The following is a 57,671-nucleotide window of genomic DNA, read 5'->3' on the forward strand; positions in this document are numbered from 1 at the left end:
ACCACCACCCCATAACCAAATGATTCTGTTTGATTTTTAACCGGACACTAGTGATTTGGCATGCTATTTGACGACAGAGTCGTCAAATAGCATGCCCTATGAATTCGACACCGGCTATCACTCGATCGCTGTATTTAGCGGACCTCGTGGAGAAGAAGTCCCACTTTCTCTTGGGACCTCGCCAAACCGGGAAGAGCTTCCTGATCACCCAGACTTTCCGTAGTGCCCGCATCTACGATCTCCTGGATACATCCGTCTATCTGACACTCAGTCAACGCCCACAGCGATTGGCCGAAGAACTCACTCCCAAGGATCGGCTAGTAGTTATCGACGAAATTCAACGGCTCCCGGGACTGCTGAACGAAGTACACAGACTCATTGAGCAACGAGGGATTCGATTTTTGCTCACGGGTTCAAGTGCTCGCAAGCTTCGACAGGGCGGAGTCAATCTCTTGGGAGGGCGAGCGAGGACCAAATACCTGCACCCACTCACTCAGAGAGAATTGGGAGCACACTTTGATCTGAATAAGTTTATTGCTCGCGGCGGATTGCCTTCCATCTATTTTTCAGATGACCCCCGCGCGGATCTCTACGCCTACACCGGTTCGTATCTGCAGCAGGAGATCGTGGCGGAAGGAGCGACGAGGAATATTTCAGCCTTCAGTCGGTTCCTAAAGGTGGTCGCCTACTGCAATGCGACCATCGTCAATTTCACCAACGTGGCCACCGATGCCCAAGTCCCACGCACCACTGTCTACGAGTACTTTGAGATCTTGAAAGACACGCTCATCCTTCATGAACTACCGGCCTGGCGTGAAACCAAACAGCACAAACCATTGGCGTCCTCGAAATATTACTTTTTCGATATCGGCGTCGTGGCCGCCCTCCAAGAACGGCAATACCGTCGAGGTACGCCGGAATACGGGCAAGCGGTGGAAACCTACCTCTTTCCACTAGTGTCCGGTTAAAAATCAAACAGAATCATTTGGTTATGGGGTGGTGGTGCTTCGTTCCGCTCATTCAACCCGCAGAAATTGCACTTATGAGTTGAATTCGCGCCTCCTGGTTGTTCAGCATTTCCACTTCCTCACTTGGTCGGTTTCAAGGAGACAAAGATGACTTCGTCATAGGTCTGGCCGTTGATGGTGAAACTGGCCGGATCGGAACAGGGACCGGTGAGGATGAACTCACAGACCGTGAGCGGTTTCCCATCGCGAGTGCGGTCACCGCTCGCCTTGGTGCAGAGACGGTCACGGAAGACCGGATCCTGCGCGTCGATCTTCATGTGCGTCCCGGAGCACACGTAGGCGACCGGATGAGCGCTGAAGAGGTTGCCGAAGAACCCTCCTTCGAGGAGGGAATAGGCCTTGGTGTCTTCTTTCGACGGCGCCAGAAACGGTGCGGTTCCAGGTTTCGCATGCAGCCAGACTTCCACATGTTTGCCGGCATAGTTGGTCAAGGCCAACATACAGGCTGAGACCCATCGTTCTTGGAACGGGGTCAGAGGAGTTTTCAACCATTCGGGAGCCAACCCGAGGTGTCCGGGAAACGTGAAGCGCTCATGGCCCTGTACGGAAAAGAGCACCACCGAATCCGGCAGGGCACAATTGACAAGATATTTCAGTTGGTGCCGTGCGGTCTCAGTTGCGACCAGTGTAGGATCAGCCAGTTCGACTTCCTGAATCGGCTGGGAACTAGCACTCTTCCGTGTCTCTGCGGCCACAGGCCCGAAAAACAGGCTGAGTAGAAAGGGGATGGTCAGGACAGCCCACATGATTAGCCAAAGCCACGATGGAGAAGTTGGGAGGGGCGGATGCGCTCCGCCCCTCGAGAGCCAGACGAGCTGTTATTTGCCCAAGGCCTTCTGGCCAATACGGGAAAGGTCCAAACCAGTTGCATGGAGGCCGTTCGCAGCTATCCTTCCGCTCGCAACTCGTTCGTTCACGGGCATGGGTGCCAGACCGTTCGCAGCAAGCCGCTGAACCCGTGCGTCGGAAGGCAATGCCGCAAAGAATACCGTGGCACAGCCAGCGATCACCACTGCCGTTAGCATCGTTTTCATGTCTCCACCTCCATGTGTGTGATGTGTATGATGTGAGCGCATTCGCTCCTTTCAATATGGCGGCATTGCATCACAGGACCGATCACGGATTGATCACGGATTCACCCCCACCGTCTATACTGGTGAAATACTTAAGAAGACTGAGCCCAAGAGCGAGCGACCGCTTGCGGGGATTATGCGGCCTGAGAGATGACCCTCGGCACCATGTGGAGAGATTCTGAAAACTAGCGTTCGGTGAGCAGAGAGTCAGACACAGCGTGCCTAATTCCCAATCAGCTGGCAGTTCGGGCGAGTCGGTTCCGAGAGGGATGCAGCCAGGGGAGATGATCGGTCGCAGGGAGAAACACACCGGCATAGAGCGATCGCGCCTGTTTCGCTAGGTTCTCACCCTGCTCCTGTTTCCCCTGTTCCATGAGGAGCAAGGCCTCTTTCGCGAGCTGCTCGAACGCGAGGGCATCCACCCAACACAGCGTCTGGTTCAACGACAGGCGATTCTCCTGCAGCGTCACGGCCTCCTTGTGTTTCAGGAGAACACGCAGTCGATTCAGCTCCGTCGTGAGCGCCTGGTAGGCCTGGGCGCCATCAGACTCAGGCCAGAGCAGGTCGCAGAGCGTCTCGGCCGGCACCTGCTGTCCCCCATGGGCGACGATCGCTTGTAACAACGCCAAGGTCTTGCGCGGAATCTTACGTCCAAACTGAAGCGGCTGGTCATTCACGAGAATCTCGAACTTCCCCAACGTGTACACGTTAATCGCCCAGGGCCAGGCCGTGGAGTACCGCGCGATCCCGACCGGCTTGATCTGCAGATTCCTGATGAGCGAGCGAACAAATTTCGGTTCAATCTGCTCCTCCAGCGCCCGCACCAAAATTCGCGTGGCCTCGTCCGGTCGCCACCAAGGCAGATAGTGTTGCTCCGTCTCGGCAGCCAATGCCAGCCCCGCTCGTAAGGCCATGAGTCCATCCGATTCCCGCCCCGCATCGAGGTCCAGGCGCGCTGTGGCCAAGAGCCACAAGCACCGTTCATACGTATTGCGAGGAGAGTTCCGAACCTGCGCGTCAATAGTGGCTAAATGTTTCCGCGCTTCCTCGTCGTTCCCCAGCGCATGACAGGTCATGGCCCATCCAACCGTCCCATCCACCTCGCCGATAGGACATTGCGTACCGGCAATCAGCTTGTCCGCCTGCTCACACTCACGCCAGGCTAACTGGAAATCCTCGACCAGATACGCCTGCCACGCCGTGAGAAAGTGCAGAAATCCACGCTGAAATGGGGCGAGTTGGTCGCGCAACGGGTTCACCATGGCGAGATACCGTTCAGCCTCCTGGGGACGGTTGAGCATGAGACGCGTGTACACCCCTTGTCCCGAGGCCCATCCAATCAGGAAGTAGATCCCCTGTGCGTGGCACTGCTCGATAATCCGGTCGGTCATGGCCAAGGCCCGATCCATGTCACCTCTACCCCAGAAGGTATGTCCTTCCGCATAATCGCGTAGAAGCTGAGCCAGGGGTGGGGGGAGTCTCCCAGTCGGTTCCGTATCCTTGCAGAAAAGTGGTTCTTGGCGGGATGGTTCGTTCCTGTATGAAGATCAATGTGCGCACTATGGGCGTAGGCCTGGGCCAACGAGAAGGGATCATCAATGGACGGGAGCAGCCGGTCCAGTTCTTCTCGCACAAACGGGATCAAGGAGGAGCCAATCTGGTGCCAGGTCAAGACCCCTAAGACGGCCGTGAGAAATTCGAACCGAATGGGAGCGGGCATGTCGGCGGGCATATTCTTCAGCCACCTCTCACCAATTTCCATCCATGGATCGACTCGGCCAAACTGGTCCCAGGAATTGATAATGGCCTTGACGACTCCGGCCCACGCCAAGACCTGTCCAACTAACTCGCCGTTGGCTTCAAACAGGCGATAGGCTTGCTCGTGCTGTGCGCGGATCTGCTCCAGCGCGGCCGCATTGACCGGCGGGGTGGCGCAGGCTGACCAATGCACAAGCCATGGATCATTCGCACGGTGTTCCGATGGGATCGTCTGGAACCACCGCTGGATGAGCGCAAAGCGGCCTTGACGCAAGAGATTCGGCGCATGGGAGATGATGGCCTGGGCCACAGCATCATGGTCTTGCACGTCTATAGACAGATCGACTGCGGCTTCGACCTGACCGTCTGTAGCAAGGAGATGGGCGGTTGTGGTGCGCAGGGCGACGAGTCGCTCTGGCGACCAGTGCTGTCGGAGCCGATGCCGGAGAAAATCCTGAAGCAAGGGGTGATAGGTGTAAGACGCCGGAGTTCCATCATGCCGCTCGACAAAGTAGCGCCGCCGATAGAGTGTCTCCAAGCAAGATTCGGCGTCACGATGCCCCGACAACTCCGTGGCCATGGGTCCCGTGATGACAGGACAGTAGGCTGTCGAGCACAACACCTCTTGCGTGCTCACATCCATGTGCGCAAAGACCTCTGCACCGAGATAGTTGAACATCGCCTGGCGGGATTGTTCGCGGCCCGTCAGTGTGGTTTTTGATCCGGTAGCCTCTTCCAGGAGCAAGACCAACCCGGCCATCCACCCATCGAGTGTGGCTACGGCTTGGGCCAGTGTCTTCTCGGCAGTGGCGTCGCGTCGGCGAGACCGGTACAGGGCGATGATTGCGCGGCTTTCCGCCGGTGTGAGACGCAGCAGGTGACCATCGAATACCGTCATGCGACGCGATGCCAGCAGATGGGCCCATGCCGGTGGCGGCGCTTCACGGCTGATGATCACCACCGAACGTTTCGCAGCCAGGTGGCTGAGTCCCAGCGCCAACATCTCATGGACAAGGCTGTCGGCTGGAATTGTTTGGTAGTTATCCAAGACCAGCGCGACGGATCTCGGCAATTGCGCGTCGAGCGCCTCGAAGACATTGCGCGTGAACACGGACACACCCTGCAAATACTCCGGCGTCAGATGGGGCAGCAGCGGACTCTTCCTCGGCGCAAGCGGACGCGCCGCGAGACTGAGATAGTGAAAGAACGTCGCCAGATCCCCGTCCCGCTCGTCCGCCGTATACCAGAGGGGTCGCAGGCGACGTGCATGCAGATAGCTCGCCACCAAGGTTGTCTTGCCCGCACCTGGTGGGGCAGCGATCCAGATGATGGGGCGGGTGCGGGCGCGATCCAGTTCGCGAAACAACCGTGCACGGGGCACGATCTTCGGCAACCTCGGAGGCGTGAGTTTGCTCGGGAGTGGCCGATTCCGACCAGGGGTCGGCGGATCTATCGGCTTCGACATGGTCTTGTTCCTAATGAATAGTTTTTCGGATCGTGCCACAGCGAGACGCGCGCTCGCAAGCAGGAGCAAGCTGAGGGAACAGTCCACCAACATCACTTTCAAACGTGTGAAGCGTCATCCGCGTCTGAAACACAAGGGACGAGAGTGCGGCCTTTTTGAACATCGTAACGGTATTGTGACGTTTGTCTGCACAGGTAGCGTCAGCAACGGTACCGGGAGTCTTTCAATTGCGCACCGCAGAGTAACGCCTACTGCGGTGACTCATTCTCCTTTCCCACCACGCGCAGAACAACACTGTTTGCTTAGCGACGTGTGAGGGGCTTGAGCAAAGCAAGCCCCTCAGCGCCTCTCAGCCCTTCTTCCGATTCGCCAGGTGCCCGGATCGCACCTGGCAAGCCAGGACGTCGCAGATCACCCTGGTGGCCATGAGGCTCGTAATCTCCGCCGCGTCGTAGGGCGGTGAACATTCCACGATTTCCATGCCAGCCAGCGGTTTCGTGTCGGCGATGATCTGGAGAAACTTCAGCACTTCACGCGGGAGGAACCCGCCCGGCTCCGGCCAACCGGTGCCCGGCACAAATGCGGCATCCAAGCAATCCACGTCGAAGCTGAGCCACACCGCATCCACCCCATCAAACGCCACTTCGAGCGCCTGCTTCGCCGCATTCTCGATGCCCATTTCCACGCAGTCAGTGACAGTCATGATGCTCGTCTGACGCTCCCGCCCGGCCTTCACGCCGGGTCTGGGCGCTTGCCAGCCACCGATGCCGATCTGCACAAGATTCTTGGCGGGTACATTCTGAATATTCGTCGCGTGAAACCAGGGCGTGGTGTGCATGCGTTCGTCGAGATCGGTCTCCTGTGTGTCGACATGCCGATCGAAGTGAAGAATCCCGAGCTTCTTGCCGTTCATATTCTGAGCCACGCCCCGCACGGTCGCAAATCCCAGAGAATGGTCCCCACCCAAAACCACGGGAAAGGCCCCGCTGGCATAGACATGGCCGACCCCTTTGCTGACTTGGTCGAAGGTCTTCTCGATGTTGCCGGGGATGGTGAACACGTCACCGAGATCGCACATGGAGATCGACTCTCTGAGATCCACGCCGAGCTCGAAGCTATAGCTGCCATACAACGCAGAGATCTTTCGAATGCCTTGGGGGCCGAATCGAGTGCCTGCCCGATAGGTGGTTCCCCCGTCGAACGGCGCCCCGAGAATGGCAACATCGTATTCCCCGCACTTGCGGACATCTTCGACATACGGCGCTTTGGTGAAGGTATTGATGCCCGCGAAGTGCGGGAGCTCTCCACGACTAAAAGTGGGAATGCGGCGATCTTTGATGGAATCAGCCCCTTGCAGACCCAATTCAAGACCTCGGGCCACTTCTTCTTCATATTTCGTGGTCGGCAACAGTGCCTCTGCTTCCACGGCGAACTTCGCCTCCGGCCCGTACTTGTCATGCAGTGGAACCTTGCCTTGGTATGTTCTCTTCTTTGCCATACGTGCTCCTTTCTAGGTATAAATGGATTCTGACTCTCTGTGAAACGCTCCTTCAACACAAGCCGTGACGAACGGCCTGTCTTTCATTCTTCAGTTGCGGTCGACTCCCGTGGACTCGGCGGGGCGTCGCTCCTTGTCGATCTCCCGACCAGGAGATACAGCGTGGTCACACCGAGGATACCTCCGAGAACCAGCGGGACAGCCCAGAGTTGCCACCAGGGGGCATCAGGCGACACGGCATAGGGGCGCGGCCACGCGATGTTGACGAATTCAAAAAGCGACCAGAGAAACGCTGCGATATTGATCAGCAATCCCCACGAGCCGAGTTTCAGTTGACCTAACGAAGGGTCCCAGCGCCCTGTGAGACGGGTGTACAGTCCCACACCCGTGGTCATCGCAAACATGGCGTACAACCCGCCCGTGCCAAAGGCTAACACCGTGGCGACGGCGTCATCGTTGAGACCGAACAGCAATCCCAGGGTGGCCAGCAGTACTGTGAACAGCACGGCGTTCCGGGGAGCCCCTGCAGCAGTGACCCGGCTGAGGATGGCCGGCATACTGCCTTCGCGAGCCATGGAAAACACGATCCGGGAGGTGTATTGGACCATGGATGACCCGCAAGCCAGAAATGCGACCATGACAATGGCCAGAAACGGGGTTTCGGCCCAGGCACCAAAGTTGGCGACGATCACGGGTGTGACAGGATCGGATGCGGCGCTCGTCTGCTGTAAGGTCTCGCGGCTGAAGCTGAGGGTCAGGGCGGCGGAGTTAAAGAGCACCACGCTTCCCACCATGCAGAGAGAGAAAAAGATGGCACGCGGCACCATCCGTTTGGGCTCGTGCGTTTCTTCGGCGATGGTCGAGCAGGCATCGAAGCCGATGAACGCCCACCCAGAAATGGCAAGCGCCGCGAGAAACGCCGCGGTCTGGCTGGGGGCGGTCCCTGTCCCAAGATGAGCGAACAGTTCGGAGAAATCATGCTGCCGGAAAAAGAAAAATAACAGCAGCGCGACGCCGAACGAGCCGACGATTTCCGCATAGACCCCCAGGGAAATGAGGAACTTGAAGACCGAGACGTGGACCAGATTGAGGACAGTACAAACCAGCAGAAAGACCGCTCCCCATATCACGAGGGTGACTCCTGTTCCACCTCCTGACCCGAAAAAAATAGCCAGCCAGACCCCGCCGGTATAGGCGGTCGTGGTGAGCATGGCGATCGTGGAGCTGACGTAGATGGCTCCGGCGTACGTGCCGGTGGTGGCACCTCCGAGCTGTCGCGCCCACTTGTATGCACCTCCCGCGATCGGTATCTGCGAGGAGAGCTCCGCATACACGGTCGCGACTAGCAACTGCATCACCAAACAGAGCGCCAGTGCCGCGAACCACCCGCCACCTGTGACGATTGTCTGCACACCGATAATGGCGTAGAGCCCAGCAACCGGCGAAACCGTTGCGAAGCCGATGGTCAGGCTGTTCCAGAGACTGAGGCTGCGGTGAAGTGTCTCGGGACTACCGGAAGCGGGAGGTGTACGCACCATCCCTGGATCGTCATGACCTACCATGTGCAACCACTCTGACAGGTCAGGTGGTCTGATTGATGCGATGGGGAAACAACGAAGCGAGGTAGTTGCATAACAAGGCCTCCTGCTGGAAGGTGTGATTCCCAAAAGGCCATGTACCTGCGTACATGATCTCCCGGGCTTTTATCCCTCCGTGGAGCCTCGTGATGCGAGGCCGAAAACTCTTGGACCAGACGCTCTCTCCTAACAAGGAAGAAAGCCGGAACCCTAGTTTTCCTTTTGGAACAATTTTTACGAATCCTATTGTCTCGCCATACCAAAGTCAAGTTTCTGGATGCACCCACATGCTTACCATGACTCCGCATCTGTAGCCTTCTCTATATCCTCTCTCTCCTTCTGATCATCTACCATGAAGATAATGAGACTTCATCCGTAGCCTTGCTTCGATTGACTTTTTTTGCCCAGGGCGAGTAGGGTCCATTTTTGAAACAGTCCTTGTGAAGGAGGGAGTCGGATGCAAATTCAGGTCCATACGGATAACCATATCCATGGGCGCGAGGAGATCGTCGCTCTTGTTGAGACCAGCGTGGAAGGCGCAGTCGGCCGATTTCGTGATCGGATTACGCGGATCGAAGCGCATCTCAGCGATACCAATAGTCACAAAACAAAAGGTGACGATATCCGTTGCGTCCTGGAAGCCAGACTGGCCGGTCACCAGCCCATCGCCGTGACCCATCAGGCCGCGACGGTTGAGATCGCCTTGAGTGGAGCGGCGGACAAACTCGAGCGGTCGGTGGAGAGTACGCTCGGCCGACTTGGAGAGCGATAGACACCTCTGCAAACGCTTCGCTTTTCCCTCAGAATCTCGTCCGAGGTGGGCGTGGCTTTAAAAAACGCAGTTCAGGATCCTGTCGCTCCCAATGATCTCCCGACGAGGCCGCTATCTTCTTCAGAAAGCGAAGATCGGTTTCAATACGGTCAGCAGTCGGCCTGTTTGAATTCAGTTCCAACATCACCGTAGACAATTTCCATAACCTCACGAGCCGGCTGATGCACCGCGCGTCAGAAGCGCCGAAGGAATCCCTTGATCCCACTCATTTTCTCGTGGAGGTCAAGTCCCGGTATATCTGGCTGACGACGGTGGTGGTGGCCCTCGTGGCCGTGGCCTACGCCTTCATCATGTAGACAGTGATCATTCGCCAAACTCACCCGCGACCCAGGCAATCGGCCTGATCCAGAGTTTTGTATGTTGCAGATGAAGCGGTTGAAGGAAATCCTGAGGCGGCTTCAGCAATCGTCGCTGCCGGGAGCTTGTACATGTGCGCGTGGTTGCGGTGATCAGTGGTCTTGTTGCCTGGCAAAGCGGCACAAGAGGCCGTGCTTGGCCAGGCCTTGGCCATGACCTTCTTGTTAGGCCCCCCATATCTCCCCGCCGCCTACCTTTTGGAAAAACGAGCCCAGACTCTGCTGCACGATCGTCTCTCTCAACAATCCGTGCCGACGCCAGAAGAACGGCTCAACAACCATCGCCCCTTCCTCGCTCTTCGGCATTATTTCCCTCAGCTCCGGCTCATCCGCCAGACTTGAGTGCGCTTCCAATATGCTCCACGTAGTGCCGCATCGAATGATCTTTGAGCCCATCGGAGCCCGGCTTGAGGAAATCCTCCATGCGTCCCTTGACGCGCTCAAGAAATCGATCCCAGAAATTGATGTCCGTCTGAATCTTTCCTGCAGTGTCAATGTAACAAACCTCGCCGCTGTGAGCGTAGCCGAGCACGCGTGGTGCGACGCGGGTGACCGTGTCGTTGTTGTTGACGAAGCGGAAGTGCTGCCCAGCTAGACGCCGAGCGCACTCGGTCGCGAAGATCTCGTCGCCGATACGAGGCTGGCCAAACGTATACAGCCCATTCACCGTATGCCCATCCACCAGCAACTGAGCCGCCGCCACAACCGCTAGCGCCCCACCAAGACTGTGGCCGGTACACCAGAGCGACTGCGGGTGGCTCTTGTCGCGCAGTCGCTGGATTGCGCTCAACAGGTCGTCCTTGACCAGTTTAAACGCGCCTAGAAAGCCTTGATGCACTTCGCCCAGCGGGCCTTGTACTTTGTGGAATTGAGCGTCCGCCAGCAAGTCCCGGAGATGCGTCGGCTCAGTGCCTCGGAATGCCACAATGATGATATCGTCATTCGCGGCGATATACCCTTCCGTGTCTCGTCGACTCAGAAATTCGAACTGATTCAAGCCGAGCTTGGCCACTGCCGGTTGAATGGTGGTCTTATCCTGATAAGCGATCTGTGCAGCCAGTGCAAGCCAGTAGGCGTTGTTGAGACTGTAGGCCGTGGCGTGTGATTCAAAAAGGACTTTTGATAGTGTGGTGGTCATGACTGGGACTCCCATGAGAGGCCATAGGTGATAGGCTTTCCTGTGCTGAATCGCGACAGGGGTTTGATACATGGCGCAGCAACTATTGTGCCGCTGATCAAGCTATGCGAAAGCACTGATAGGGGGAGATTTTCTCTGAGCGATCACGAGTGATCAAGACGAGTAAGAATCGAAATAGATACATAGAACGAATCCAAATGGATACGCTCGACAACAATCCATCAGGGCCTATGCATGACACATTTATTTTGATGTGAGCGGAACTATTCTAGACTTACGGTACGCAATAGTGGTTGTGTCCATCGTCAATGTGCACGCCATGGTGATGCCGGTGGTGGCTCTGCTTGCAGCATGCAGCACGCTCGTGCCGCCGATGGCGGGGGCTCAACCCGATTCCGAGTTTTATGCGCTGCAGATGAGGCGTTTGAAAGAAGTGCTGACTGCAGCCTCGGCAATTCTTGTTGCAGGTGTCTCGCACATGGGAGCCTGGCTGCGGTGACCGGCGGTGTTGACGCCGATAACGATGCGCACGAAGCCGTGCTGAGAACGGCCTTGGCCATTACTCTATTTGGGGGCGTGACCTTTACCCTGCGGTATTTGATGGGTAGGGTGTACTCGGGGTAGTCACAGCTGGGAGCGGACCACTTCACGGAGCTCAGTCTCGGTTACCCACGCGTCTGGCGAGTCTCAACGGGTTCTGATGAATGAGATCCCGGTTTATCGAGAAACGTCAACAGAGCGATCAGTGCCAGGCCCGAAAGAAACCACGCACAGGCTGCTTTCCATTCCCTTTGGAACAATGCAAACAGACCCATCAGAAGCACCACTCCACCCACTAGCCCGGCAATGCTTGTCCCAAACGAACTCATAGCCCTCTCCCCCTGTCATTCAGGAACTTCAGAGACCATGCTGGTAGCACCAGAATGGCGCGAGACCGAATTTTCTCCGCATCATACTGTGGCAACGTTCAGCGAGAAAATTCTACTCCTTCTCGCAGGATGATGAAACAGTATCCGGGTAGAACCTACACTCAATGACCCCCGGTAGCGCGTGCTCAGTGTTAGCCGGGGCCTTGCACGGCTGTTGCTGCGGATGCTGAGACCACTATATGCTGATCTCGCGTCACTCCCACTCATCACCGACAAGTGAAGTGGCAGTACTCGACAGGGCTAGGAGGAGCTGTCATGGCCATCTGGATGGCATCTACATCGTAGCCGATCTCTTCCAAATCTTTTTGTGCGCGGGTGAGTTCCTCTTCGGTCATGTAGGCCACGGTGTCGGGAATGCCGCTGTCTTTGAGTGCCCGCACGATGGCGCCCAAGGTCTCTCGCTCGTTAGGCGGCATATTGCCGCCTAACGGAAATTCGAGCCGTCGACGATAGGGACCCTCAAATGTTTCGTTCAACGCCCTGATGGTCTTCAACACAAGTCTGTCTTGTTCCCAAGCTTGCAGTGTAGGCCCAGCAGAGGGATGCGTCGCCAGCAGATCCATGAGGGTGATCACATTCGTATTCAACGACCGCCCGACGAATTCTCGCTGGGGCTCAAAGGTCATTTGCTTCAGCCCCAGATGCTTGGCCACCGCGTCGACTAACGCGAAGTTGATCATGAAACTGTATTGCCCACCGAACTGGCCGTAGCAGGGCTTTTCAGGATCGTTCAAGACGTTCATATCGGCGGTCCCGGCATCGAAGGCGCTGAAGCCGACCGCATCCAGAGCGAGAAGCCGTTTCGCCTCTTTGAGCGTGGCGAAGGCCCCAACGTTGACTGGCACCAAGACTTCTTGGTCGATGGCCTGGAGGAAGTCGACGATGGTTTTCCGGTAAGGGAAGTCTTTCCATTCGACTTTACGATACTCTTTTTCCCAAACCAGCTCATCGAGAAAGGGTGGAAACGTCTTGAGCTCATCCAGATTCTTCCCCTGAAAAGCCTGGACGAACGACGACCAATCTTGAATCTTGGCATGGAGCAACTCGCTCAGATTGGGACGAAGATACTCTTCCTCAACCTCGCCGCCATGTTTCGCCAACAATTTCGTCGGCAGATCGTTCCACAACTCGTTACAGATGATCCGATCGACGGTCCCATTGGCCACACCCGTCATGTGATGTATCGACCCGCAAAGAAGATCCACACGATCCCGATGCACCGCCAGGTCCGGATGAGCGAGGGCCCCATCCAATACCGATTGTTCCCAATCGACCATGACATACCGCACTCGCGGATACACCGTACGTTCTTGATCGATGGTCTTGAGATGGCTGAGGAAGCAGGCCGCCAGGTTGCCGTTGCCAGGCCCCAGCTCTAGAACGGTAAGAGAAGAGGCGTGAGGGGTAAGGGGTAAGGGGTTCGAAGATTGACGGCCTGCTGTTTTCTCACGCTTTGTGACGCGCTCGAAATAATCAGCCGCCAGCGCATGGGCGAGCCTAAAATCTGCAGAGGCGAACGTTTGGTAGTACGATCGGAGTTTGTCCCCTCGCAGTCCATAGAAGAGTTGGTTGAGATGGATCTGCCACTGATCGAGCGGCTTATACTCCCCGATCAACTGCGGAAGGGCGTCAGCATCTTGCAACATGTCGTTCCGTCACCAGTGAGAATGTTCGACGAATTGTCCGTTCAGTGGCCGAAATCCTAACAGATGGCTGGAAAATGCCGCAATGGGCTCCTTGCTCGCCGATTTCTTGACAGGGTCCCCTCGACAGGTGTAGCAGACAGACATGATGACCAGAGGATTTTATCTGACCGGCGGTGTGATGATGGCGGCGCTGCTGTGGTGTCAGGCAACGCCTGCCGAAGAAATCCCCCTCACCGAGAACGTGCCAATCTCCGAGTTTCAAAACCGCACAGAAGACATCAAAGCCTACGATTTCGATGCTCCACCGCGTGGCATGTTTCGCTCAATCGCCATGGCCGAAGACTTTGAAGAGCGCCTGGGACCCCTTCGAACTCATGAAATCGTGCCAATCAAACCAACTGAACGATTTCGTGAGGATGTGGCTGCCATTTTCATTGTCTTCTCACTGCATCAACATTATCAGGCCTTTACAGTGTTCGGCCGATGCATGCCCGAGCAGGTAGCCGGTGTCTTACCCGGGACGATCGTCAGCGAAGACGCGATGCACATTGCCCTGGAGGATGAAAGCGGGTATCTCACGTTATCGCCCCCACAGAAGGGTTGGAAGCCTGGGCGCTACAAGGTTGAAATTCATACTGGCGAGCAAGTCAACGAGATGACCCTCATGGGCACGATGCGTTTCACCATTGTCACCTCCGGCCACTAGCCCGATTGACGATCAGCCCCGAACCTCCCCGGCACATGTTTGACCCTCTCTCCGCCTTCCGTTAGAATGCGCCAGTTTTTATCGTAACCTCAGACTGCAGCTCAAATTTTTGCATACCATGACGACGCCATCTAGCCCCAATTCTAATCCCTGGGCCTCTGTCATCATCCCGATCAAGGATGAACGAGAGAACCTGTCTCCACTTATGGCAAGCCTGCTGAAAGTCATGGATTCGCACGAGCTATCACGCTCCCGCCCATACGAGATTCTCTTTGTCGACGATGGGAGCAGCGATGGGAGCAGCGACGAGCTGGACCGCTTGGCTCGCGAGCATGCTCAGGTGCGCGTGCTCCACTTCGACCGCAATTACGGCAAGACCTGCGCGCTTGAGGCCGGCTTTCGGCAATCTTCGGGCGAGATCATCATCCAGATCGACGGAGACCTTCAACAGGACAGCGAAGATATCTTGAAGCTGATTCCCTATACCGCCTCTCATGACGTGGTCTGCGGATGGAGGCAGCAACGACAGGACGGCTTCGTGAAGATGATCTCCTCCCGGATTGCGAACCCTGTGCGCAACGTATTCACTCATGACGGTGTCCATGATACGGGATGCCCGCTCAAGGTCTTTCGACGTCCCGTTTTGGAGCGGATTCGTCTGTTTGAGGGAATGCACCGGTTTTTCCCAGCGCTCGCCTTGATGCATGGTTTTACAGTGACCGAGGTGCCGGTTCGGCATTATCCACGCATTCATGGGATATCTAAGTACGGCATGGGGAACCGTCTGTTTAAGTCGCTCTATGATCTGATCGCGGTTCGATGGATGCAGCATCGAGTGTTGCGCTACAAATTCCGTGATAACTGACATGTACAACCAACCCCAAGACAGATCCCTCCACGATGCTGGTATGCGAATGTTGACTTCCTTCTGACTATCCCAATGACTACTGAAACCATCTGGCTCGGCATCGGTTTTCTCGGCCAAGGACTATTTTTTGGTCGTTGGTTGGTGCAATGGATTGCCTCCGAGCGGACTGCCGAAAGCCGCGTCCCCGTTTCCTTTTGGTATATGAGTCTCATCGGAGGGCTGATTACGCTGGCCTATGCGATCTACAGAAAAGACCCTGTGTTTATCTCAGGGCAAGCCCTCGGGGCGGTCGTCTATGTGCGCAATCTGGTCCTCATTCATCGCGCGGATCAAACCAAGAGTGAGCCTCGGCCGCAGGCATGAGCAGCCGTAACACACACTGCCGTTCTGCGCCGTTCACGACCCACTGGTAACAGCCACTCCGACCATGGAACGTACCTCTCCTCAACCGATACAACTGCTTCTTCTGCTGCTCCTCTCTGGCCTGCTTTTTTTCACCGGCCTCGGCAGCATGGGCTTGACGGATCGCGATGAAGGCCGCAATGCCGAAGCCGGGCGAGAAATGTTCGCCTCCGGCGACTTCGTCACCCCAACCTTCAATGGGGAACTACGCGTTGCCAAGCCGGTCTTTGTGTATTGGCTGATGACGATCTCGTACCACATCTTCGGCGTGAGCGAGTTTGCGGCGCGGGCACCCTCAGCCCTATTCGGGGTTGGGTTGATCGTGATGCACTATCTATTTCTCACTCGGCTGCGTGGCCCAACCGTCGGCCTGTTTGGGGCCTTGATGTTGCTGTTGAACATTGAGGTACTGGCACTCGGGCGCATGGCGATTACCGATAGCGTTCTGATCTTCTTCACTACCTTATCACTCTACGGGTTTTGGCTCGGCCTCCACGAACCTGGCCGAGGGCGTCATTGGATCTGGGCTTTTTATGCCGGCATGGCCATCGCGACCTTAACGAAAGGGCCGGTGGGATTCGCTGTGCCGCTGATCACCGGTCTCTTGTATCTCACTGCCACCCGACAATGGCTTGCCTTTTGGCAGAGAGGCGCGCCTATCACCGGCACGTTGCTGTTCCTTCTCCTCGCCGGTCCCTGGTATGTCGCCATGTTCCTTCTCCATGGAGATGCCTATTCCTCTCAAGCAAAAGTTCACACGGTGGGGCGATTCCTCGCTCCGATGGAAGGCCACGGAGTGGGCTGGTGGTTCTATTTTCCGGTCCTGCTGCTGGGCTTTTATCCGTGGAGCGCATTCCTACCGGCAGGGCTCTATCGAGCCTATCAGAGTTGGCGAGAATGGCGTCTGATCAGGAATCGCACACACGATTCAGAGACACCGCCAGGGTGCGGTAACGAGTTGGATTGGTTTGCGGGGCTCTGGGTCGTCGGCGTGTTCATCTTCTTTAGCCTGTCCTCCACTCGACTGCCTCACTATATCGGCCCACTGTTTCCCGCATGCGCCCTCCTGGCTGCGTTGTTTTGGGCTCAAGGGTTAAAAGATTCTTCCACGAGAGGCCTGCGCGGGTCGATCCATTTCATGATGGGGATTGGCTATCTCCTGGCCATCGGTCTTGCGAGTGCGCCGTCTCTGTTCATCAAATTTTCAGGAAAGATGATCAAGGAGTTTCCGCTCGCCACTCAATTCGATCTGGGTATCGGGCCTTACGTTGCCGCAACGATTATTGTGGTTGCTATGGGACTGATCGGATATTTGGGGTTGAACGACAGCAGGCGCGGCATGGCCTTTGGGGTGGCTGGAGGCACGCTGGCGAGTGTATTTCTTATCGCCATCCTGATGGTCGTTCCCGGACTCAATCGCTACGCAATTGCGCCGCCGCAGGAATTAGCCTACGCGGCCGGGTTGAACTTGAATCCGACCGACCAACTGATTGCATTTGGTTCGACCAGACCATCCATGGCCTTCTACGCGAGGCGAACCGTGACCTTTATCCCAGCCAACGAAATCGACCGGCTGCGTGCGGCGCTGCGCAAAGAGGGTCGGACGATGATCCTCCTGCCGGAATACGTTCAGGATGCCTTGCCGGAGGAGGCAGTTGGATTTCAGCTGATTCTTAAGCGGTACGGCTACGTCTTGTTAGGCAATCAACCGATGATCACCATGCCTCAGGGTGCACCTGTTGGCACTCCTCCAGCGCCAAAACTTCTTGGACACTGACCGACTCTCGACTCGGCTTTTCAGATCTTCTTCTGATGCGAGTACCGTCGGCAGATGACTGGAAGGAAAGATTGAGCGGAGCCAGTACACATCACCTGCGCAATAGCGGTCACTGAAAGGGCAGGACCCCTCGCGCATCAACAAGAATCAGAATGGCGAGAGCCACCCCCCCAAGCAAGGCACTTTCCCGCATCATAGACCAGCCAGGCAATTCCTCAGCGTGGTCGTCGTTCCGACCTATCGCGTCGAACCAGCACGCCATGCAGGCGAATCCGACCGATGAGAGGACAAGAGGTGAGGTCGTCAGGGCAGCCAAGCCGTACGCTATCAACAGCGCTGAGGTATTCGAGTACCAACGCTCTCCTGTTCTTCCCCTGTGGACCCAATGAGTTTTCCGTATCCATAAGCCGCCCACTACAGCACCAACTCCCAGCGTCATGAAGAGAATGTCCACCATTCCATCTTCCATTCGATGGGAGAGAACCCAAAGCAAGGCAAATACCGCCGAAGCACCCATCGCTGCACATCGTAGTCCATCCTGTATTGACGCGCGCCATTGTCTTAATGGAGCCGTCGCGATGAAGCCGCTGAGGATGCCCATCGCCATCCCTCCAAGGACATCGGTCGGAAAATGCGATCCTCGGAGGACACGACTGAGGGCGACGAACAGTGCGATCACGATACAGAGCGGTCCGACGAGGGGAAACCGTCTAGCCAGCACCGTCGCGACGGCAAAACTCGCCGTGCTATGTCCCGACGGAAAGGAGTCCAGCCCCGATGCCCAGGAAGGGGTCATCTGCCAGTCTCCCCCATGAACGAACTTCGGTCGAGGCCTGCCGATGAGGTGTTTCAGTCCATTGGCGAGCAGCGCGGCGATGCCGTGAGCGATCAAGGACTGGATGGCCGCGATCTTGACTATCGGCTTTTCAAAGGCCCACGCGCCGACGAGCAGAAGGAGGCTGACGGCTGTCAGCCGCCAGCCTTGGCCGATCCAGTCCCCCATATCGCTGGTGAACGCCATCCACGGAACGGTGAGTTGGTCCCAGGGGAGATGAATCGTCACCGATCGAACATACTTGGTGATTGGCAGATCAAACTGGGCCACACCGAGAAAGCTGATGGCCAACGCAATACAGGAACTACCGACTGCCGCAATCGAGAAGATGGTGTTCCGCGATGACTGCGACGGGGCTCTCATTACGCCACCATCTGTAACAAGGCTCCCTGGATGTCCGGAACTGATCACCAATCACTCATCACCGATCACCGTGCCTTATGGCACCCAATCGGCCAAGAACACGTTGAATTCTCCGGGTTCCTTGGCATGTCGATCCGAGACCCAGACGAGGCGTTTGCCGTCAGGGGAAAACATGGGGAAACTATTAAAGTGCCCTTCCGTGGTGAGCCGTTCCAACCCAGTTCCGTCGTCACCCACCAGATACAGATGGAAACTGGGGCGGCCCCCTTCCCCTCTCGTTTCGATATTGGAGGAAAAGATGATGCGTTTGCCGTCAGGATGAAAATACGGAGAAAAATTCGACGCGCCGGTCGTAGTGACCTGTTTCTTCCCAGACCCATCGGCATTCATGACGAAAAGTTCAAGCTGGCCTGGCTCGATCAACCGCTGTGCCAGCAGCTCCTTATATTTGGCCACTTCGGACGGATCAGTTGGATGGGCCGCCCGATAGACGATTCGCTTACTATCTGGTGAAAAAAATGCCCCGCCATCGTAGCCGACATCGTCCGTCAGGCGGCGAACGTTTGTCCCGTCCAGACTCATCGTATAGAGGTCAAGATCTCCATCCTTCACCGATGTCCACACAATGGTTTTCCCATCGGGAGAGATCGTCGCCTCTGCGTCATATCCTGGTGATGATGTGAGCCGCTGCATATCCTGTCCGCTGAGATTCGCAGCGTAGACATCATAATCGTCGAGTGCCCATCGATAGGCTCCATCCCGTTTAGGTTTCGGCGGACAGTTAGGCCCGGCAGCATGGGTGGATGAGTACAGCACCCGGCGGTCGCCGGGGAAAAAATAGCCGCACGTCGTCGCGCCCTTCCCGGTACTCACCAAGCGAACAGCCTCGCTCTCCGTATCCATCACATACATTTGATAGCAACCCAACCCTGCGTCAGCTGGTTTCGAACGGTTCCCCAGGACGTCCTTTGACCAATCGTTGGTCGACTGAAAGATCAGTTTGGTCCCATCAAATGAAAAATAGGCCTCCGCATTCTGGCGGCCAACGGTCAGCTGCCGGATATTGGCTAGATGCCGTTCCGTAGACCGAACCGACGTCATAGTCTCTTTATGTTGATCAGCGGCCAGGGCAAATGAGGGAACCCCCATCAACACACAAAACCCCAAAATCGAAATTCCCCCGGTCTTACGACGTTGCATTGATCCTGACCTCCTTCATATCCTGCAAACCAGGCCACACTTCGCGTTTCGTCACAACTCCATCTTGAAAAATCACGTAACTATGCCACCCATAATAAAACAGAAAGCGCGACAGTTTCTCGACCGCACCCGAGGTCACGCCATACAGCACTGTGATGACACTACCCGGCACATTCGCTCGAGGGCAGGAAAACAGCACGGCCATCGTCGGCCCATCATACGTCTGACCATCGATCTGGAAACCCCTATCTCCAAGAGCAACCCGGTCACCACAAGACTCCTGCATGACGGATTGGACCGCCTGTCGCTGGTCGACTCCTGCCAGTACGAGGATCGATCCCGTATGGGGGAGGGCATTCTCTTGGAGCGAAACCACCGCCGTTCGAAGCGAACCTGTGAGCTCATGATCGGTAATGCGAGACACAACCTGCTGCAACGGCGACCCAGGGTCAGAAAACGCCCGCACCACCGTCTTGTGTGGATCCGTCACATAGACGTTCAGCATGGGCGGCAGCTGATGCCTCGTCACGCGGCGAAACGTCATGAGATCTGGATCAAGCTCCACCCGCAGCGGCTGGTTGGACAGCACAAATTCGGCAACGTTGGGTTGCGACTGGCTCAGCGTGATCAACTTGATGTCCATCGATTCCTTCATCACGATGCGGAGGGGGACCGTCATCCGAAACGGCTTCTCAGCCTGCTCAATCTCAACCGTCAGCCGCCACACTTCTTTGCCGCCCTCTCCCTTCACTCGACGGGCATGGACATCCCGCAAGGACACGCGTGGAGCACCGGGCTGTTCGACCCATTGCTCGAAAAACCACCGCAAGTCCTGACCACTTTCTCGAGAAAAGACTTCCTCGATTGATTGCCAGTCCGCCGCGCGATTGCGATAACTACGGACGAAGGTCTTCACACCACGCCAGAATGGCTCATCTCCGATTTCTTGTCGAAGGAGATGAAAGACAAAGGCCGATTTTTGGTACCCAATGGCATTATCTTTCTCGTCATGTTTTCTCAGAAACTGCGAGACCGCATAGTCGGTTTCAGGCCTCACATAGAGATTGTACCCATCAAGCATCATTCGCCGTTGTTCAAAGGCTTGTGGAATATCCTGTACCAGCTCGTGCCAGTAGTAATTCGCCAAGTAGGTCGTCATGCCTTCGACCCAATTCCCATGATCGTCGCGATTGAACACCGAATTGCCGATCCATGAATGGACGATCTCGTGACCCAAGGCATAGGGCTGGATATAGTGTCGCTTGATGCTGCCGCTGCCGAGGAGAGTGAACGACGGCAGACCAAGACCACTCGCAAAGAAATTCTCGACCACTGCAAATTTGTCAAAAGGATAGTCCCCGAGGATCCTGACATACGCGTCGAGATACTTTGCAGTCGCATTGAGATACTCATCCGCCAAGCCCACATTATCGGGCAAGAAATGGGTCTGGAGTTCGACTCGCTGTCCTGTTGGACTTTTCCATTCCCGCGATGTCGTCACAAACTTGTTGGCAACGATCGTGAATGCCTCAGACTTGTCCTGAACGATCCAGGTTGAAGAGGTCTTTCCCGCATTCGTTGTCTCGCCTTCCTTACGGCCCGATGCCACCACCGTCCAGCCCTGTGGAATCTGAGCCGTCACTCGATAGGTACCGAAGGAGCCGATGACATCTGGATACCATTGGCTCTCACCGCTCAAGTACACACCTTCCGCACCGACATGTCCCGCTGTCTCGCTGGGGGTCACGAATCTCAAGTGGCGCGGCTCTCTGGGAGGGTCATTGATCTGACCCCGATAACTCAGGACCAAGGTCACTCTCCGGTCATGGTCTTTGGGAAGCGAGACGACAATGCGTTGAGCTGTGGACTCAGGAGGACGCACTATCGTGAACGGAACGACTTCATCCCGGCCTCCCTCCCCGCCCGAAACCGAGTGCGTTCGCATAACAACGGACTCGACATGCAGCGTATGGGCAAGCGTAAACGTGACCAACGTGACCTGTGGATTCACTCCTAGTTCGACCTGATCACTCGCCACAACCTCATGTGCGGCGGGAATCATCTCAACTGAGAGGGTGTGATGAACGTTGGTGACAGTCTCCTGGGCAGGCAGAGCCGAGACACACCACGTGTGTACGATGGAGATCGCCAGCAGACCGATGAGACAAGAGCGAAGGACACATTTCCTGATGGACATCAGGAAGCGTTTTAGCACTCGCGGCAGACGAGTACAAGCTGGATCGCGGTTAAGAGGCGTTCAAGATCGACGGGTTTGATAAGAATCTCCTGAGGGCCCAGGCTCCACGCTTCTCCAAGCAACTCCTCATTGTGACTTCCCGTCATGATGATGACACCCCCTGAATAGTTCCTGTCACGCAGGGCGCGAAGCACTTCCACCCCCGGCATTCCAGGCATGATCAGGTCGAGCACGATCGCATCGGGCGGCATCTCTTCGACTATCCGCAGAGCCTCGTCGCCATTTTTAACGCCACACGCCCGATACCCGCGCAGAGTGAGAAACCGCACCAAGAGGTCGCATAGGAGAGGTTCGTCGTCGACCACCAAGACCGTTTCATCAATCCGTTCGATGACATTCCCGTTGCCAAGAGGCGGCTGCGTGATCGTCGCCGGCACAGACACCTGTGAGAGTCGAGTGACGGCTTCAACAAGGACGTCCAGTGACAATCCTTTTCTGATGAAATCCGTGGCTCGTAGAGCTCGTGCTTGATTCTCCTGAATTTCCGTGGCTCCACCACCCAGGATAATCACCGGCGCATGAGGGTCGATGGCCCGGATTTCCTTCAAGACAGTCAATCCGTCCATCCCCGGCATACGGAGGTCTACCAGCGTGACTTGTGGGTTGTGTGCGCGGAAGAGATCAAGACCTTCCTGTCCATTGGTCGTTGAAATGACGTGACACCCGTGACGGGTGAAGACGCTCTGCAATAGATCGCAATTCATCTGATCGTCGTCTACGATCAACACTTTGACCATCGCCGCTGGCCCTCCTCAACCTAAGAGGTCTACCTTACACAAGGAGAATAGCACGACGTTGTGAACAATGAGAAGAAAATGCGTGGTTTATGGGCGGGACGTCGGCTGCCCGAACAGAGCTGCGACAAACGCCTCGGCATTGAAGTCCTGGAGATCATCGGCTCCTTCTCCTACACCGATGAGGCGCAGGGGAAGCTTCAGTTCTTCGGCAATGGCTACGACAATCCCCCCTCGTGCAGTCCCATCGAGCTTCGTCAGAGCAAGTCCTGTAACCCCAACAGTCTCGTGAAATTGACGGGCCTGAGCTAGCGCGTTCTGTCCGACCGTGGCATCCAGGACCAACAGCACCTCATGTGGTGCACCAGGTAATTCCTGAGCGATCACCCGTTTTACTTTCCGCAGCTCGTCCATCAGATTGGACTTGGTGTGCAAACGACCCGCCGTGTCGATAAGGACCACATCCACCATTCTGGCTTTGGCTGCAACGACACCGTCGAAGGCCACAGCAGCCGGATCGGCACCGTGACGTTGGCGAATCACTTCCACTCCGACCCGATCCCCCCACACTTGAAGTTGATCAATAGCGGCTGCACGAAAGGTATCTCCAGCGACAAGAAGAGGTCGCCGCCCGCCCTGCATCATCCGCTGTGCAATTTTTGCGATGGTGGTTGTCTTTCCGACGCCGTTCACTCCAACGACAAGGGTGACAAACGGTTTAGGGCCTTCGGTGACCAGCTGATCGATCGTTGGGCCTGATACGGTTTTCAGAATGCCATAGAGTGACCGACTTAAGACATTCTGCACCCCTTCCGAAGTTTTTGCGTCTGCTCCCCGCGTCTCTTCCCTGACCTGCCGTATCAAACGATCGACGGCACGGGCGCCAAGGTCGGCGGCGAGCAGCGCTGCCTCAAGATCTTCAAGAAGTTCTTCATCTGGTGCACGTCCGAGGAATCGGTCCAGCGATTGCTGCACGACATGGCGTGTTCTGCCGAGCCCCTCATTCAGCCGTTGAAACCATCCCATCGTCAACGACTCCTTGTTTGGCGTGCAGTGCGAAGCGTGACCATGCGCGGCACAGGTGACATCCGATGAAACAATGTTCGCTCACGACGCGCCATTCGCGCCGCTTCTCGTGGATTACGTTCATGATCGTACCCACAGAGATGAAGCACCCCATGGACCAACAACATCGTCAGCTCATCATCGATCGATCGTCCAGCTTCCTTTGCTTGGCGAACGGCGGTCGGCAATGAAATCACAACATCCCCGAGCATGTGGGCAACGGGACGCACACCCTGAGGCATCACGGCCTCACGGATGGGGAAAGCCAGGACATCCGTTGGTCGATCCTTCTTGCGATACTCACGGTTCAGGCGTCGCATACGTCCATCTCCAATCAACTCCAGGCTCAGTTCCGACCGAGACTCTCCAATCGCCGATAAGAGGCGTTCAGCTACATGGGCCAGTATGGTTTGTCTGACGGCAAACCGCGTGAGACGCACGCGAAGATAGATTGCCATCAATGAGGACTGCTGGGTGGATCGCCAGGCGACGAGCCTGACGCAGGCGACTTGCGGGGATTGGACGATGGACGCTGGTGAGACGAGACCTGCCCTCGAGTATGCCGAACATCACTGCCGTGTACTGGCTGGTGGCGATCATAGGCCTTGATAATTTCTTGAACCAATCGATGCCTAACCACATCCTTTTCGTCGAAGTACACGAACTCAATTCCTTCAATCTCATGGAGAATGTCTTTTACCTGGATGAGGCCGGACACCCGATCACTCGGTAAATCAACTTGCGTGATGTCGCCGGTCACGACCACTTTGGAATGGAACCCCAGCCTCGTGAGAAACATCTTCATCTGTTCTGCTGTAGCATTTTGTGCTTCGTCCAAGATGACAAACGAATCATTGAGCGTTCTCCCGCGCATAAACGCCAGGGGGGCGATTTCAATATCTCCCCGTTCGATCAAGCGATTCGCCCGCTCCATATCCATCATGTCGAACAGCGCGTCATAGAGCGGTCGCAGATAGGGATTCACTTTCTCATAGATATCGCCGGGCAGGAACCCGAGCTTTTCCCCTGCCTCAACCGCCGGCCGCGCAAGAATAATCCGGCTCACCTCTTTATTCATCAACGCGCTGATCGCCATGGCCATAGCGAGATAGGTCTTTCCCGTTCCAGCCGGTCCGATGGCAATGACAATATCATGCTGCTCGATTGCTTCAATGTAGATCTTCTGCGTGGGTGACTTGGGACCAACAAACCGTTTATTCGTCACAATCATGGCCGACTCGCCGAGCACGTCCTTAAGCGACGCCTCAGGGCTTCGGCGCAATGCGCTGAGCGCATGGGTGACATCTTCAGCTTGGAGTGATATCCCTTGGTTGGTCAGAGAGGCAAGTTCAACGAGAATGCGTTCCGCTTGACGAACAGCTTCGGGAAGACCATCCAGCGTGAGTTCTTCCCCGCGGGCAGAGAGTCGGACACCCAACTCGTCTTCGATCAGCTTGAGATGCCGGTCATGGTGACCGAACAGGACGGCGGTATTAGTGCCTTCTCGTAGTTTGAGTTTACGCACGAGTCCGAAGTGGTCTCCCTCCTACATGGTGCAGGGATTGTAACAGACTCAGAAAAGTCGAGACAAGCACAGGGAATGCTGAAGCACATCGCAGGCTAGGACTCTGGTTTGGACTGTTCAGGAGCTGCGACGGTGAGTTCGAACTCCTGGAAGGAAAACCCTCCTTGTTCATCCGTCGCGACAACCTTCACGCGATGCACTCCCGGTTTCACAAGTCCGATATCCCACACAATGTGACCCGTCGTTTGATCGATCGCCATGCCCGGCGGAGCGACCTCGAGCTGGAAGTTCACCGAGTCGGAATCTGAATCGACAGCTTTCACTATATATTCATAGCGAGTGCGATCGATGGACGTTGGTGGAGATGAGACGATTTTGGGTGCGCTATTCCCAACCGTGTAGGGATCCGAGCGCGATACCTTTCCTGTGGCGTGCTGATCGCGCGGCCTGACGTCAACCACGACAAGATCCTGCGGTCTGACCTCAGTTAGTTCCAGAAAATCTTCTTCACTCTCTTTCACGACGTGTCCGTTCTTGGTCCATCGATACAGAAACTGTGGAATGTCTTGATCATGATCCGAGGCGTCCACCAGTGCTTGAAGACGATCTCCTCGTTCGTTCGATTTCAAGCCAATACCGACTTGCGCAATCGACGGAGGAGTATTGTCCACCGTAATGGTGTCAGATTTCCGGCTAGCCCCGGCAATCTTTCCATCAAACGGCACCGCTTCCAATTGAACTCGGTCTCCTCGCTTTAGCAGAGAAGCCGAAAGAGTTGGGCTTTTCTCGCCATCGACTACTTGATCGTTCAGATACCAGTGATACCGAACTTGGACCGTGTCATTGTCCGGATCATGCGTGTTGACCTGCGCGATGAGATCCGTTTGCCGATTGAAAGGGGTTGGCCCCAAGACAATGGAGTGAATGGCAGGCGGCTGATTAGCTTTTGGAGATTCACTGGATCGTGATGTGCAGCCAGGAACGGGCAGAGAGATGATCGTTACCAGAACACAGACTGACGCAATCCCTCTCCGCGATCGCTTCCACGAATGCGACTGAACGGCTGTTCTTCCCAAACATGCTTGAGAAGAACAGCCACACTGCTCGCCGGATGTTTGTACTTCTCTATGTTGCACTCGGTCACTCGCGCAGATTGATCCAAGCGATGAACCGACTCGTGACACTTCCAGGGTTCGTGCAAATCGTGTTGGTCAATCCCGCACTCGATTGCATCATTCCTGTAATGCCGGACTGACACCCACTTCCACCAGTCCCAGCGCCACCAGTGCCCCAACCCTGGGCACCGATGTGAACGGCCATCACCGACAGCATTCCTGTGCCTTGACCGATATCGACCCTTGAATTCGCCATCGTACTGCTCCCCGATGCGGAGGTCCCTAGGACAGGGGTGCTCATGGCACTCCCAGTTTGATAAAACAGACCGTAGAGATACCCGTCACCAGCTGAGATACAGAGATCGTCCTGCGGCACATAGGTGGGGTAGAACACGATTCCGCCGAGTACCGTCGGCGAGGTGATCGACCGCTCCCGTGTGGTCGTGAGATTGGTAAACCAACCGTCCTTGCTTTGCACCAGACCTTGCAATGTCGTGGTTGGATCTGTTCCTTGAACCTTTTGAACTCCTGAAAGCGCTGTCGAAGTGACTTGATTCGTCCCTGTTGCACAGACGACACATACGGCAACGTCGGAGACATTCACGAGGCTAGTCGCCTTACAACCGTCTATGCTCCCCTCTGTACAACTATCACTCAGTACCGAATCTTTGATGCCATATAAGCGCTGTGATTCGGAGTTGGTCTTGTCGGGATTGCCATAGAACCGCCCCGTTCCAAAAAAGAGCCACAAATTGTTGGCATCATCGACCGCAAGGCCAGGAGCGGCCACCATGGGCCCGGCTTCTATTGCGGTCCCTGACGGATAGGGTGAAAAGTTATCCAACACCTCGGTAGGCACGCGGCTTCCCGACAAATCATATCCCCACGTCGAAGACGAACAGGGCGCCGTGAGACATCCACCCGCGGTCAACCGGTACATCCGCCCTCTCCAAGGAAGACTGTTGTCATGGATCACTGACCCGCCATAGACCGCATCGGCACGATAATCCAAGTCACGATCCACGCTGACTAAATCGCCGACGAAGGTATTGAGATCCCCTCCTGAGGCACTCTTTATCGGAAACGTCTTGAACACATTGGATGCACTGCCCCCTGTGCCCGTCTTGGGGCCGACCTTGATATCAACCGCATAGAATTTCCCTGTCTGCCCAATTTGGCCCTCATATCCGATTGCACCTGATCCAAACACAGCAATCCACACATCATCACAGGGACCGGTAAGAGGACAGGTATTCGAACCAGGCGGATTCATTCGTGCGATTGTGGGATAGCTGGTCGATAACCCCATGCCAGCATCGCTGAACGACCAGAGGAGCTTAGGCTCCGCATCAGGATCCGTAATATCGAGGGCAAAATAGGCAGTGTAGAACGTTCGGTTGGTGCCTCCGATGCTCACCGTCATGGGAGCAGCACCACCTGCGCCACAAGCCCCACAGCTCCCACCCATGCGAAATCCCCCGATGAGAATCGTGCCCCATCCGTTCGGGTGGATACAGCCCGCAGCCACTGGATTACTACAGGCCGGCTCGGGAGTGAAGATACGAACGTCCGTCACTTTCGGCTTAAGATCCACATAGTACACATGCGTATAGTCGGCTTGCGCCAACCAGCGGAGATGCGGCAAGAGTTGATAGGGGATGAGGCCCCAGAGTTCATCGCCGAGCTCTTGTCCCCGCCCATCACTCGTCGGGGTATTGGAGAACCATCCATGCTCCACCACCCCGGACGTAGTAGTATCGTCGCCCCGGTTATAAAATCCCCCGTTAAAAGCATGGAGCATCCCATCATTCGCTCCCACATAGGCGACATGTCGTCGGTTCTTCCAGCGCTTGAAGAAATTCAAGTAGCCTGGATCGCCGTAGATAAAGTCGTACGATTCCCTCGGCTGGGAGACGACCGTCGGTGTGGAATGCACGGGGTCGCCGAATTTCCATACGGATAGCCCCAACCCAGGCACTGTTAACCGGCGATCACGGAGCTGAGCCGACCTTGGACATGGCCCACCAGCACTGGTGTCATAACAACCTCGAATGAACTGAATGATATCGGTTGATTTAAACGGATTGGTGGCCGGTGCATCGGCATCGGCCCTGAGATACTCCTTCAACAAGGCTGCGCTTGCCGTCGTGAATGGGATGACTTCTCCTGATGCCGCCGTATGAGTCCCGTCCGTTTGGCCTTTCGTATCTGTCCCTGAGTCAACCACGCCATCATTGTTGGCATCGACCCAGGTTAAGATTCGGCGACTCGCGTGGTCTAGCTTGGCGAGTTGCTTGCCAGCCTCCCAAATCGCCTTCACCTCTCTCAAGGGAATAGTTGGAAGAGGCGCTGTGGGATTGTCGGCTTTCCCGTCAGCATCGCTATCCAGAAACCGTTGTACACCGACATCGCCGGTCGTTGGATCGATAATCGTCTTCACGATATAGTCATCCGCCAACGTGAGCTTGTTATCCTCCAACGTATCTTCTCGGAGATTTCCAAACTTATCCACCCAGAGTCCCTGAGTAAATCCAGTCCATCGGACATCCGCGTTGGTCGCCGGCTCTTGCGTGCTGGGGTAAAAAAATGATTGATAGAGTGCGCCTTCTCCCGTCCCGGATGTCGCCAAGACCGAAATGGAGGTTCCGGATTGACTCCGACGGAGAATACTATTGATAGCAGAGATAAATCTGTCGCGCATATCGTCGGCGTTTGACGATTCAAAATACGTATCGGGAACGCCATCGGCGCCTAATCCACCGGTGTAGTTGTTGTACTGATCCCACACATCGCCCGCATCAAATGCCAAGTTGTTGTTGCGATCTTCAAATCCTCCCATCTTGGAAGCATCCTGAAGAAGTTTTGAACCACTGCCGAAGGCATAGAATGTATAGACAACCAGATTTTGGACACCGGGAATGTCTTTTCCCGTTGCGTCCGATCCATTGAGATTCAGGCCTGGAATGGTGGCCTGCCGAAGATCCGTCGTGTGGGCATAGTACGCGACATCGTCCAGATAGTGGCTGCCATTCCCTGTGCAGGTATCGGCATTGAGCCCCCCATAATACGCTGAACAATTGTCGTGATGATCGACTTGCCCGTTCGCATCGTGATTGATCATTCCCCCGCCATGAGAAATATGTGGCTCCGACGCATGCACCTCCGTACAACCAGCGGCGCCTGCACAGTGGCCAATGAACCCGACAGGCGCATGAGCATTCGCTGTATGTGCTTTATCCCTGATGGTCGAGGGAATGTTTAAGTCCTGGGTCGGTTGCCCATCTGTGAAAATCATGACGAAGCTCTTACAGCATTTCACATACTGGGGAACGTCCGACCATGGAGAGGTGAAATAGTACGGGTCTTTGTTCAGAACATTATGGGAATAATCTGAGTTATTATACGCCGGAGGGACCTGGGCGAAATATCGCGTGGCTTCATACAGCGATTCTCCCAAGGGTGTCCAGGTAGAAGCGGGGGTGTTTTGAATGGCATTCACCATGGGTGTCATGCCGGAACCGACATCCGCTAAAACTTTCCCCCCGTCTCCCGCCCCTTTGAACTCCATTAGCCCGAATCGCGCCTTGTCCCCTACTTGTTGGATAACACCCATCGGTTCAGAAGCGATGTCGACACTAAGCGAGTGGGATGTGCTGCCCCCATTACAAGCTGCTCCACCATACACGATAAGGTTATTACCACTTCGATCGAAACATCTCGTGCCGGCGTAGGACGTGACTCCCGTTGCATTGGACGTCAATGCTGTAAACCGGTCGGTCGTTTCATAATTGAGCTTTCCCCCAGGGTAACAGGTTCCATTGACTGCTCGTGGGGAACACTTACCGCCCATCATGACCCACTTCGCAACCTCCATGCGGGACATCGTCATATAGTTGAGAAAGTTCCCGTCCCAGGGATAGGTAGCGCCACAGGTCGGCGCCGTCGCTGCTCTTGAAGTTCCGATTTGGTAACGACTGGATCCATAGCTATAGCAGAGCGTAGGATCGAAATAGCCGTAGTACGCCTTGGCAGGATTGTAGGCTTCGTTGGCATGGTGGTACGCGGAGTTATCCATGCTTCCCGAGTTATCCATTAGTAGAAGAATGTTCGGCGCGACGGCCTCCGTCAGGAACGGTGGTTCGCTCGTATATTGCGACAGGGTCTGAGCTGATACCGGTGACGATGCGCCCCACCAGAGACTCGCTGCAACAAGGGCAACGTGCATAGAGGTGGCGGTGGTACGACCATTCATGATGATTTCCTCCTTACACTCAAGCGTCTTCGGTCTCGCTTAGTTCGTCTGCTTAGCTCGGAACCCACAACACGAGCCGGTCAATGCGTCCTTTATGGTCGAGATGGAAGAGCACCCTTTCCCCTTGGGCAATAGCCTTCAAGCTCACGGGATTTTCATACTGGTTTGTGATCGTGGCCGCTGAGAGGATTGGATAATGCGTGTTGTCGATTTGTATCCCGGCCCCTTGAATACCCGTCACTTCGCCGGCCTTGAAATTCGCATAGGGATTCTTATCCTCATGGGCCAGTGCGTGAGGGACGGTCACCAACGGGACAGCTCCTGCACCACCGACAAGAAACAAAACCGGCAAACAACTTGCGAACACATATGATCTCACTGCTTGCATGTTCCCATGTGACCACGCGTATAACATCGATGCCTCCCTTAGATCTTCCGCTGACAGCTTTCGCCCCCTGCACTGACACAGGCAAAAACCGCCTGAATCCGACTCATCGCACCGGTTGCCGTCAGTGTGGCCGTACAATCGATTTGATAGATGGCTTCTCCGCCGCCGCCTGCAGCCCCCTGAGCGGCACCTTCATAGCCAGCCGCAAACTGCAACGATCCACCGACCTTGTTCTTGAAGTAGAGGCGATCGATGTCGCCAACGACCGCAAAGGGCCCGGCAGTCATCTGAATATCGGGAGACGCACCAGCGACGTCTGCGTTATTGTTCGCCTGCCCCATGATTTCTTGCGTGAGGGTAGGTGCGATCGCGCCTTCGGCGTTTGCGGGAACCACCGCCGCAGGTCCGACATAGCTGAGAGGGACTTGCCGTTCCTGCAAAGTCTGCATGATCACGTTGACGCCGGTCCCTATACAGGACTCAGCCGCTGCCGCCGCTGCGTCCGTGGAGTTGGCAAATCCAGCCATTCGATTCTCCAGCCCTGTCATCGTCATCGCAGCAATCCCAAGCGCCGTCATCATGAGGATGGTCAGAAACACACCAAAGAGAGCAAAGCCTCGCTCATTATTCAACACTCCGTACCGTCTTGGTTTTGGGCCTATTGTTCCCACGCTATATCTCCTTCGCATCACTATCGCCCTGGATTGCGTACCTCTATCGTTCGAACGAACATGCGCCGTCTGGTCGACGTATAGGGTGGATTGAGCCCTGCGAAATCACCAGCCGCAAAGAGCCCAGCGCCATGGTTGTGATCTGACACTTGCAATGGTTGAGCTTGCATAACACGACCAGTCACGATCCCTTCTCCCACTCCTTGATCTACGAAACGTTCGCGCCCGACGATGCTGGCTTGCACTAAACTGATCTTGTCCGGCGTCATGGGCGCACTATTCCAAGCGTTATTACTTACAAAGTCTAACTGATCAAACCCAGCAGCACTCCCGACCTGATTATCAATGATGCCGTCCGGAATGCCGCCATTCAGCGCCAGAATGCACCCGTCGCAGGCGTAGGTAAATTGTATGTCTTCAATTTCATCAGCAATGGACAGGCAGCGACTATTTGGCGTATTGCAATCCAAGCCCCCTGTGCCCACGCCCCGCACCAAACATGGGGAGCGACCGTCACAGAGCCCATTCGCATCCGGCGGCGGAATGATTTGATAAGTGATGCACTGGAGGAGATACACCGGCGCGTTTGCGCCAAAGGCCACCGGAGCTGGAACCGGCGTGATGGTGAGGGTCGATCCACCGACCGCGGTTACCGTGGCGGTTGAGCTCCCTGCAACACTCACCGTGGCTCCTATTAAAGTGCCTCCGCCCCACTCAGCGGTCATATCTGTGACGGCCTGAAGGGACAAGAGCGTAAATGAAATAAAGCCAGGGCCGATTGGGGCTTGTAGTACCCAGGGCGGCCTGGTCGCCGTCCCCACTGGATTTCCAAGCGGCACAACCAGGCTGATACGATCCGAACCTGTGTCGGGCCCAGCGACGACATTATCCAGAGGGACAATGGCGGTTGGACAATTGCCCACTGCCCCTATCGATCCGAATCCTGCCTGCCTGATATCTCGGGCAATCATTTCCATGGCGTTTCGCACATTCTGCTGCGTTTCTCCCGTTTGCCCTGTGGTAGCATTGGACCGTTCGAACGACGTCACCACGGCAAGTCCGGCGGCCACGATACCCACTGCAATGGTCCCGGCAAACATCAGCTCGACCAACGTCATCCCGTCTTGATTGCTCGTCTGACGCCTAGGCTTTTCCATATTCGGCCGACTATCCCTTCACTCTGGTGCTATGGTGGTATCCAACATAACTCTTCTTGGAGCCGCAGCAGTCGTGCCCATATTTCGCCCAGTCCACGTGATGACGACATTCACTCTGCTCTGATTCAGCGGTGGAATGGTTACGACCGGAGTGACGGTCACTACCCCTCGCACCCCAGTCAGCACCGATGCCTGACTGATCCCTGAGGCGCCTTGGTTCGTCATCATTGCTTGCCACTGGACACAATCTCCCTGCGCCATTGTCTGGTTTGCAGGAAAGACACATGGATTGGGAGGGGGATTGGCGGTGTTGATATCCATGTTGGCATAAGCCGTGACATTTCGACGGTTGAACTGGATCCGCTCCAGCATTTCCGAAGCCAAATTGGTCGCGAGCGTGAGTTCCGTCGAATCGACGTTGCGCGTGATGGCAATCCCTTGCATCGCGCCCATAGCGATCACGCCAACCGACAAGATCACGGTGGCAATCATGCCTTCCAGTAGCGTGAATCCCGATTCGGTTCGTACGATCTTCATGATCCCTTCCCGCTAACGAGTCCCCATGCAGAATTGACTTGGACACCAGTCCACCACACCGCGCGGATTGATGCGGATGGCATAGGTGGTCCCCGCGTCATTGACAAGACCAATAACTTGGTTTTGGGATAACGGCACGTTTCCTCCGACTCGAAACCCCATTGCATTGAACTGGACCGTGGCAATCGGTGCTGCCGTAAAGACAGGCGCCGTTGGCACACCTCCGGTTTGATTTGCAATGCCATTTATGCGGGTGATCTTGCTCGATGCTGTAGAAAGTACCGCTAATGTATTCGTATTGATGGTCGTTACTGTGACCAGGGTAGGAACAACTGCGATAGTCGTAGTGACAGGTACATTTCGGCTCATCGATGTCATGCGTGCGACCGCCAATTCGTTCCGGACAACCTGAATCGCTTCCTTCAGGTCCGCGCGAGATTTCCAGACTCCGAAATTAGCTCCTCCAATGCCTGCGATCACTCCGATGATCGCGACGACAATCATCAATTCCAAGAGCGTATATCCACTCTGCCCCCACCGTCTTCGATTTGATCCTCTTGCTGGTTGCACCATGGCACCTCCTGACCGAGCAAGGGGCATGCCGCTCTCAGTAAGACGTGGCCCCCTTCTAACCTCCTGATTTGATAGGGTTCATCCACGATGGCGCCAACCAAATTCGGTCATTTTGTGCGCCTACGTACGACAATTTTCGCCTAGAACGGTGTACGGAGTTTGTCTATGGGGTGGCGATCCAGCACTGGAGTTATGCGAGTAATCGTTCCTGCAGATGACAGAGGGTAGGACAACAGGCGGAGGATCGGGTAGGATTCAATCTACAGAGGTGTGAAGGAATCGTATGAAACAAGAGCTTCGCAAGGTCCAGCGGTTTGCCGTCCAGCTTCCTTGCACATTGTGCAGCAATGAAGTCACGTCGGACGGAACTGTCTTAGACCTTTCTGCACAGGGGTGTGCCATCACGACGGAGCACCTTCCATCGGTCTCGACCTACATTACACTGGATATCGAGCTTGTAAATGGCGAGGGGCCGGCTACGATCGAATTGGCTGGAGTTCGCTGGGTTTCCGGGCACCGATGTGGGCTGGAATTCATCCGCGTTCGACCCGATATGCTCATGAAACTGAAAGCATTTACCCTCTTGTTAGAGCAAACCCCCTAAGCAGGTTCAACTGGTCGATTCTCTCCTCACAAAGCTACTTTATCGCAACAGCTCGGACTTGCCGATAAGTCGTGAGACCTCTCAGCACCTTCTGGATCCCATTCTGCAACAAGGTGACCATTCCATCCCGCATTGCCACGCTGAGAATTTCGGCTGTCCTCGCTTTGGCCTGGATCAGATTCTTAATGTCTTCAGACCCAACCAGGAGTTCGTGCAGCGCCACCCGTCCCTTAAACCCGCTGTGATTGCAGATCTCGCAACCACGCCCACGAGAGAGGGTCCAGTCTTCCGTGTAGGGAACCCCTAGCTTGCCCCAGCATTGCGCTCCATAGCCTTGCACGAGTTCGTCATACTCTTGCTGAGTCGGATGGTAGGTTTCTTTACAGTCAGAACAAATGCGCTTGCAGAGGCGCATGGCCAGCACCCCCAACATCGCATCGGCAAAGTTGAACGAGTCGCAACCCATGTCCAGCAGTCGAGTGATTGTTTCTACAGCGCTGTTGGTATGGAGCGTGCTCATTACCAGATGACCCGTGAGGGACGCTTCAATCGCGATATCGGCCGTTTCTTTGTCGCGCATTTCCCCGATCATAATCACGTCCGGGTCGGCTCGAAGGAATGCGCGCATTGCCGTGGCAAAGGTAAACCCGATTTTCGGATGCACCTGAACCTGCCTCAAACCTTCCTGCGTGATCTCGATGGGATCCTCTGCAGTCCAGATCTTTCGCTCATCGGTGTTGATGTGTTTCATGACGGCGTGCAGCGTGGTGGTTTTCCCTGATCCAGTCGGCCCCACGCAAATAAAAATTCCATGCGGATGTTCGGACAGTTCTTTAACGGTCTGCAGCACGTCTTGGGAAAAGTCCATGGCCTCTAAGGGCATGGTGTCCTTTGCCGTGAGAAGACGCAGCACTACATCTTCGTTGTTTCCTGCAGTAGGTAAGGTCGCGACCCGCAATTCGATTTCACGATCTTTCCCTAATTTATACCGGATTTTTCCGTCCTGAGGTTTCCGCCTTTCAGCGATATCCAGATTGGCCATGATCTTCAACCGCGACACAATGGCACGCCGATAGACGGCAGGAATCCGCATATAGGTAAAACAGGTTCCATCGACACGGAACCGTACCGCCGTTTCCTTGCGATCCGAATAGGGCTCAATATGGACATCAGAGGCCCCTAATCGATACGCCTCAGCGATCACCTGGTTCGCGAGACGCACGATGGCTGAATCGTTTTCATCGATCTCTCCGGACTCGGCCTCGCCGTTTCGTTCGATGCCCGCTTCATCGACGAGTTCGCCCAGAATCTCGGTGATCGATCCCCCATTGGCCTGACCTGTTGCGACAAGGAGATATTGTTCGATATCCCGCCGAAGCCCGACGGAGAAGCGTGTCGTCGTCCCAGGGAACGCACGTCGGATATCCAAGCCTTTCTCCAGATCGTGCGGATCATTGATGACAATGTCGAGGACAGTCCCCTGTCGTTTCAATGGAATCCAGGCACTTCTTCTGAGGTAGTCGAAACTGAGGTTTTTCAAGAGCTCCGGGTCGATGACGGTGCGCTCATCATAGGAAACGTAGGGGCATTGGTAGAATTCGCTGAGCGCTGACCCGAGGGCAGACCTCGGCACGCGGTACTTATCGAGCAAGAGAGTCTCCAGATCAATTTCCCGTGATAGAGATTCTTCTATTGCGGCATCGAGGTCTGCCTGTTTGATGAGCCCACGATAGGCGATACAGTCTAAGAGACTGCGCCCCATTGTCATCTTGCGAGGTGGTTTGGCCATCGATAGCTTTTTCAGACTGGCAGCCGAGAGGATCTGCCGCTTCTGATGAGTCTCAACGCTTTGCGTGATCATTCTATCTCATCCTTTCACATCGACAATAAGAAGTTGTTTTTATGTCTCGGTCTTTCTCACTGAGAGCACTCGAGCTTCGTCTACAGCTCAATATCGCGTCATCCATGTACCAGGGGCACGATAGACCACGGGCAATCCACGATAGAGCCCTCGACTGAGATCGTGGTCATACCACACCTCCAGTGTGCTTCCTGAGCTTGCAGAGGTAATCGTCCCACCTGCTGCCACGGCTCCATACACTCGGACTCTTCCGGCTATCGTCATATCCCCGCTTGCGTGGAGCACCCCGTTGACATGCACGCCCGAGAGTTGAACGGGCGTCCGAGCGATAGCGGTCCCCTGATCTGACAGAGGACTCAGGACCTTGATGGACTGTCCTGATCCACTGGGAGCAAGCACAATGTGGCCTTGCACAACCGCCATGCCTTCAAAGTACGGATCCTGTAATCTGACCACCCCGAGATTGTCCAGGCGGGGGGCCGTCTGATCGAGCGTGTCAATGAAGATCAGACCCTGCTGATCCCCGTTTCCCTGTGATCGGAATACCTCGTCAGGGGAGATGCCACGTCCTGGTTCGACAATACCTTGCGGATACAGAAGGCCTTCGCGATCAATGGCGAAATAGCGACCGAATCGTTTTGCCACTCGCTTGAGGTGCTCATAGGGCCACTGATCAAGGCCAACGCCAGGAGTCGGATTCTGACCTATGTGAAGGTTGTGGGGGAAACTGGGAGTCTGTTGGGATGCTACATGTGTCATCTGAACCGTCCCGCCTATCCACGCTTCCGCCCATCGATCTTCTCGTGGCATCATTTCGTCATAGGCCTGCCCGGTGACTGGAGCAAGCGCACTCTTCAGTGGGATCTCATCAAGCTGTGAGAGAATCAGATCACCCCCTACCTTTAACTCACCCCAATGCACAGAGACAGGTGACTCACTTCCTGGCTGGAAGCGGCCGAGCTGCCGACCCACCTGCACAGCGGCTCTTAACGGCGGTACGTCCAGCGCGCCCAACTGCATGAGGATCGATTGCCGAACCGGGGGATTGGTATGTGTTACAACCGTGGTGTCGATCGTACACAGAAGGCCCGGCTTTGACGGCGCATAGACTTTGACATCTTCCATCTGTCCTACATGGGCCATGGTGCGAAACATCCCTATCTCGGGATCATTCAATAGTCTGTTATCCGCGGGATTGGCTGCCTGTAACCGGACATCCGGCTGATCCGCCGTGCCCACGAATTGTGATCGGCCAGACGCATCAAAGAAGGATGGTGCTCCTTCCCTATCGCGATGTCTCTTTTCACGAAGAAACGACAGTTGAGGTAAGTCCGTCGTTGTCTGGGGACTGTGAAACCAGGCCACCACCAACTCACCGGCTCCATCGGCCAGTTGTTGGGCAACCGATGCCTGGTTTGCTAATCCAGCACTGACGACCTCTTGTCCGGCGAGATTGAGAAGCGTTGCACCCAACAGCGAGAGCATGAGCGCGACGATCATCGCTCCCAGAAGCGCAATTCCCTGCTGACCATCTTTGATAGTCCAATAGAACATGTCTTCACTCCTATGATCGAAGGCTCACTTCCCGCATCATTCGATGCAGGGAGTGATGCGACTCAATTTCAAGCACGACTCGCTTCACGAGCGATGGCTGCTGGGTGACATGCCCCTGCTCGTCCCAATACGAAAAATGTAGATCTTCCACATCTCCGATGAGCGTATTCGCTCCCCCATCGACCATCCGCATGAGGTTCACTGTTCCGTTTTCATTTCGTTTGGTGTAATAACCCACCCGATTGTTGACTTCCACAAAGGCACCAGCGGGAAAAGACGAGGCTACCGGCTCAGTTAAGGTCAGCTGATAGTGCTGCCCTGACCTGGAGAGTCGATGGTTTTCGCAGGCCTGCTGACCACAAATGATGACGGTCTTTCCCTCACTCCATCCCCTGCCATCCTGCACCGGAATAACTGATTGCCCCGGCATAACCGGACCAGTTGTCATCGTTCGATGGGCGTTGATATTGGCGTGAAAGCGAAATGCATCCGAAGTTGTTGAGACGATCGACTCGGCAACCGCCAAACGAGCCTCTTGTTCGAACACCTCTAGCCCTAGTCGGAGGTCTTGCTGGTGTCTCAGATCCTTTTGCTGTTTGCTCGCATGCACCTGCGCAACATTGAAGGCATTCAACGCTGCAGCCAATACGATCACTCCGGCCGTCAAACTGACCATCAATTCGGTTAGACACACTCCACTCTTGCCGAATAGAAGGCCGATGGAGCGCCGGCTCCGCCTGGCCAACCTGGTGGCATCTTCTTGATTCATCGTTGCCCCACAAAGTTTGGGTTGGTTCGAATGGTTGCCACCTGCACTTCTCTCTTGTGGCCGTTAAGGCCTGAGTAGGACGCGACCGCTTGTATCCTCACCATGGTGGCGGAACGCAGTGGCCCTGGATGTTCAGCTTCAATCGTCCACACGACCGTCACCCCGTCACGCTCGTAGCCGGCTGTGTAGATCCCATCACCCGCCGTTATGTCAGAGCCTTGGCCATCATCGGCCATAAGCGTTTCTGGAATACCATCGTGATCGAGGTCATCGTCCAGAAGAGACTGCCAGCGAACGGACCGCTTGGCTTCCAGCCGTGCCTGGGCCAACTCGATTGCCTTGCTGTTCAAGCCGCCCTGTCGTATGTGCCTGGACGACACCTCCACTGCGCCCAGGGTACCCATCAGCGCAACTCCTGCAATCACCATCGCTACCATCACTTCGATCAGACTGAAACCATCATTCTTCATTGTTCGCCTCATAGGAGTGAGACCCGGCCCGTGATGCTCACAGTGAGCTGCTGGGTCTGCCCTTCTAGACTGTGAAGTTCAATCGTCGTGGCACTGGCCGAGCGTCCGTTTGGATGGAAGAGGATTTCCGGCCCTGCGCTGGGCTCTTCGATCACAATCCCCGTTCCTCCATAGTGATACGTGTGATGCGTGGTCTCAGTGTTGACGAACTGAGTAGTAAGGGCCTGCTGTTCTAGATCGACGATGATTCGAACACGATCTCGATAGGTCATGGCTAGCTGTCGAGCAAGGCGCAGTTCCGAAGCGATTTCTTCGGTCGTACAACGGACCTGAGTGCGCGAGTTGAGGACCGAGTAGTTGGGGAGGGCCATCGTGGCGACTATCCCTATAATCGCCACGACCACCATGAGCTCCATCAATGTCTTGCCTTCTTGTTTCATACTCTCCTGACAATGTCTGCACTGGTTTGGTAGTGCGACGCTATCTCAAAACTCGTGCCACTCGTAATTGAGGCCTCCATAGATTGACTCCAAATCAAGCGAGGGCTGACAAAAGGTACCTAAGCTATTGAATCGATGGAACCAAATAGCGCGAATAGAAGAACGGTTCAGGATGATCAGGAAGGCATATCGTCTCGATGGAAGGAAATGATCGTAGATAGGAGTAGTACCTCAAGAGATACAGTTCTTGACAGAAGAGATACAGTACGAAATGGGGGGATCGGCCAGGAGAGCCGTTATCCGGCCAATAGCCCTTGATACCAATCAAGGAGAAACTGGCCAAAGAAGAGTGAAACCAGCGCACCACAAACCAGAAACGGTCCGAAGGGAATATAGTCTTCTCGCTTGATCACCTGTGTGGCGATCAATGTAAGCCCCACAAGTGATCCCAGCAACGACCCTACCATGATCGTCATCAGGGCAGGCTTCCATCCCAGAAACGCACCTATCATCGCCAGAAGCTTGATGTCCCCTCCCCCCATCCCCTCCTTGCCAAAGAGATAGGGGCTGGCCCACGCTAAAAGCCACAGGATTCCACCTCCGACGAGAACTCCCAACATGCTATCCAGGAAGCCAAGAGGTAGAATGGTCGCGGCACAGACGAGGCCCACAATGATCCCTGGAAAGGTTACGGCATTGGGGATGATCTTATGAGAAAGATCCGTCCCAGCTACCACAAGGAGGGCTGAATAGAGCAAGCAGTACGCCGCTGTAGCCCAGCTTGGGCCGAAGAACCAGAAGAGCCCTACATAACCTAAGGCATTCAGGATCTCGACCATGGGATAGCGAAAAGGAATGCGTACGCCACAATGCCTGCACTGTCCAGCCAACACCACGTAACTGACGATGGGAATGTTATCGTACCAGGCAATGAGATGGGTGCATCTTGGACAATGAGAGCCAGGCCATGCAATCGATTCCTGCCGTGGTAACCGGTAGATACAGACGTTGAGAAAACTGCCGATGAGGGCGCCAAAAAGTCCGGCAATCAGGAGCAGGAACAGGATTGGTCCGTCATGCATAATTGCCCAGAGTTCTTTCCCTACTCAGCAACCCTACTAGGGCCGAAGTGCCTTTCTTTACATTCGTGAAGGATCGTTCCATAATAGCTTTGTTCGATTATGAGTATACCTGAAGCATAGACCTACGTAGTATGGAGAACTAACCATTATGGCGAAGGCAACTGGAAAGCCACGGCCTCGGAAATCTCTTGCCAATCTTGAACCTCCTGCGCGCACAAAGCGGCCTGAGTCGCTCACGTCACGCGAACAGGAAATTTTGGAATTGATCTGGGCGGGATTTAAGAACAAGGAAATCGGGCAACGGTTGAAGATCAGCGTCAAAACCGTTGAAGCCCACCGCGCCAATATGATGAAAAAAATGCGCGTGTCGAATACGGCTCAACTGCTGAAGATGGCCATCCAGGGTGGCGCACTCAAGATCCGCTAGAGTCAGGCCGGTCCTGGGTTGCTCGGCGTTGACGAACCGCTTCGAAGAGGACGATAGCTGCAGCGGCGGACACATTCAACGATTCAACCTGGCCGCTCAGAGGAATGCGGACGCATTCATCGCAATGTTGCAAGACGCCAGGTCGGATTCCCGTTCCTTCCCCTCCCAGAACGAGCCCAACCGGTCCTCGGAGATCGACATCCGTAAATATCTTGTTCGCCGAGGGGATCACCCCGTAGATCCACACTCCAGCCGCCTTTAACGACTCAATCGATCTGCTCATATTGGTCACGCGCGCAACGGGAATGTGATCGATCGCTCCGGCCGAAGCTTTGGCCACCACTGAAGTCAATCCGGCGGCTCGGCGTTCGGGAATAAACACTCCGTGGGCACCCGCGCCCTCTGCCGTCCGAAGTACGGCGCCAAGGTTGTGCGGGTCTTCGACTCCATCTAGAATGACTAAGAGCGGCAGCTCGTTCCGTTGTGCGGCGCGAGCCAGAATCGATTCTTCCGTTTGATAGGCTTTTGCGGCGGCAAAGGCGACGACGCCCTGGTGCTTGCCGTTAGGAACAAGACGATCGAACGAAGCGAGGGGCTGAACATGAATGGGAACACGCTGAGATCGAGCTAGCTGGACCACATCAGTGAACTGTTTGTCGGTTCGAAGAACCAACAGACGTTGCAATGGCCTGTTTCCGGCTTTCAGCGCTTCGCGTACGGCATGGAGGCCGTAGAGAATTTCCTGTGCCTCAGCGCTTCCATCGGGTTGTGCCATCAGGTTTGTCCTCGATGATGATGCCAAGGGATTTGAGCTCTCCCCTGATTTCGTCAGCCCTCTTAAAATCTTTTGCCTTTTTGGCGTCAACTCGTTCACACACCCTTCGGTTAATTTCAGCATCGGACAAGGACGTAGATGCGAAACCAATCGCGTTTCGAGCTGAGGGGTCCCGTTCTGAATCCACCCTTATCCATCCGAACTGCCATGTATCCAATTGAAACAGTCCAAAGTTCCCCCCAAGACTCCGAAACGCTTCTCTGGCGGTTTTGCGTGCAGGTGTAGATACGCCTTGACTGAGTAGTTTATTGACGTGGCCTTTCATGTCTTGTACGGCAGCGATCGCTTCGGGTGTATTCAGGTCATCATCCATTGCAGAGTGAAACGCAACCCTACACCGTTCGATCACTTCACGAAGCTCCTCGTCAGCTGCGGTTTTTTCTTCTGGCTCGTCCAATCGTTTAAAGAGATCATAGAACCCATTCAGTGCGTTCTTTGCCTCTTTCAATGCCTGATCAGAAAAATCGAGCGGCCCGTGGTAATGAGTTGATAGGAGAAAGTATCTGAGAATTTCTCCCGTGATCTCTTCAGGCCATTCCGACTTCTCGAAAATCTCCCGAATCGTGAAAAAGTTTCCCAGCGACTTTGACATCTTCTCTTTGTTGACCTGCACAAACCCGTTGTGGACCCAATAGCGCGCGAATTCTTTTCCTGTCGCTCCGCATGATTGCGCAATCTCGTTCTCATGGTGTGGGAAAATGAGATCCATCCCACCGCCATGGATGTCGAAGGTTTCACCGAGGTGCCGGATCGACATAGCGGAGCACTCGATATGCCAGCCTGGTCGCCCTAGCCCCCAGGGGCTTTCCCATGTCGGCTCACCGGGCTTACTGCTCTTCCATAGCGCGAAGTCCATCGCGTGGCGCTTCCGTTTATCCACATCCACACGCGCGCCGGCTTGCAAGTCCTCGAGTCGTCGTTTTGACAGCCGTCCGTACTCAGGATACTTGGAGACTTCAAAATACACATCCCCGTCCACCACGTACGCCAACCCCTTTTTGACCAATTGTTCTGTGAGTTTGATGATGTCGGCGATATGCTCCGTGGCCTTCGGCTCCTCCGTCGCAGCTTGGATGCCCAGCTTGCCCATATCCTCATGGTAGGCCTGAATGTATTTGGCCGTCACGGCATCACACGAAACACCTTGTTCATGTGCCCGTTTGATGATCTTGTCATCGACATCGGTGAAGTTCTTCACAAAGGTCACCGCATAGCTACTGTATTCCAAGTAACGCCGGAGCACGTCGAAAACCAGCGCACTCCGCGCATGGCCGATATGGCAGTAGTCATAGACAGTCACGCCGCACACATACATCCTCACCGTCTTTGGCGCGATCGGCTCAAACGGCTCCTTCTTTCCCGTCAGCGTATTGTAGATCTTGAGCATGTGAAGACCCGCTATGGAGTGGTGGGGCTACGCTTCGGCCAATGGGACCAGAGAAAATACCCGAGAGCAAGCGCCAAGAAAATACCGATGACGATATCGAATTGATGAAAGTAATCCCGAAGATGTTCCCACTGTTCACCCATTTTCACACCGATATAGGCGAGGAGATAGCACCAGGGCAACGCTCCAACAAAGGTGAAGACGACGAACCGCGGAAAATTCATCTTCACAATGCCAGCCGGGAGCGAAATGAACGTCCGCACGACCGGGAGCATTCTGCCAAAAAAGACTGCAGCTTCGCCATATTTTGCAAACCAGCGATCGGCCACATCCAGATCGTGGTGCGAAACCAAGAAATACGGTCCATAGCGCTCTGCAAAGGGTCGTCCTCCCCAGACGCCCGCGTAGTAGGCCACGATCGAACCGAGCACATTGCCGACCGCTCCGGCCAGCGTGACCCCGAGCATCGTAAACTGCCCGGTCGTGACCAGGTAGCCTGAAAACGGCATGATGATTTCGCTCGGCAGCGGAATGCAGGCACTCTCAACGGCCATCGTGAAAAGGATCCCGCCATAGCCAAATCGTGAGATACACGCAATGACAAACCGGCTCAACTCACCGATGATGGTTTCGATCAACCCTCCCATCACGCCTCTCGTTGCCCGGTACGGCTCGATCGGCGACCACGCGATTGAGATTTCTTGGTCCCCTGGTTCATGATCGGCTCCCACGCGCGGAAATGATCCAGCACCCCGTGGTGAGTGCTATCCAGGCGGATCGGTGTGATGGAGACAAACCCTTCTTCGATCGCCTCGTGGTCAGCATCCTTACTACGACTCCACGAGACCCGCTGACCTGCAATCCAATAATACTTGCGTCCGTGCGGATCAAGTTTTTCAATGATGGGATTATCAAACCGCCTTCGGCTGAGACAGGTGACCCGCACCCCTCTCATGCCTCCTCGCGGGCGATCTGGGATATTCACGTTCAGAAGCGTCTCCTCGGGCAGACCATGAGCAAGCACAAGACGCGCGACACGTGCACCATAGATCGCGCCAATTTCAAATCGAAATGCCTCCTGCCCTTCTTGCGACACGGCTACGGACGGGATGCCAAGGATGGTTCCTTCCATCGCCGCCGACACGGTCCCTGAGTACAGCACATCATCGCCGAGGTTGACCCCTTTATTAATACCGGAGACGACAATGGCGGGCGGTTTCGGCATGACTTTCAGTATCGCAAGGTTCACGCAATCCACCGGGGTCCCATTCACGGCATACGTGCGTGGACTCAGTTGGTGCAGACGTAATGGTTTATGCAATGTCACAGCGTGAGCGACGGCCGTGCGTTCCCGATCTGGAGCAACAATCCAGACTTCACCGATCGCAGCCAGTGCCTTTGCCAAAGCTGCGATCCCCGGCGATTGGATACCATCATCATTGGTGACGAGGATGCGCATGGTTATGCTTCAACAAAAAGAGCTGCCCGAGGCAGCTCCGATATCCGAACCGAGCATTCGGCGAGACTCCGCAACTCCCAATGCTCTTCATACTGCACAAGGGAAACTGGTCGGGGCGGCGGGATTTGAACCCACGACCACTCGCACCCCAAGCGAGTGCGCTACCGGGCTGCGCTACGCCCCGACACGTTCATAAATCTGGGCATCCCCATCTTGACCGATGACCAGGGGATTGTTTTCAGTAAACCTACCCTTTTTCTCATGCTGAATGCGAGTCGATAATTTTGAGAATAACTTGAAGATCCCCTCTCAACTTTTTAGCGACCTCTCGTGGACGCACCTTACGAGACGCAGCGCGCCCACGACGTACCCAGTATCGCTTCACACCATCGAGGGTATGGCCCTCCTCATAGAGCATCCGCTTGATTTCCAGCACGGTTTCAACATCTCGTTGCACATAGAGGCGTTGATTCCCTCGACTTTTTTTTGGCTTCAGAAACGTAAACTGAGATTCCCAGAAACGGAGCACATACGCGGGAAGCTTCGTCAGCTGACTCACTTCTCCGATTTTATAGAAAACCTTGCTCCCCAGCCTGGGTTCAGTTCCCATGACCGGCCTCACCGTGCGCCTTGTATTGGATTGACGGAGCCGAGCTGGTTGTTGTGTTGACCTGTCTGCTTTGTTTACGCAGGATGATCAAAAAGACCGCCCGCAAGGCCGCAGCGAGCGAGAAGCCGAATCGTACCATGTGCCGTACGGTGAGGCTTTGACCAATGCGAGAACGACGCGGGTGGTTGTTTTCAGCATCCTGCTATGAATTGACGTACTTTTTGAACACCTGGCTTGGTCGAAACGTCACGACTCGACGGGGGGTAATTCCAATTTCCTCTCCGGTTCGAGGATTTCGGCCCTTTCGGGCTCCCTTGCTGCGGACAACAAAATTTCCAAACCCCGCGATTTTGACCGATTCTCCCTTCTGCAAGACAGCCTTCAACATGTTCAGGACAAACTCAACGATATCAGCGGCTTCATTTTTTGAAATGCCGACTTGCTTGAAAATCTCGTCAGCGATATCCGCCTTTCTCATACCACCCCCCTACGTGACCACTGCAACTCGCCGCGAGTCTGTCTGATCGACTTCTTTCGCAAAGCGATGAGTTTTGCTTAAGTTACGTGAGGTTATGAAACCTGTCAAGAATAAATTTGGCTCATGCTCATGAAAAGACTCTACTTCTTCGCGAGAAGTTTGTATTCGATGCTATCAACGAGAGCCTGCCATGTCGCCTCGATGATGTTTTCTGAGACCCCGACCGTCCCCCACTTGTCCTTATGATCTCCCGATTCGATCAAGACACGCACCTTTGACTCGGTTCCTCGATTCGCCGCCAGGACGCGCACCTTATAGTCAAGAAGCTTCACTTCTTGAAGCTGAGGATAGAATTGTTCCAACGACTTTCTCAGCGCATGGTCGAGTGCGTTGACCGGTCCAGCCCCGACAGCCGCCGTATGTTCGACCACATCGCCGACTTTGACCATCACCGTGGCTTCGGAAAGAGTCGTTCCATCCTCCTGCTTCTTTTCAACAATCACACGAAATCCGAGTAATTGAAACGAGGGCCGATGACTCCCCATGGCCTTTCGCATCAACAATTCGAACGATCCTTCGGCGCCTTCGAATTGATAGCCCTGACTCTCTCGGTCCTTCAGCGTATGGATCAGCTCGTCGACCTTGGCGTGGTTCTTTGCAAGCGTGATCCCGTACGCTTCAATTTTATCGAGAAGCCCGCTTCGTCCTCCGTAGTCGGAGATCAGCATCCGTTGTCGATTCCCGACTCGGGCCGGATCGACATGTTCATAGGTCGCCGGATTCTTCAGCACGGCATGAATATGCACGCCCCCTTTGTGCGCAAACGCGGAATCGCCGACATAGGGTTGATGCTTATTCGGCATCAGATTCGCGATCTCCGTGACAAACCCTGACACATCCTTCAGATGGCTCAATCGATCGGTCAAGGCTGGACGCTTCATCTTCAGTTCTAAATTCGGGATGATCGAGCAGAGGTTGGCATTCCCACACCGCTCTCCGATTCCATTGATCGTCCCCTGGACCTGCCGGATGCCCAATTCGATCGCCACCAGGGAGTTGGCCACGGCCATATCACAGTCGTTATGGGCATGAATGCCGAGCGGCACCCGACACTCGCGTTGAACCACGCTACAGATCTCGCGGACCTCCCACGGCATGGCCCCCCCGTTGGTATCGCAGAGGATGACCCGCTCGGCTCCAGCCTCCACCGCTTTGCTGATGGTGGCAAGCGCATACTCCGGATTGGTCTTGTATCCATCGAAGAAATGCTCTGCATCGTAGAACACCCGGCGTCCTTTTCCGTGGAGATACGCGATGGAATCAGCGATCAACTCTAAGTTCTTGGTCAGCGAGATGCCAAGCGCATCGGTCACGTGGAGCGACCAGGTTTTCCCGAAGAGGGTGATGGTTTTGGTCTCGGCGGCGAGTAAGGCCTGGAGATTGGGGTCTTTGCGAGCAGTATTACTGGCCTTTCTGGTCGATCCAAACGCGATCACGTCGGCGTGCTTCAGCGGAATCGTCTTGATCATCCGGAAGAATTCAATGTCTTTGGGATTCGCCCCAGGCCAACCGCCTTCAATAAAATGAACCCCAAGGTCATCCAACTTTTGCGCGATTCGCACTTTGTCTTCAGCAGAGAAGCTAACGTCCTCCGCCTGAGCACCATCACGCAAGGTGGTGTCGTAGATTTCCAATGCTGCAGCCTGATCGGCAGACGGTTTCACAATAGGAAGTGCGCGCTGCTCATGGGCGGCGCGGGGAGAGCGAGGCTGTGTGGTTTTGCGGGCCATGAGGGGAGAGGGTACCAGGAGCGAGGCTCCCCTGTCGAGACGTCAAGGTCCGAGCAACTACACGCGTCCCTTCTGCACTTTGGAGCGTGGCGTTGCAGCCCTATGCCAAGACTCAAGGCCATTCCTTACCCTAGACAGGTGGGTGGAAGAACGAGGCGAACTGCGTCGCGAACGGCTCGCGCCGCCTCAACAGCATGCAGCGCTTCATCTCGTTCGACTGGCTCCCAGACGCCAGGATATCGCCCCTCGATCACATAGGGGTTCAATCGGTCCAAGAGTCGCGGATCGATGGGCAGAGGGAACTCTTTCGGGAGAAGAGCGTACAGCTCCGTTAGATCATGAATCTTCGGAAAGTCGATCCGGTGAAACACGAGCAGCGCCTTAAGATATTTCTCACCGCATTGTTGGGCGTGGAAACCGACGGTGTCCCAGGGAATCTCTTTCGCAGCGAGATTATTCTGAATGTTCAACAAATCGTGCTCGGCTTTGCTCACCCATGACCGGACAAGATCCTCGATCTTAGGCCGCTCGGTCATAGAGGACCTTTCCTTCCTGACGGGCCGTCCGGATCACCGTCCCTGGAGCATCACGATAGGCTTCGAATTCCTCTGGGGTCACGACGATCACATCTTTTGGAACGCCCATCCCGGCCAGAAGCCCGTAGATCTCGACAGCTCGTGCCCGTTTGGACCCGTGGGGATGCATGACGACCAGCAAATCCACATCGCTATCCGGGCCGGCGGTCCCGCGAGCATGGGAACCGAAAATGATGACTCGCTCCGGATTGAACCGCGTGACAATGCGCCGCACCATCTCGGTGATTGCGTCTTGGATGAAGGTCGTTTTCAAGGCTGTGTGTGTCATCGCACATCTCGGTCAACCGCTGTGGGGGGCTATTGTGGCACAGTCACAACAGCGCGTCGAGCAGCCGCTTTGGTTTCGCTTCCCATCGAGCACAAAGATATTATGGGTTTGGTGAACCGGAGAAATCCGGCCGACGTTCCATACCAGCATCAAGCCGCCCTGTTCAATGGGCGCAATGGTGTCTAGTTTGCTCATGTCAGAGCAGTTCACTCCTGGTCCTCAGATAAATCATGTACAATCTGTCAGGATATCTCGAATACCTTCAGCACTTCGTGTGCCGTAGTCGAATGCGACAAGTTTCAGTACTCGCCATCCACGGTCGAATCACTCAAAAGAGTCCAGGTGCCTGCTCTTCAACAGACACTCTCGTTCGGGCAACGGTATACGCTTAAGGCCAAACGCGGCCCCCCAATTCATTGGGCCAGACCGGAATTTCATTTGCTCGGAGCCAGGAAATAGACAGGCTTCAAAGGCAATAGCTGACGATCTGCTTCTTCAACTTTTGCATAGTGCTCGAGCCAGAGATCAAAAAGCTGCTCCAATCCAAGCAAAGTGATTTTTCTTTTCTCTTGGGTCCTGGCTTCATTTTCCGCTTCTCGGGTAAACCCTCCTGCTGAGACGAATAGCCCAACATCCTGATCCCCAAGAACAGCCATAAAAGAACGGAGACCATCGACGGCAATCTTGTCTGAACGTCGCTTCACCTGCACCTTGATTCGAGGCATGTTGATTCCAAGCGGATCGGTGTGCGCCAGGATGTCAATGCCTCCATCACGACCGGGAGGCGCTATCCAAGACACATGGTAACCCATAGCGCGTAAGAGGGCCGCAACGAGGTTCTGAAAATCATATGGGCTCATGGAAAGGAGGTGTTGTTCGATACTGTTCCAAGCTGATTCTTCAGCTTCTTCATATGTACCGGACACATCCGCTGCTTCGACTTCAGCAGCCTCCTCTTCCATCGGTTCAGGGCGATTGGCAGCCCATTGTCGGTATAGCCGCCTGGCTTCAGATGTGAACTTCTCAGGATCTTTGAAGTCTTTGTAAGCCTTCAGGCCCTGCTCAGTTACGGTCCAGCGCCCCTTGGACTTCAGGATCCATCCCGCCTTTACCGGCCCGATCGTTGCAAACCGCACAATTTTTTCGAACCGGCGGACACCAGGATTATTGGGATATGAACTTTGCTCGAAAGGCGTAAGTGTGATGGAATCTTCCACTTGCTTCAGCACATCTTGCGCCTGGAGCCCTTCCGGGTGGTCTTTTAGCACTTCGATCACTTTCCTGACCAACTCCCCGCGCCGCTTTGTTGTGATCTCAGCCATCGAAGCACTCCGGGCATCTTGGGTTATCTTGTCTTGCCAATTCGCTGGAAAGGGAAATTATATGTTCATGGCACTTCTCTCTTGATCCTATTCGCCCTCATCATTCCGCCAGTCGTCATCGGACTTTCCTTCCCGCCGCCACTTGTGGGCCTTCTGAAAGGTCTTGACCGCTTTCGTCTCTTTCTCGCTGAGGTTGTCGAGCAAGAGTGTGGACACCTTCCTTGCCACCGTATTAACAGGGACGAAGTCTTCGACATACTTCAGATTAACTCGCCAGTGCTCCTGCGATACATAGTCCCCCATACCATGAGACGTAGACCGGTGAAGACATGCGGTGAGGAAAGAGAGCACGCCTTTCTTTGAGTCGATTAACTTTTCCACCCATTGACGAGGTTTTTCGTGTGAGGCCCATTTATCCCAGCGATAAAGGATGCTAAGCATGTTGCGATGGCTTGTCAGGATTCCGGAGCCTGCGGCTTGTTCAATCTTTTCCACACAGATATGGTGCAGTGCGTCCAAATCAGCGTCAGTCACATTAAAAGCATCGGGGTCCTTCTTTCGCTTCTCCTCGTTACCTTCGAGGGAAGCGATCCTTATCGGAAGGTACAGGCCCGTCGTGGCTTTCATGGCCTCTTTCAGGATAGCCCCGCGTCTGCCTATGTCCTTCTCCTGTTTCAAGTACCAATAAATGATGCGAGAGGCATGCGTGTCTGGGGAAATTGGAAAGAAGCCACCTCGGTCTTCTGGCAGTTCGTCGCCGATATCGAACAGCGCGGTGATAAACGATACGGCGTGTTGGATGTCGATTTTCTGTTTGTAGGCCTCAAGACGGTCCAGTGCGACGCCTAAGAGGCTACGCTTGTTGAGCGCACGGAATTCTCCGACTAGCCCTTCACGATTACCAACGAGCGACAGTACGCGATCTAGCTCCGCTTGGGAAATGTCTCCCTCAGGAATTGCGAGATGGAAATATCGGTCGAACACCTCAGGGTGGCAGAGACGCAGTTCCCTAAACCACTCATTCTTAGAGCCATGACAGTACATGGATCCACTGAACACCCACTCAACCGGCGGGAAGAGTTCTTTGACTATCTCGCGGACCTGGCCTGGTTGTGATGCCATTTCGACTATGGATTCAATGAGTTTTCTCGTTCGCTTCTCTTCCTCATGCGAATCACCCGCACGGTCGCCCAGGTTCGTCAGCTCTAACTTAGCCTCGGGAAGCCTCTGGTAAACGGCTGGCTCGAAGACGCGGAGCACCTCCAGCGCGATAAGGTCCACTGGGTTCACTTCAAAGCTGCCTGTGCTCCGAAACAGCGAAACGTGAAAAGAGAGGGAGGCCAGATAGCGGTACACATCCCGTAGCGTTTGGAAGTAGGGGCGAAGGCCTCCAAGGAATAGGTTGCCCCAGCGCGTCTGGTCGAACCGCTTGCCCACATCCCCATCGGTTAGTAGTTCATCGAGACCCGCGAATAGGACCTTCTCCAGGCGAGTTTGCTCGATGCGTGGGATGTCAAATCCTACTTGTACTATCTTCTCAAGGAATTCTTGTCCGCTAATGGCTGGCGGTGAGTCTAAACTACGCTCCACGATGTCCCGTTGGAACAAAAGGAGGTAGACCACGTTTGGAAAGTCAGCATTAGCTTTGACGAGTTGGAAGAGGAGTCGTATTTCTTCAGGTGTGAGGCGATCGATATCATCCAACACCACGAGGATTGGCCTTTCGAGTTCTTTCAGGGAGTCAGAAAGCTCTTTCTTTATCTCAGCCAAAGTCTGCTGTTGCACGACCGCTTGGTCCTCGACTCCTTTTGAGCCTTCTTGCGCCACGGTCGCAGATTGCTCCATCCCTTTGGCAAGCATGTCTGCGATTCCCGAACCGGGCAGTCCAAGTATTGGCAAGATGGTCTTAAGTGATTTGGCGAGAGAGGCGCCGAAGGTGAGGTAGGTTCCATAGGTTCGCCACTTGGCCGCACGTCGTTTCCCGTCTTCGCTTCCGTCCGATCGGCTCAATACCAGACCGATTTCTTGAAAGAACACCTCTGCCAGTTGATCTTGGCCTGACCATTGCCATGGATTGAACTCAATGATCAGGGGACAGTTCGTCTCGGCCAAACGGAGCGTTTGCAGGACCATGTTTTTTACCGAAGATTTCCCGGAGCCCCAAGGTCCATACATGGCAACGACCAGGCTCTCATTGCCCTGCCAGCCTTTGATGGCGGAGGTTAGGGATTTCGCAAACGGAGCACGGCCCAGGAGGTCTTCCTCAATAGAGCCGATAGGTCGATCGGCTGAAAACTGATGTTTCTTGCCCTTAGTCTCTTTGGAGTCATTCTCCATCGCCAGCCCCAATGCCAGTCGTGTTACTTCTACCCACGAAAATTGAAATGTCCAACACGGAAATCTGCGCAGTCGGCTACTTGGATGGTTTCGCGCAGGGTAGGCAGGGGAGATCGTTCAATGTTGTCGAATATTCTGGGCATTGTCTTTTCACGTATATTGGGAAATTGATCGCGAAAGGATACCCTTTCCTGGCGAGAAATCACGCCAGAAGACGAGGAACTGATGGCATATGGCGAGCTCGGAAGGGCTGGTGAAACACGGGATGGACATGCTTTGCGCCGAACCGTTTCAGGACTGCACTTGATCGAGATCGAACGCCGAGTGGAGCGAGCGCATGGCCAACTCCAGGTATTTCTCGTCGATGACGCAGGAGATCTTGATCTCCGATGTGCTGATCATCATGATATTGACGCCTTCTCGGGACAGCACCTCGAACATCTTTGCCGCCACGCCGGAGTGCGACCGCATCCCCACCCCAATCAACGAGACTTTGGCGATAGCTTCAGTCACTGAGACAGACTTCGCCTCGATATCCTTGGCGACGGCCTGAATGAGTGGCACGGCCTTCTTGAGATCAGCGCGAGGCACGGTAAACGAAAGATCCGTCAGAGCGGCTTGGCTGATGTTCTGGATGATCATATCGACATTGATGTGCGCATCTGCGACGGGTCCAAAAATTCTGGCCGCGATCCCCGGTTTGTCCGGCACCCCGATAATGGTAATTTTCGCTTGATTACGATCTCCGGTGACTCCAGCGATGGCTGCCGCTTCCATATCCGTATCTTCCTTCGTCACAAGCGTCCCCTTTCCCTCTTTGAAGCTGGAATTCACTTCGACCGGGACATTGAATTTGGCCGCAAACTCGACCGATCTCGTTTGGAGGACTTTCGCCCCGAGACTCGCCATTTCAAGCATCTCTTCATAGGCTATCCGATCGATCCGTCTCGCCGCCGGCACGATATTGGGGTCTGCCGTGTACACCCCATCGACGTCCGTGAAGATGATACAGCGATCGGCCTTCAAGGCCGCCGCCAGCGCCACAGCAGAGAGATCTGACCCTCCTCGTCCGAGCGTGGTCACATCCGACTGCTCATTGATCCCTTGGAACCCCGCCACAACGGGAACGACCCCCTGTTCCAGGGCCTCGCGGATGCGGTCCGCCGTCACACGCGCAATTCTCGCCTTGGTATGAGCGCTATCCGTGATGATGCCGACTTGCCGACCGGTAAAGGACCTGGCATTGACCCCTCGCCCTCGCAACTCCATCGCGAGAAGCGCGATGGTGACTCGTTCGCCAGTTGAGAGCAGCATATCCATTTCGCGTTCATCGGGGGTAGCCGTTACCTCGTGCGCAAGCTTGACCAGCCGATCTGTTTCACCACTCATGGCTGAGAGCACGACCACGATTCGATGTCCCGCCTGTTGCGCGTGAGCCACACGGTCGGCGACGCGGTGTATTCGTTCGATTGTGCCGACCGACGTCCCTCCGTATTTTTGGACGATCAACGCCACAGCGTCAGCTCTTTGAGAAGAACTTTATGACAAACTTCGTGGCATCGCGGGTAGGCATGTTCGCTGCGAGCGCATCCGCCTCAGTAAAGCGGCGACCGACCACCTCGGATCCCTTTCCGCCTCCTTCACCAAACGCATAGAACGCCGGGCCCTCGATTCCTGCGGTGTGATCGCAGATCACAAGAAAACGATAGGGACCTAGTGTGGACAAGCCTTCGAATAACGGACCGACAAGATGGCGATCAAACTCTTCGACCCCCTGAACTTTGGCTTTGATATCGGTGCCGTGGATCACCTCATCCGCCAACTTGGCATGCACATACACAAAATCTCCCTTGGCAAATTCTTCTAATGCCACGGTCGCCTTTGCCTGAAGATCGCCGCCGGCCAGCCGATCGAGGTCCACCGCATCCAGACCTGCACAGATCCCAAGACCACGATGCACGTCGTTGGTCGCCACGACCGCCCCCGTAACCTGGTATTTCTCAACCAGACTCGGCCATGTGACCGCTCGCCCCTCGCCCCAGAGCCAGATGCAATTCGCCGGTTTCTTCCCCGCAGCTATCCGTTCCTCATTGAGAGGATGATCGCGCAAGATGAAATAGGCCGCATCCATCAACTGGCGGAGAATATCGGCTCCATCGCCTTTCGGTAAGGCCTCTGCGATGGATTGACCAAGTATCGTCTGCGGATCGGTGCAGATGGCTCGCGGCTTCCCCTTCACCCATACCATCAGGTGGCGGTGACCCGCCCCTGGATAGAATTGGATGGTCTCCGAGCCAAGCTGCTCATTGATCGCCTCGATCAATTCGCGGGCCTCTTCAGTCTCGATCAGCCCGGCCGTGGCGTCGTCCAGGATGACATGCTGGCCCAATTTCTTGATTTCTCCGCCCTTCCCACTCTCCGGCACCACGGTGACCATCGTGCAGCGGAACACGACGTCCTGTTCCGTCCCGGACACACCTAAACTTGCCGCTTCAAGCGGTCCAGGACCCGGATAAAACTTCTTGGGATCGTACCCAAGGATCGCGGTTCCGACCAATCCACCTCCCTGGTGCACTCCGTCAGCGGGAATCATCAGCTGACCCAGCTCTCCGCTCTGCGCCAGACGATCGAGATGAGGAGTCGCCGCCGCTTGGAGCGGCGTCCGACCGCCCAGTTCTTCTTGTGGGTGATGAGCCATTCCACCGGCATGCACAATCACATATTTCATAAGATCCACACGTCTCTCAGACTTTCAACAGACGAGCCACGTCCTCGCGCGTCGCCTTGACCGTCTGTGGTTGTTTCGACACGCTGATTGCCGTATCGGCATCTTTCAACCCATGCCCCGTCAACGTACATACGACTGTCTCTCCTTCTCGTAGACCCCTGGTTCGATGCAATTTGGCCACGCCGGCGACGGACGCCGCGGAAGCCGGTTCACAAAAGACCCCTTCGGTTGCCGCCACCATGGTGTAGGCTTGGAGAATTTCCTCATCAGTCACCAGATCGATCGCGCCCGCAGATTCCTCAACCGCCTTGACTGCTGAAGACCAGCTGGCGGGATTACCGATTCGAATGGCCGTGGCAATGGTCTGTGGTTGCTCGACGACTCGGCCCAACACGATCGGAGCCGCACCAGCGGCTTGAAATCCCATCATGCGGGGCACCCTCGAAATCTGATTGGCCGCACGATATTCTTGGTACCCTTTCCAATAGGCTGTGATATTTCCGGCGTTCCCGACCGGCAACACATGAAGCGTTGGAGCCTCGCCGAGTTGATCACACACCTCAAAAGCCGCAGTCTTCTGCCCGTCAATCCGGAACGGATTCACCGAGTTCACCAATTCGATGGCCAGTGTGGCCGAAAACTCCTTGACGAGCGTCAGGGCCTGATCGAAGTTGCCTTCAATCTGAATCACCGTGGCCTGATGCATCATCGCCTGAGACAGCTTGCCCATCGCGATCTTGCCGGCTGGAATCAACACGAAAACGGACAACCCTGCGCGCGCCCCGTACGCGGCGGCCGAGGCGGAGGTGTTTCCAGTCGATGCGCACATCACCGCCCGCGCACCGCTTTCCACCGCCTTCGAGATGGCCAATGTCATACCACGGTCCTTAAAGGAACCGGTTGGATTGGCCCCTTCGAACTTCAGATAGAGTTCGACTCCTGGCGCGATGGCCTGAGCCAATCTCGTGGCTCGAATCAGAGGGGTGCTGCCCTCTCCCAGGCTGATCACAGGAGTCTTCTCCGTCACGGGGAGGAATTTACGATACTCCTCAATCACTCCACGCCAAGGGTTCATCGATTACTCATCCTTGCCTTCAATACGAATCAGCGTCGGCGACTCGGAAACGAACGCCTTCCGATTGATTTCACGCAACGCAGTCTGGACATCCCGCTCCTTCGCCACATGTGTCTTGATGACGATCGGCACGGTCTGTCCTTCGCGGCGTCCCTGTTGCACCATCGACGAAATGCTGATTCCACAGCGTCCCAACTCACCAGCGATCTGCGCCAACACGCCGGGTCGGTCTACAACGGTAAACCTGAGGTAATAGAGTGAGCTGATCTCTTCCATCGATCTCAGCCGGAGCGGCCGGCGCTGATCCGGCTGAAACGACGCCACCGGTACGCGACCGGCGCTGTTTTTTAAAAGATTTCGCCCGATCGCAATCACGTCGCTGACCACGGCACTCCCGGTCGGCATGGATCCGGCCCCCCGACCATAGAGGACGACGTCACCGACCGCATCACCAACAAGCTGGATGGCATTGTACACATCCTCAACCTGAGCAATCGGAGACGTCGAGGGAAGCATCGTAGGATGAACCCGCGCCTCAATCTCTCCATCTACCAGTTTTGCGATACCGAGCAGCTTAATCGTGAAACCAAACTGCTTCGCATAGGCGATATCGATCGGCGTGATGTTGGTAATCCCTTCCGTATAGATGTCCTTGAAGTTGACCGGGGTTCCATAGGCAAGGTTGACGAGGATAGCCAGCTTGTGTGCCGAATCGATCCCGGCCACATCAAACGTCGGATCAGCTTCAGCATACCCAGCCCGCTGTGCGTCGGTGAGTACTTCCTCGAAACTGTGCCCTTCACGGGTCATTCTGGACAAAATATAGTTGGACGTCCCGTTGATAATGCCGTAGATGGATTCGATCGTATTCCCGGCTAAGCCTTCCGTCAACGCACGAATAACGGGAATCCCGCCGCCGACGCTGGCTTCAAATCCGACATCCACTCCTTTACGCACGGCGGCGTCGAAGATTTCTTCTCCGTGAAGCGCCAAGAGCGCTTTATTTGCCGTCACCACATGCTTCCCGGCCAGGATCGCATCCAGGATGATGCGTTTGGCCGTATCGTATCCACCGATGAGCTCAATGACGATATCGATGTCTGGAGCAGACAGAACCTGTGTGCTGTCGGTCGTCAATACCCCGGCAGCCAAGGTTACGCCACGATCCCTGATAATATCCCGATCTGCCACGCGAACGAGTTCGACCGGGACACCGACACGCCGGGTAATGAGGGCGGCATTATCGAGAAGGATCTTGGCAACACCGGTGCCGACCGTACCGAAGCCCACAATCCCGATTCCGATACGCGATCTCATTCCTCATCCCCATCAAGCTTGAGGGCTTTACGAATTCCTCTGACGGCCTGCCGGGTACGATGTTCGTTTTCTACCAGCCCAAACCGCACGTATTCATCACCGCCTTCACCGAATCCGATCCCCGGAGAAACGGCCACTTTTGCCTCTTTGAGTAAGAGTTTTGAAAACTCCAAGGATCCCATGTGGCGATAGGGCACAGGGATACGCGCCCACACAAACATCGTGGCCAGAGGCTTTGCGACTTGCCAGCCGATCCGATTCAGCCCTCCCACGAGGACATCCCTGCGCTTTTGGTAGCGCAGAACCGTATCCTTGACACAGTCCTGCGGCCCATTCAAGGCGATCACACTGGCGATCTGAATTGGCTGAAAAATACCATAGTCGAGATAGCTCTTGATCTTTCCCAACGCTCCAACGACCTCTCGATTACCTACACAAAATCCTACTCGCCAGCCTGGCATGCTGTAGGCCTTGGACAGAGTATAGAATTCTACCCCGCAGTCTTTGGCGCCCGGGACCTGAAGAAAGCTCGGCGCC

56 protein-coding genes and 1 tRNA gene (1 of these 57 running past the window's edge) are annotated in these 57,671 nt (G+C 55.2%); 10 read left to right on the forward strand and 47 right to left on the reverse strand.

Going from position 1 to position 57,671, the window contains the following annotated elements:
* Positions 1 to 98 precede the first annotated feature (98 nt).
* Positions 99 to 968 carry an ATP-binding protein gene (locus E8D52_04725; GenBank protein ID TKB69674.1) on the forward strand — a complete coding sequence of 290 codons (870 nt, stop codon included), beginning with the start codon at positions 99 to 101 and terminating at the stop codon, positions 966 to 968.
* 119 nt (positions 969 to 1,087) lie between these two features.
* Here the strand turns inward: E8D52_04725 and E8D52_04730 are convergent, their stop codons facing one another.
* From E8D52_04730 to E8D52_04755, 6 genes are all read right to left on the reverse strand, one after another.
* Positions 1,088 to 1,774, reverse strand: a complete 687-nt coding sequence (locus tag E8D52_04730) for a hypothetical protein (protein ID TKB69675.1) — start codon at positions 1,772 to 1,774, stop codon at positions 1,088 to 1,090.
* Between the two features lie 72 nt (positions 1,775 to 1,846).
* Positions 1,847 to 2,062 carry a hypothetical protein gene (locus E8D52_04735; GenBank protein ID TKB69676.1) on the reverse strand — a complete coding sequence of 72 codons (216 nt, stop codon included), beginning with the start codon at positions 2,060 to 2,062 and terminating at the stop codon, positions 1,847 to 1,849.
* A gap of 272 nt (positions 2,063 to 2,334) precedes the next feature.
* The gene (locus tag E8D52_04740) at positions 2,335 to 3,510 is read right to left on the reverse strand and encodes a hypothetical protein (GenBank protein ID TKB69677.1); all 1,176 of its coding nucleotides are present in this window, start codon (positions 3,508 to 3,510) and stop codon (positions 2,335 to 2,337) included.
* Positions 3,489 to 5,324, reverse strand: a complete 1,836-nt coding sequence (locus E8D52_04745; GenBank protein TKB69678.1) for a hypothetical protein — start codon at positions 5,322 to 5,324, stop codon at positions 3,489 to 3,491. The genes E8D52_04740 and E8D52_04745 overlap by 22 nt, the downstream gene beginning before the upstream one ends.
* Positions 5,325 to 5,673: 349 nt before the next feature.
* Positions 5,674 to 6,822 (reverse strand): agmatinase, encoded by a 1,149-nt coding sequence (locus E8D52_04750; GenBank protein TKB69679.1) that lies wholly within the window; start codon positions 6,820 to 6,822, stop codon positions 5,674 to 5,676.
* A gap of 83 nt (positions 6,823 to 6,905) precedes the next feature.
* A complete protein-coding gene (locus E8D52_04755; protein ID TKB69680.1) occupies positions 6,906 to 8,384 on the reverse strand; it encodes an amino acid permease in 1,479 nt (492 codons plus the stop codon).
* 472 nt (positions 8,385 to 8,856) lie between these two features.
* On the opposite strand from E8D52_04755, the gene E8D52_04760 reads away from it, so the two are divergent.
* Together E8D52_04760 and E8D52_04765 are read left to right on the forward strand one after the other, a co-directional pair.
* A complete protein-coding gene (locus E8D52_04760; GenBank protein TKB69681.1) occupies positions 8,857 to 9,171 on the forward strand; it encodes an HPF/RaiA family ribosome-associated protein in 315 nt (104 codons plus the stop codon).
* 518 nt (positions 9,172 to 9,689) lie between these two features.
* A complete protein-coding gene (locus E8D52_04765; protein TKB69682.1) occupies positions 9,690 to 9,929 on the forward strand; it encodes a hypothetical protein in 240 nt (79 codons plus the stop codon).
* Here E8D52_04765 and E8D52_04770 read toward each other — a convergent pair.
* Positions 9,913 to 10,797, reverse strand: coding sequence for a lipase family protein (locus E8D52_04770; protein ID TKB69683.1), 885 nt, complete (start codon positions 10,795 to 10,797; stop codon positions 9,913 to 9,915). The two genes, E8D52_04765 and E8D52_04770, sit on opposite strands and share 17 nt — an antisense overlap.
* A gap of 181 nt (positions 10,798 to 10,978) precedes the next feature.
* Here E8D52_04770 and E8D52_04775 point away from each other — a divergent pair, with 181 nt between their 5' ends.
* Positions 10,979 to 11,224 carry a hypothetical protein gene (locus E8D52_04775; protein ID TKB69684.1) on the forward strand — a complete coding sequence of 82 codons (246 nt, stop codon included), beginning with the start codon at positions 10,979 to 10,981 and terminating at the stop codon, positions 11,222 to 11,224.
* A 166-nt stretch (positions 11,225 to 11,390) separates the two neighbouring features.
* On the opposite strand, the gene E8D52_04780 is transcribed toward E8D52_04775, so the two are convergent.
* Together E8D52_04780 and E8D52_04785 are read right to left on the reverse strand one after the other, a co-directional pair.
* Positions 11,391 to 11,594, reverse strand: a complete 204-nt coding sequence (locus tag E8D52_04780; GenBank protein TKB69685.1) for a hypothetical protein — start codon at positions 11,592 to 11,594, stop codon at positions 11,391 to 11,393.
* 266 nt (positions 11,595 to 11,860) lie between these two features.
* The gene (locus E8D52_04785; protein TKB69686.1) at positions 11,861 to 13,300 is read right to left on the reverse strand and encodes a class I SAM-dependent methyltransferase; all 1,440 of its coding nucleotides are present in this window, start codon (positions 13,298 to 13,300) and stop codon (positions 11,861 to 11,863) included.
* A 142-nt stretch (positions 13,301 to 13,442) separates the two neighbouring features.
* Between E8D52_04785 and E8D52_04790 the strand changes: the two genes are divergently transcribed.
* From E8D52_04790 to E8D52_04805, 4 genes are all read left to right on the forward strand, one after another.
* Positions 13,443 to 14,006, forward strand: a complete 564-nt coding sequence (locus E8D52_04790) for a hypothetical protein (GenBank protein ID TKB69687.1) — start codon at positions 13,443 to 13,445, stop codon at positions 14,004 to 14,006.
* Between the two features lie 118 nt (positions 14,007 to 14,124).
* Positions 14,125 to 14,871 carry a glycosyltransferase family 2 protein gene (locus tag E8D52_04795; protein TKB69688.1) on the forward strand — a complete coding sequence of 249 codons (747 nt, stop codon included), beginning with the start codon at positions 14,125 to 14,127 and terminating at the stop codon, positions 14,869 to 14,871.
* A gap of 75 nt (positions 14,872 to 14,946) precedes the next feature.
* The gene (locus E8D52_04800; GenBank protein TKB69689.1) at positions 14,947 to 15,237 is read left to right on the forward strand and encodes a lipid A biosynthesis protein; all 291 of its coding nucleotides are present in this window, start codon (positions 14,947 to 14,949) and stop codon (positions 15,235 to 15,237) included.
* Positions 15,238 to 15,301: 64 nt separating this feature from the next.
* Positions 15,302 to 17,053 carry a glycosyltransferase family 39 protein gene (locus E8D52_04805; protein ID TKB69690.1) on the forward strand — a complete coding sequence of 584 codons (1,752 nt, stop codon included), beginning with the start codon at positions 15,302 to 15,304 and terminating at the stop codon, positions 17,051 to 17,053.
* Between the two features lie 109 nt (positions 17,054 to 17,162).
* On the opposite strand, the gene E8D52_04810 is transcribed toward E8D52_04805, so the two are convergent.
* The 14 genes from E8D52_04810 to E8D52_04875 form a co-directional block, all read right to left on the reverse strand.
* Complete coding sequence (locus E8D52_04810) at positions 17,163 to 18,251, reverse strand: phosphatase PAP2 family protein (GenBank protein ID TKB69691.1); 1,089 nt, start codon at positions 18,249 to 18,251, stop codon at positions 17,163 to 17,165.
* A gap of 75 nt (positions 18,252 to 18,326) precedes the next feature.
* The gene (locus tag E8D52_04815) at positions 18,327 to 19,451 is read right to left on the reverse strand and encodes a hypothetical protein (protein ID TKB69692.1); all 1,125 of its coding nucleotides are present in this window, start codon (positions 19,449 to 19,451) and stop codon (positions 18,327 to 18,329) included.
* Positions 19,438 to 21,648 carry a M1 family metallopeptidase gene (locus E8D52_04820; protein TKB69693.1) on the reverse strand — a complete coding sequence of 737 codons (2,211 nt, stop codon included), beginning with the start codon at positions 21,646 to 21,648 and terminating at the stop codon, positions 19,438 to 19,440. Before E8D52_04820 ends, E8D52_04815 begins: the two co-directional genes overlap by 14 nt.
* Before the next feature lie 11 nt (positions 21,649 to 21,659).
* The gene (locus E8D52_04825) at positions 21,660 to 22,445 is read right to left on the reverse strand and encodes a response regulator (protein TKB69694.1); all 786 of its coding nucleotides are present in this window, start codon (positions 22,443 to 22,445) and stop codon (positions 21,660 to 21,662) included.
* Positions 22,446 to 22,532: 87 nt separating this feature from the next.
* A complete protein-coding gene (ftsY, locus tag E8D52_04830) occupies positions 22,533 to 23,474 on the reverse strand; it encodes a signal recognition particle-docking protein FtsY (protein ID TKB69695.1) in 942 nt (313 codons plus the stop codon).
* On the reverse strand, positions 23,471 to 23,965 hold the full coding sequence (ybeY, locus tag E8D52_04835) for an rRNA maturation RNase YbeY (GenBank protein ID TKB69696.1): 495 nt from the start codon (positions 23,963 to 23,965) through the stop codon (positions 23,471 to 23,473). The genes ftsY and ybeY overlap by 4 nt, the downstream gene beginning before the upstream one ends.
* Positions 23,965 to 25,032 (reverse strand): PhoH family protein, encoded by a 1,068-nt coding sequence (locus E8D52_04840; protein ID TKB69697.1) that lies wholly within the window; start codon positions 25,030 to 25,032, stop codon positions 23,965 to 23,967. The genes ybeY and E8D52_04840 overlap by 1 nt, the downstream gene beginning before the upstream one ends.
* A 95-nt stretch (positions 25,033 to 25,127) precedes the next feature.
* Positions 25,128 to 25,943, reverse strand: a complete 816-nt coding sequence (locus E8D52_04845; protein TKB69698.1) for a hypothetical protein — start codon at positions 25,941 to 25,943, stop codon at positions 25,128 to 25,130.
* Positions 25,944 to 26,172: 229 nt separating this feature from the next.
* On the reverse strand, positions 26,173 to 30,399 hold the full coding sequence (locus E8D52_04850; GenBank protein ID TKB69699.1) for a hypothetical protein: 4,227 nt from the start codon (positions 30,397 to 30,399) through the stop codon (positions 26,173 to 26,175).
* Between the two features lie 52 nt (positions 30,400 to 30,451).
* A complete protein-coding gene (locus E8D52_04855; protein TKB69700.1) occupies positions 30,452 to 30,766 on the reverse strand; it encodes a hypothetical protein in 315 nt (104 codons plus the stop codon).
* Between the two features lie 59 nt (positions 30,767 to 30,825).
* Complete coding sequence (locus E8D52_04860; GenBank protein ID TKB69701.1) at positions 30,826 to 31,458, reverse strand: hypothetical protein; 633 nt, start codon at positions 31,456 to 31,458, stop codon at positions 30,826 to 30,828.
* 20 nt (positions 31,459 to 31,478) lie between these two features.
* Positions 31,479 to 32,615, reverse strand: coding sequence for a hypothetical protein (locus tag E8D52_04865; protein ID TKB69702.1), 1,137 nt, complete (start codon positions 32,613 to 32,615; stop codon positions 31,479 to 31,481).
* Between the two features lie 18 nt (positions 32,616 to 32,633).
* Positions 32,634 to 33,152, reverse strand: a complete 519-nt coding sequence (locus tag E8D52_04870; GenBank protein ID TKB69703.1) for a hypothetical protein — start codon at positions 33,150 to 33,152, stop codon at positions 32,634 to 32,636.
* Between the two features lie 12 nt (positions 33,153 to 33,164).
* The gene (locus tag E8D52_04875; protein ID TKB69704.1) at positions 33,165 to 33,752 is read right to left on the reverse strand and encodes a prepilin-type N-terminal cleavage/methylation domain-containing protein; all 588 of its coding nucleotides are present in this window, start codon (positions 33,750 to 33,752) and stop codon (positions 33,165 to 33,167) included.
* Positions 33,753 to 34,008: 256 nt separating this feature from the next.
* Between E8D52_04875 and E8D52_04880 the strand changes: the two genes are divergently transcribed.
* Positions 34,009 to 34,329: a PilZ domain-containing protein gene (locus E8D52_04880; protein TKB69705.1), complete on the forward strand. Its 321-nt coding sequence runs from the start codon at positions 34,009 to 34,011 to the stop codon at positions 34,327 to 34,329.
* 34 nt (positions 34,330 to 34,363) lie between these two features.
* Here E8D52_04880 and E8D52_04885 read toward each other — a convergent pair whose 3' ends face one another.
* The 6 genes from E8D52_04885 to E8D52_04910 all read right to left on the reverse strand — a co-directional run bounded on the left by E8D52_04885 (position 34,364) and on the right by E8D52_04910 (position 40,505).
* Positions 34,364 to 36,091 (reverse strand): type II/IV secretion system protein, encoded by a 1,728-nt coding sequence (locus tag E8D52_04885; GenBank protein ID TKB69756.1) that lies wholly within the window; start codon positions 36,089 to 36,091, stop codon positions 34,364 to 34,366.
* A 186-nt stretch (positions 36,092 to 36,277) separates the two neighbouring features.
* Positions 36,278 to 37,744: a hypothetical protein gene (locus tag E8D52_04890; protein ID TKB69706.1), complete on the reverse strand. Its 1,467-nt coding sequence runs from the start codon at positions 37,742 to 37,744 to the stop codon at positions 36,278 to 36,280.
* A 10-nt stretch (positions 37,745 to 37,754) separates the two neighbouring features.
* Positions 37,755 to 38,513: a hypothetical protein gene (locus E8D52_04895; GenBank protein TKB69707.1), complete on the reverse strand. Its 759-nt coding sequence runs from the start codon at positions 38,511 to 38,513 to the stop codon at positions 37,755 to 37,757.
* On the reverse strand, positions 38,510 to 38,995 hold the full coding sequence (locus tag E8D52_04900) for a type II secretion system protein (protein TKB69708.1): 486 nt from the start codon (positions 38,993 to 38,995) through the stop codon (positions 38,510 to 38,512). Before E8D52_04900 ends, E8D52_04895 begins: the two co-directional genes overlap by 4 nt.
* Positions 38,992 to 39,423 carry a type II secretion system protein GspH gene (gene gspH / locus E8D52_04905; protein TKB69709.1) on the reverse strand — a complete coding sequence of 144 codons (432 nt, stop codon included), beginning with the start codon at positions 39,421 to 39,423 and terminating at the stop codon, positions 38,992 to 38,994. The genes E8D52_04900 and gspH overlap by 4 nt, the downstream gene beginning before the upstream one ends.
* Positions 39,424 to 39,719: 296 nt before the next feature.
* Positions 39,720 to 40,505: a prepilin peptidase gene (locus E8D52_04910; GenBank protein ID TKB69710.1), complete on the reverse strand. Its 786-nt coding sequence runs from the start codon at positions 40,503 to 40,505 to the stop codon at positions 39,720 to 39,722.
* A 148-nt stretch (positions 40,506 to 40,653) separates the two neighbouring features.
* Here E8D52_04910 and E8D52_04915 point away from each other — a divergent pair, with 148 nt between their 5' ends.
* Complete coding sequence (locus E8D52_04915) at positions 40,654 to 40,932, forward strand: response regulator transcription factor (protein TKB69711.1); 279 nt, start codon at positions 40,654 to 40,656, stop codon at positions 40,930 to 40,932.
* Here E8D52_04915 and rlmB read toward each other — a convergent pair.
* From rlmB to E8D52_05005, 18 genes are all read right to left on the reverse strand, one after another.
* Entirely contained in the window at positions 40,919 to 41,671 is a 753-nt protein-coding gene (rlmB, locus tag E8D52_04920; GenBank protein ID TKB69757.1) for a 23S rRNA (guanosine(2251)-2'-O)-methyltransferase RlmB, read from the reverse strand. The genes E8D52_04915 and rlmB overlap by 14 nt on opposite strands.
* 10 nt (positions 41,672 to 41,681) lie before the next feature.
* Entirely contained in the window at positions 41,682 to 43,154 is a 1,473-nt protein-coding gene (locus E8D52_04925) for a cysteine--tRNA ligase (protein TKB69712.1), read from the reverse strand.
* A gap of 11 nt (positions 43,155 to 43,165) precedes the next feature.
* Positions 43,166 to 43,792, reverse strand: a complete 627-nt coding sequence (locus E8D52_04930; protein ID TKB69758.1) for a DedA family protein — start codon at positions 43,790 to 43,792, stop codon at positions 43,166 to 43,168.
* A gap of 8 nt (positions 43,793 to 43,800) precedes the next feature.
* The gene (surE, locus tag E8D52_04935) at positions 43,801 to 44,613 is read right to left on the reverse strand and encodes a 5'/3'-nucleotidase SurE (GenBank protein TKB69713.1); all 813 of its coding nucleotides are present in this window, start codon (positions 44,611 to 44,613) and stop codon (positions 43,801 to 43,803) included.
* 107 nt (positions 44,614 to 44,720) lie between these two features.
* A tRNA-Pro gene (locus tag E8D52_04940) sits at positions 44,721 to 44,797 on the reverse strand.
* A gap of 75 nt (positions 44,798 to 44,872) precedes the next feature.
* Positions 44,873 to 45,223: a MerR family transcriptional regulator gene (locus E8D52_04945; GenBank protein ID TKB69714.1), complete on the reverse strand. Its 351-nt coding sequence runs from the start codon at positions 45,221 to 45,223 to the stop codon at positions 44,873 to 44,875.
* A gap of 202 nt (positions 45,224 to 45,425) precedes the next feature.
* On the reverse strand, positions 45,426 to 45,701 hold the full coding sequence (locus E8D52_04950; GenBank protein TKB69715.1) for an integration host factor subunit alpha: 276 nt from the start codon (positions 45,699 to 45,701) through the stop codon (positions 45,426 to 45,428).
* A gap of 140 nt (positions 45,702 to 45,841) precedes the next feature.
* Positions 45,842 to 47,491: a citramalate synthase gene (locus tag E8D52_04955; GenBank protein TKB69716.1), complete on the reverse strand. Its 1,650-nt coding sequence runs from the start codon at positions 47,489 to 47,491 to the stop codon at positions 45,842 to 45,844.
* 125 nt (positions 47,492 to 47,616) lie between these two features.
* A complete protein-coding gene (locus tag E8D52_04960) occupies positions 47,617 to 48,027 on the reverse strand; it encodes a HEPN domain-containing protein (protein TKB69717.1) in 411 nt (136 codons plus the stop codon).
* Positions 48,011 to 48,304 carry a nucleotidyltransferase domain-containing protein gene (locus tag E8D52_04965; protein TKB69759.1) on the reverse strand — a complete coding sequence of 98 codons (294 nt, stop codon included), beginning with the start codon at positions 48,302 to 48,304 and terminating at the stop codon, positions 48,011 to 48,013. The genes E8D52_04960 and E8D52_04965 overlap by 17 nt, the downstream gene beginning before the upstream one ends.
* A gap of 63 nt (positions 48,305 to 48,367) precedes the next feature.
* Entirely contained in the window at positions 48,368 to 48,550 is a 183-nt protein-coding gene (locus E8D52_04970; GenBank protein TKB69718.1) for a hypothetical protein, read from the reverse strand.
* A 239-nt stretch (positions 48,551 to 48,789) separates the two neighbouring features.
* Entirely contained in the window at positions 48,790 to 49,677 is an 888-nt protein-coding gene (locus E8D52_04975; protein ID TKB69719.1) for an Mrr restriction system protein, read from the reverse strand.
* 87 nt (positions 49,678 to 49,764) lie between these two features.
* A complete protein-coding gene (locus E8D52_04980) occupies positions 49,765 to 52,014 on the reverse strand; it encodes a hypothetical protein (protein TKB69720.1) in 2,250 nt (749 codons plus the stop codon).
* A 291-nt stretch (positions 52,015 to 52,305) separates the two neighbouring features.
* Positions 52,306 to 53,529 (reverse strand): aspartate kinase, encoded by a 1,224-nt coding sequence (locus E8D52_04985; GenBank protein ID TKB69721.1) that lies wholly within the window; start codon positions 53,527 to 53,529, stop codon positions 52,306 to 52,308.
* Positions 53,530 to 53,533: 4 nt separating this feature from the next.
* Complete coding sequence (locus E8D52_04990; GenBank protein ID TKB69722.1) at positions 53,534 to 54,742, reverse strand: phosphoglycerate mutase; 1,209 nt, start codon at positions 54,740 to 54,742, stop codon at positions 53,534 to 53,536.
* Positions 54,743 to 54,758: 16 nt separating this feature from the next.
* A complete protein-coding gene (locus E8D52_04995; protein TKB69723.1) occupies positions 54,759 to 55,817 on the reverse strand; it encodes a threonine synthase in 1,059 nt (352 codons plus the stop codon).
* Positions 55,818 to 55,820: 3 nt separating this feature from the next.
* Entirely contained in the window at positions 55,821 to 57,134 is a 1,314-nt protein-coding gene (locus E8D52_05000) for a homoserine dehydrogenase (protein TKB69724.1), read from the reverse strand.
* A protein-coding gene (locus tag E8D52_05005; protein TKB69725.1) for an alanine transaminase crosses the window boundary here: on the reverse strand, positions 57,131 to 57,671 show its final stretch. 656 nt of this gene lie beyond the right edge of the window; only the last 541 of its 1,197 coding nucleotides appear in the window; its start codon lies off the right edge, out of view; it ends in the stop codon at positions 57,131 to 57,133. Before E8D52_05005 ends, E8D52_05000 begins: the two co-directional genes overlap by 4 nt.

The sequence above is a fragment of the Nitrospira sp. genome, from assembly GCA_005116745.1.
Classification (GTDB): Bacteria; Nitrospirota; Nitrospiria; order Nitrospirales; family Nitrospiraceae; genus Nitrospira_D.

Coding starts and splice junctions, on each gene's coding strand:
- ybeY (TKB69696.1), bottom strand. CDS start 23,965: ATGGCAATCTATCTTCGCGTGCGTCTCACGCGGTTTGCCGTCAGACAA.
- E8D52_04735 (TKB69676.1), bottom strand. CDS start 2,062: ATGAAAACGATGCTAACGGCAGTGGTGATCGCTGGCTGTGCCACGGTA.
- E8D52_04820 (TKB69693.1), bottom strand. CDS start 21,648: ATGTCCATCAGGAAATGTGTCCTTCGCTCTTGTCTCATCGGTCTGCTG.
- E8D52_04795 (TKB69688.1), top strand. CDS start 14,125: ATGACGACGCCATCTAGCCCCAATTCTAATCCCTGGGCCTCTGTCATC.
- E8D52_04805 (TKB69690.1), top strand. CDS start 15,302: ATGGAACGTACCTCTCCTCAACCGATACAACTGCTTCTTCTGCTGCTC.
- E8D52_04980 (TKB69720.1), bottom strand. CDS start 52,014: ATGGAGAATGACTCCAAAGAGACTAAGGGCAAGAAACATCAGTTTTCA.
- E8D52_04975 (TKB69719.1), bottom strand. CDS start 49,677: ATGGCTGAGATCACAACAAAGCGGCGCGGGGAGTTGGTCAGGAAAGTG.
- E8D52_04955 (TKB69716.1), bottom strand. CDS start 47,491: ATGGCCCGCAAAACCACACAGCCTCGCTCTCCCCGCGCCGCCCATGAG.
- E8D52_04755 (TKB69680.1), bottom strand. CDS start 8,384: ATGGTAGGTCATGACGATCCAGGGATGGTGCGTACACCTCCCGCTTCC.
- E8D52_04730 (TKB69675.1), bottom strand. CDS start 1,774: ATGTGGGCTGTCCTGACCATCCCCTTTCTACTCAGCCTGTTTTTCGGG.
- E8D52_04990 (TKB69722.1), bottom strand. CDS start 54,742: ATGAAATATGTGATTGTGCATGCCGGTGGAATGGCTCATCACCCACAA.
- E8D52_04875 (TKB69704.1), bottom strand. CDS start 33,752: ATGCCCCTTGCTCGGTCAGGAGGTGCCATGGTGCAACCAGCAAGAGGA.
- surE (TKB69713.1), bottom strand. CDS start 44,613: ATGCGCATCCTCGTCACCAATGATGATGGTATCCAATCGCCGGGGATC.
- E8D52_04915 (TKB69711.1), top strand. CDS start 40,654: ATGGCGAAGGCAACTGGAAAGCCACGGCCTCGGAAATCTCTTGCCAAT.
- E8D52_04910 (TKB69710.1), bottom strand. CDS start 40,505: ATGCATGACGGACCAATCCTGTTCCTGCTCCTGATTGCCGGACTTTTT.
- E8D52_04960 (TKB69717.1), bottom strand. CDS start 48,027: ATGACCGAGCGGCCTAAGATCGAGGATCTTGTCCGGTCATGGGTGAGC.
- E8D52_04745 (TKB69678.1), bottom strand. CDS start 5,324: ATGTCGAAGCCGATAGATCCGCCGACCCCTGGTCGGAATCGGCCACTC.
- E8D52_04825 (TKB69694.1), bottom strand. CDS start 22,445: ATGGTCAAAGTGTTGATCGTAGACGACGATCAGATGAATTGCGATCTA.
- E8D52_04900 (TKB69708.1), bottom strand. CDS start 38,995: ATGAGGCGAACAATGAAGAATGATGGTTTCAGTCTGATCGAAGTGATG.
- E8D52_04740 (TKB69677.1), bottom strand. CDS start 3,510: ATGGATCGGGCCTTGGCCATGACCGACCGGATTATCGAGCAGTGCCAC.
- E8D52_04945 (TKB69714.1), bottom strand. CDS start 45,223: ATGGGAACTGAACCCAGGCTGGGGAGCAAGGTTTTCTATAAAATCGGA.
- E8D52_04865 (TKB69702.1), bottom strand. CDS start 32,615: ATGGAAAAGCCTAGGCGTCAGACGAGCAATCAAGACGGGATGACGTTG.
- E8D52_05000 (TKB69724.1), bottom strand. CDS start 57,134: ATGAGATCGCGTATCGGAATCGGGATTGTGGGCTTCGGTACGGTCGGC.
- E8D52_04895 (TKB69707.1), bottom strand. CDS start 38,513: ATGAATCAAGAAGATGCCACCAGGTTGGCCAGGCGGAGCCGGCGCTCC.
- E8D52_04785 (TKB69686.1), bottom strand. CDS start 13,300: ATGTTGCAAGATGCTGACGCCCTTCCGCAGTTGATCGGGGAGTATAAG.
- E8D52_04880 (TKB69705.1), top strand. CDS start 34,009: ATGAAACAAGAGCTTCGCAAGGTCCAGCGGTTTGCCGTCCAGCTTCCT.
- E8D52_04750 (TKB69679.1), bottom strand. CDS start 6,822: ATGGCAAAGAAGAGAACATACCAAGGCAAGGTTCCACTGCATGACAAG.
- E8D52_04970 (TKB69718.1), bottom strand. CDS start 48,550: ATGAGCAAACTAGACACCATTGCGCCCATTGAACAGGGCGGCTTGATG.
- E8D52_04725 (TKB69674.1), top strand. CDS start 99: ATGAATTCGACACCGGCTATCACTCGATCGCTGTATTTAGCGGACCTC.
- E8D52_04815 (TKB69692.1), bottom strand. CDS start 19,451: ATGCAACGTCGTAAGACCGGGGGAATTTCGATTTTGGGGTTTTGTGTG.
- E8D52_04790 (TKB69687.1), top strand. CDS start 13,443: ATGATGACCAGAGGATTTTATCTGACCGGCGGTGTGATGATGGCGGCG.
- E8D52_04995 (TKB69723.1), bottom strand. CDS start 55,817: ATGAACCCTTGGCGTGGAGTGATTGAGGAGTATCGTAAATTCCTCCCC.
- E8D52_04800 (TKB69689.1), top strand. CDS start 14,947: ATGACTACTGAAACCATCTGGCTCGGCATCGGTTTTCTCGGCCAAGGA.
- E8D52_04850 (TKB69699.1), bottom strand. CDS start 30,399: ATGAATGGTCGTACCACCGCCACCTCTATGCACGTTGCCCTTGTTGCA.
- E8D52_04760 (TKB69681.1), top strand. CDS start 8,857: ATGCAAATTCAGGTCCATACGGATAACCATATCCATGGGCGCGAGGAG.
- E8D52_04780 (TKB69685.1), bottom strand. CDS start 11,594: ATGAGTTCGTTTGGGACAAGCATTGCCGGGCTAGTGGGTGGAGTGGTG.
- E8D52_04965 (TKB69759.1), bottom strand. CDS start 48,304: ATGGTGCGGCGCATTGTCACGCGGTTCAATCCGGAGCGAGTCATCATT.
- E8D52_04925 (TKB69712.1), bottom strand. CDS start 43,154: ATGCTCAAGATCTACAATACGCTGACGGGAAAGAAGGAGCCGTTTGAG.
- E8D52_04950 (TKB69715.1), bottom strand. CDS start 45,701: ATGAGAAAGGCGGATATCGCTGACGAGATTTTCAAGCAAGTCGGCATT.
- E8D52_04890 (TKB69706.1), bottom strand. CDS start 37,744: ATGTTCTATTGGACTATCAAAGATGGTCAGCAGGGAATTGCGCTTCTG.
- E8D52_04870 (TKB69703.1), bottom strand. CDS start 33,152: ATGAAGATCGTACGAACCGAATCGGGATTCACGCTACTGGAAGGCATG.
- E8D52_04810 (TKB69691.1), bottom strand. CDS start 18,251: ATGAGAGCCCCGTCGCAGTCATCGCGGAACACCATCTTCTCGATTGCG.
- E8D52_04770 (TKB69683.1), bottom strand. CDS start 10,797: ATGTATCAAACCCCTGTCGCGATTCAGCACAGGAAAGCCTATCACCTA.
- gspH (TKB69709.1), bottom strand. CDS start 39,423: ATGAAACAAGAAGGCAAGACATTGATGGAGCTCATGGTGGTCGTGGCG.
- E8D52_04885 (TKB69756.1), bottom strand. CDS start 36,091: ATGGGGCGCAGTCTCTTAGACTGTATCGCCTATCGTGGGCTCATCAAA.